Annotated in this window: 39 protein-coding genes and 1 pseudogene; 9 read left to right on the top strand and 31 right to left on the bottom strand. The window is 44.1% G+C overall.

The genetic code is table 11. The features are described 5' to 3' along the window. Positions 1-471: 471 nt before the first annotated feature. The 9 genes from yjgA to mazG all read right to left on the bottom strand — a co-directional run bounded on the left by yjgA (position 472) and on the right by mazG (position 7148). On the bottom strand, positions 472-1005 hold the full coding sequence (yjgA, locus tag NI467_RS11070) for a ribosome biogenesis factor YjgA (RefSeq protein WP_151205372.1): 534 nt from the start codon (positions 1003-1005) through the stop codon (positions 472-474). A 2-nt stretch (positions 1006-1007) separates the two neighbouring features. Then, complete coding sequence (locus NI467_RS11065; RefSeq protein WP_151205377.1) at positions 1008-1277, bottom strand: HPr family phosphocarrier protein; 270 nt, start codon at positions 1275-1277, stop codon at positions 1008-1010. Beyond that, positions 1274-2125 carry an RNase adapter RapZ gene (gene rapZ, locus NI467_RS11060; RefSeq protein WP_151205373.1) on the bottom strand — a complete coding sequence of 284 codons (852 nt, stop codon included), beginning with the start codon at positions 2123-2125 and terminating at the stop codon, positions 1274-1276. Before rapZ ends, NI467_RS11065 begins: the two co-directional genes overlap by 4 nt. Before the next feature lie 19 nt (positions 2126-2144). Beyond that, the gene (gene panC, locus NI467_RS11055; RefSeq protein WP_151205374.1) at positions 2145-2993 is read right to left on the bottom strand and encodes a pantoate--beta-alanine ligase; all 849 of its coding nucleotides are present in this window, start codon (positions 2991-2993) and stop codon (positions 2145-2147) included. A 1-nt stretch (position 2994) separates the two neighbouring features. Continuing rightward, positions 2995-3804 (bottom strand): 3-methyl-2-oxobutanoate hydroxymethyltransferase, encoded by an 810-nt coding sequence (gene panB, locus NI467_RS11050; RefSeq protein WP_151205375.1) that lies wholly within the window; start codon positions 3802-3804, stop codon positions 2995-2997. Between the two features lie 52 nt (positions 3805-3856). After that, the gene (gene folK / locus NI467_RS11045) at positions 3857-4342 is read right to left on the bottom strand and encodes a 2-amino-4-hydroxy-6-hydroxymethyldihydropteridine diphosphokinase (protein WP_151207277.1); all 486 of its coding nucleotides are present in this window, start codon (positions 4340-4342) and stop codon (positions 3857-3859) included. Continuing rightward, the gene (pcnB, locus tag NI467_RS11040) at positions 4339-5802 is read right to left on the bottom strand and encodes a polynucleotide adenylyltransferase PcnB (protein ID WP_151207275.1); all 1464 of its coding nucleotides are present in this window, start codon (positions 5800-5802) and stop codon (positions 4339-4341) included. Before pcnB ends, folK begins: the two co-directional genes overlap by 4 nt. 136 nt (positions 5803-5938) lie before the next feature. Continuing rightward, a complete protein-coding gene (locus NI467_RS11035) occupies positions 5939-6376 on the bottom strand; it encodes a ComEA family DNA-binding protein (RefSeq protein ID WP_174659335.1) in 438 nt (145 codons plus the stop codon). Then, positions 6336-7148 (bottom strand): nucleoside triphosphate pyrophosphohydrolase, encoded by an 813-nt coding sequence (gene mazG, locus NI467_RS11030; protein ID WP_174659334.1) that lies wholly within the window; start codon positions 7146-7148, stop codon positions 6336-6338. The genes NI467_RS11035 and mazG overlap by 41 nt, the downstream gene beginning before the upstream one ends. A 90-nt stretch (positions 7149-7238) precedes the next feature. Here mazG and NI467_RS11025 point away from each other — a divergent pair, with 90 nt between their 5' ends. Further along, positions 7239-8009: an SDR family oxidoreductase gene (locus NI467_RS11025; RefSeq protein WP_151204117.1), complete on the top strand. Its 771-nt coding sequence runs from the start codon at positions 7239-7241 to the stop codon at positions 8007-8009. Between the two features lie 19 nt (positions 8010-8028). On the opposite strand, the gene NI467_RS11020 is transcribed toward NI467_RS11025, so the two are convergent. Further along, positions 8029-8676, bottom strand: a complete 648-nt coding sequence (locus NI467_RS11020) for a 4'-phosphopantetheinyl transferase superfamily protein (RefSeq protein ID WP_151204116.1) — start codon at positions 8674-8676, stop codon at positions 8029-8031. Between the two features lie 234 nt (positions 8677-8910). Here NI467_RS11020 and NI467_RS11015 point away from each other — a divergent pair, with 234 nt between their 5' ends. Then, on the top strand, positions 8911-9468 hold the full coding sequence (locus NI467_RS11015) for a hypothetical protein (protein ID WP_151204115.1): 558 nt from the start codon (positions 8911-8913) through the stop codon (positions 9466-9468). A gap of 58 nt (positions 9469-9526) precedes the next feature. On the opposite strand, the gene der is transcribed toward NI467_RS11015, so the two are convergent. The 19 genes from der to NI467_RS10920 all read right to left on the bottom strand — a co-directional run bounded on the left by der (position 9527) and on the right by NI467_RS10920 (position 29635). After that, a complete protein-coding gene (der, locus tag NI467_RS11010; protein ID WP_151204114.1) occupies positions 9527-10939 on the bottom strand; it encodes a ribosome biogenesis GTPase Der in 1413 nt (470 codons plus the stop codon). 167 nt (positions 10940-11106) lie between these two features. Beyond that, positions 11107-12255, bottom strand: coding sequence for an outer membrane protein assembly factor BamB (bamB, locus tag NI467_RS11005; protein ID WP_253152953.1), 1149 nt, complete (start codon positions 12253-12255; stop codon positions 11107-11109). Then, entirely contained in the window at positions 12252-12950 is a 699-nt protein-coding gene (locus tag NI467_RS11000) for a tetratricopeptide repeat protein (RefSeq protein ID WP_174659331.1), read from the bottom strand. The genes bamB and NI467_RS11000 overlap by 4 nt, the downstream gene beginning before the upstream one ends. Positions 12951-12980: 30 nt before the next feature. Continuing rightward, positions 12981-14276, bottom strand: a complete 1296-nt coding sequence (hisS, locus tag NI467_RS10995) for a histidine--tRNA ligase (RefSeq protein WP_151204111.1) — start codon at positions 14274-14276, stop codon at positions 12981-12983. 3 nt (positions 14277-14279) lie between these two features. Further along, positions 14280-15401 (bottom strand): flavodoxin-dependent (E)-4-hydroxy-3-methylbut-2-enyl-diphosphate synthase, encoded by a 1122-nt coding sequence (gene ispG / locus NI467_RS10990; RefSeq protein ID WP_151204110.1) that lies wholly within the window; start codon positions 15399-15401, stop codon positions 14280-14282. A gap of 21 nt (positions 15402-15422) precedes the next feature. Further along, the gene (locus NI467_RS10985) at positions 15423-16214 is read right to left on the bottom strand and encodes a helix-turn-helix domain-containing protein (RefSeq protein ID WP_253152951.1); all 792 of its coding nucleotides are present in this window, start codon (positions 16212-16214) and stop codon (positions 15423-15425) included. Then, entirely contained in the window at positions 16205-16978 is a 774-nt protein-coding gene (gene pilW, locus NI467_RS10980) for a type IV pilus biogenesis/stability protein PilW (RefSeq protein WP_373688388.1), read from the bottom strand. The genes NI467_RS10985 and pilW overlap by 10 nt, the downstream gene beginning before the upstream one ends. A 41-nt stretch (positions 16979-17019) precedes the next feature. Then, complete coding sequence (gene rlmN, locus NI467_RS10975) at positions 17020-18255, bottom strand: 23S rRNA (adenine(2503)-C(2))-methyltransferase RlmN (RefSeq protein WP_174659328.1); 1236 nt, start codon at positions 18253-18255, stop codon at positions 17020-17022. Positions 18256-18377: 122 nt separating this feature from the next. Continuing rightward, a complete protein-coding gene (ndk, locus tag NI467_RS10970; RefSeq protein WP_035265623.1) occupies positions 18378-18809 on the bottom strand; it encodes a nucleoside-diphosphate kinase in 432 nt (143 codons plus the stop codon). 110 nt (positions 18810-18919) lie between these two features. Next, the gene (gene iscX / locus NI467_RS10965; protein WP_151204106.1) at positions 18920-19120 is read right to left on the bottom strand and encodes a Fe-S cluster assembly protein IscX; all 201 of its coding nucleotides are present in this window, start codon (positions 19118-19120) and stop codon (positions 18920-18922) included. Positions 19121-19209: 89 nt separating this feature from the next. Further along, positions 19210-19761, bottom strand: a complete 552-nt coding sequence (locus NI467_RS10960) for a phosphatase PAP2 family protein (protein ID WP_151204105.1) — start codon at positions 19759-19761, stop codon at positions 19210-19212. Between the two features lie 18 nt (positions 19762-19779). Continuing rightward, a complete protein-coding gene (locus NI467_RS10955) occupies positions 19780-21060 on the bottom strand; it encodes a glycosyltransferase family 1 protein (RefSeq protein ID WP_253152949.1) in 1281 nt (426 codons plus the stop codon). 246 nt (positions 21061-21306) lie between these two features. Next, entirely contained in the window at positions 21307-21720 is a 414-nt protein-coding gene (locus tag NI467_RS10950) for a hypothetical protein (protein ID WP_253152948.1), read from the bottom strand. A gap of 12 nt (positions 21721-21732) precedes the next feature. Further along, positions 21733-24060 carry a fimbria/pilus outer membrane usher protein gene (locus tag NI467_RS10945; protein WP_253152946.1) on the bottom strand — a complete coding sequence of 776 codons (2328 nt, stop codon included), beginning with the start codon at positions 24058-24060 and terminating at the stop codon, positions 21733-21735. Positions 24061-24101: 41 nt separating this feature from the next. After that, positions 24102-24803 (bottom strand): molecular chaperone, encoded by a 702-nt coding sequence (locus NI467_RS10940; RefSeq protein ID WP_151204101.1) that lies wholly within the window; start codon positions 24801-24803, stop codon positions 24102-24104. Positions 24804-24902: 99 nt separating this feature from the next. Then, positions 24903-25427, bottom strand: a complete 525-nt coding sequence (locus NI467_RS10935; protein ID WP_253152944.1) for a DUF4402 domain-containing protein — start codon at positions 25425-25427, stop codon at positions 24903-24905. Between the two features lie 868 nt (positions 25428-26295). Next, positions 26296-27312 (bottom strand): ketol-acid reductoisomerase, encoded by a 1017-nt coding sequence (gene ilvC / locus NI467_RS10930; RefSeq protein WP_151204099.1) that lies wholly within the window; start codon positions 27310-27312, stop codon positions 26296-26298. Between the two features lie 107 nt (positions 27313-27419). Further along, positions 27420-27911 carry an acetolactate synthase small subunit gene (gene ilvN, locus NI467_RS10925; protein WP_151204098.1) on the bottom strand — a complete coding sequence of 164 codons (492 nt, stop codon included), beginning with the start codon at positions 27909-27911 and terminating at the stop codon, positions 27420-27422. After that, entirely contained in the window at positions 27908-29635 is a 1728-nt protein-coding gene (locus tag NI467_RS10920; RefSeq protein WP_253152943.1) for an acetolactate synthase 3 large subunit, read from the bottom strand. Before NI467_RS10920 ends, ilvN begins: the two co-directional genes overlap by 4 nt. A 660-nt stretch (positions 29636-30295) precedes the next feature. On the opposite strand from NI467_RS10920, the gene NI467_RS10915 reads away from it, so the two are divergent. From NI467_RS10915 to holA, 4 genes are all read left to right on the top strand, one after another. Next, the gene (locus tag NI467_RS10915; RefSeq protein WP_253152941.1) at positions 30296-30643 is read left to right on the top strand and encodes a DUF4124 domain-containing protein; all 348 of its coding nucleotides are present in this window, start codon (positions 30296-30298) and stop codon (positions 30641-30643) included. 121 nt (positions 30644-30764) lie between these two features. Beyond that, complete coding sequence (gene leuS / locus NI467_RS10910; RefSeq protein WP_253152939.1) at positions 30765-33386, top strand: leucine--tRNA ligase; 2622 nt, start codon at positions 30765-30767, stop codon at positions 33384-33386. 193 nt (positions 33387-33579) lie between these two features. After that, positions 33580-34113, top strand: coding sequence for an LPS assembly lipoprotein LptE (gene lptE, locus NI467_RS10905; protein ID WP_253152937.1), 534 nt, complete (start codon positions 33580-33582; stop codon positions 34111-34113). Positions 34114-34122: 9 nt separating this feature from the next. Beyond that, positions 34123-35121 carry a DNA polymerase III subunit delta gene (holA, locus tag NI467_RS10900; RefSeq protein WP_253152936.1) on the top strand — a complete coding sequence of 333 codons (999 nt, stop codon included), beginning with the start codon at positions 34123-34125 and terminating at the stop codon, positions 35119-35121. Here the strand turns inward: holA and NI467_RS10895 are convergent. Continuing rightward, the gene (locus NI467_RS10895) at positions 35118-35567 is read right to left on the bottom strand and encodes a bacteriohemerythrin (protein WP_253152934.1); all 450 of its coding nucleotides are present in this window, start codon (positions 35565-35567) and stop codon (positions 35118-35120) included. The two genes, holA and NI467_RS10895, sit on opposite strands and share 4 nt — an antisense overlap. Before the next feature lie 586 nt (positions 35568-36153). Here NI467_RS10895 and NI467_RS10890 point away from each other — a divergent pair. The 3 genes from NI467_RS10890 to NI467_RS10880 are packed head-to-tail and all read left to right on the top strand — an operon-like array spanning position 36154 to position 40911. Beyond that, positions 36154-37497, top strand: coding sequence for an efflux RND transporter periplasmic adaptor subunit (locus tag NI467_RS10890; RefSeq protein WP_253152932.1), 1344 nt, complete (start codon positions 36154-36156; stop codon positions 37495-37497). A 2-nt stretch (positions 37498-37499) separates the two neighbouring features. Further along, entirely contained in the window at positions 37500-39476 is a 1977-nt protein-coding gene (locus tag NI467_RS10885; RefSeq protein ID WP_253152930.1) for a MacB family efflux pump subunit, read from the top strand. A 10-nt stretch (positions 39477-39486) separates the two neighbouring features. Further along, entirely contained in the window at positions 39487-40911 is a 1425-nt protein-coding gene (locus NI467_RS10880; RefSeq protein WP_253152928.1) for an efflux transporter outer membrane subunit, read from the top strand. A 53-nt stretch (positions 40912-40964) separates the two neighbouring features. Here the strand turns inward: NI467_RS10880 and NI467_RS10875 are convergent. After that, a pseudogene (locus tag NI467_RS10875) lies at positions 40965-41684 on the bottom strand (tetratricopeptide repeat protein); the annotation flags it as partial. Positions 41685-41781 lie beyond the last annotated feature (97 nt).

The raw sequence follows: 41781 nt of genomic DNA, 5'->3' as shown, positions 1-41781 counted from the left end.
GAAAAAAGAAGAGTTTAAGGAAATTTTGGCAATTTTAAGAAGGCAGAACCCTGATAGGATAAGGGTTCTGTGAAATTTGTCGTGTACAGAGTTAATTACCTTAATAAGTTCATCTTTTCTCTATATTTCCTCCATATTGATGAACTACAGTAAATAAGATTGTTTTAACAACTGGTCAAAGAAATGAATGATGTTTCACCCCTCTAAATCCTGTTATTTAGAGCTCAAAAATTGAGTAACAGGTTGAATTTATAACAACGAGAGCCTTTCTTTTTATTTAATAATACTTAAATAATGCTCCCTAAAACCTCCAGAAGAATGCAACTTAGGCAATAAGATAATCCACGTTTCTACTACAAAAACTACATTAGTTTACAATTAACCGAAATCTAGCGTTAGCTTCTAGAAAAATTGGAAGGGATGTTTAACCATAAAAAAAAGCGGCTACTAAAGCCGCTTTTTGATAAGAAACTAGTTATCCGAGATCAATGCCACCTGCTGCACATAGTTGAATAGCTTCTGCTTTGACTCGGCTAGAGTCGCTTCATCAGCCTGAGCTTTCAAATCGCGGTGAATCCGCAAAACATGCTGGCGAATGGTATGACGCTCTGCTGCATTATAAGTTTTGCTAAAGTCATTAATGACCGGATCACCATCTTTGATCATGCGTTCGACCCAGCGTTGCAGCTGAGCGGTCTTCTTTAAACCCTGTTTTGGGGTTAAATAAGACAAAATTATGCTTTCATCTTCATTACGCAGCAGTTTGCCAATCCGTTGAAACTGGCGACGGCGTGCCTCATTGGAGCCGATGCTCTGTACATCCAGCAAGGCATCAATCAGACGCTCTTCTACAGGCAGATTTTTGATCTGCTTTACACTGAGCTCAGCCAGCTGTGCGCCCAAAGCAGCCATCCGCTGGACGGCTTTTTTCTGTTCAGTTTTACTTGCACGTCCTTCTAAAGATTCAAAGTCTTCTTCAGTAAAACTGTGCGGTCGACGTGCCACGATTAATCTGCCTCATAAAATTTTGCTGCAAAAAGTGCCTGAATTTCAGATAAGGCCATGTCCTCATCTGCGCCTTCAATCACCAAGCGTAAAGTGGTTCCCTTGCCTGCACCGAGCATCAACAGGGACATGATATTTTTCGCATCTACCAGTTTGTTCGCCTTTCCAATCTGGATACTGGAACGAAACTTGGTCGTTACTTCAATCAGTTTACCAGATGCACGCGCATGTAAACCCAGTTTATTAATCACGTCAACAGTCGTATCAATCATGACCAGTGCTTCATTTCTCGGTGGAGGACTTGAATAGACCATTTTGCCTCAAGCGCTTTTTTTAGTCTATCCACAATATAAACAGAACGATGCTGCCCGCCGGTACAACCAATAGACACCGTTATATAATGACGATGTCCTTCAGCAAAGGTCGGCAGCCACTTGTCCAGAAAATGATAAATATCCTGAAACATATCTTCGACTTGAGCGCTTTTTTGCAAAAACTCCTGCACCGGCTGATCCAGGCCTGAAAACTTGCGAAGTTCAATTTCCCAGTGTGGATTAGGCAAATGCCGTACATCGAAGACATAATCGGCATCCAGAGGAATCCCGTGCTTATAACCAAAGGATTGTAAGATCAAAATCAGCTGATCGGTCTGTCCCAGTCGGGACAATAACGTATGCTTCAGGTCATGCACACTTTTATCGGTGGTATCAATGTGCACGGTAGAGCGCAGCTGAATCGGCATCAGCAGGATTTTTTCTTCCTGTATACACTGATTCAGGCTTTTAAAACGTGCAGCCAGAGGATGTGGACGACGTGAAGCACTAAAGCGGGCGATCAACTCCTGATCCTGTGTGGTCAAATAGATGATATCGACCGAGCCATGCTGCTGTAGCTGCTCAAACACATGATTAAACTCTTCCAGATCCGCCCGGGTACTGCGCACATCGACCCCGAGTGCCAGCAATTCCAGATTATTGTCATTGTCCAGTTTTGCTACAATCTCAGGAAGTAAGGCCAAAGGCAAGTTATCAATACAGTAATAACCCAGATCTTCCAGTACCTGCAAAGCAGATGACTTACCTGAACCAGATTGCCCCGTGACAATTAAAATGCGCTTCATGCCCTACCATCCTTTCATCCTAGCCAACTGCGTACTTGACCTGCAAGTTATCGATCAAACGTGTGGTACCGAGTTTTACTGCCACCAATATCACCACATCTTGATTAAACGTCTGAATTTTCTGTAGCTCCAGGCTACGTGCTTCCACATAGTCGACTACAAGTCCGGCATCGGTCAGCGTTTCACGAATGCCTCTCAATACTTGTTCCAGCGTTTGGCCAGCATGTAACTGCTGCTCAGCGGCTTGCAGACTCTGGAAAATCACCGGTGCAGTTGCACGCTCCTGCTCACTTAAATATCCATTTCGTGAACTGAGTGCCAAACCATCTTCCGCCCGTGCAATCGGTACACCAATCACTTCCAGAGGAATATTCAGATCCTGGACAAACTGACGGATCACAGCCAGTTGCTGATAATCTTTTTGCCCAAAGAACGCATAGTTTGGCTGAACAATATTAAACAATTTTGTCACGACAACAGCAACACCATCAAAGTGGCCTGGACGTTGCAAACCGCACAGGTCATTGGTGATCTCAGCTACACTGATATTGGTCAACCGTGGCTTGTTACCATACATCTGCTCCACGCTTGGAGCAAATACGATGTCACAACCGGCTTCCGCCAGGAGCTGCTGATCCTGCTCCAGGGTACGTGGATAGCTATCAAAGTCTTCATTCGGTCCGAACTGGATCGGATTAACGAAAACACTGACCACAACGACATCACATAGCTTACGTGCTTCACGTACCAGATTCAGATGCCCCTGATGCAGATTACCCATGGTCGGTACAAAGCCAATCATTTTACGTGCCGAACGTGCAGGATTCAGTGAAGCTGATAAACCTTGGATGGTTGTTTCTGTTTTCATGTTACAACTCGACTTGGAATGTTTGTTCAGGTGCCGGGAATGAGCCATCCAATACTGCCGCATGATAGGCTTTGAATGCATCCAGAATGGCAGTTGCACCCGATTGCTCTTGCATAAAGTTACGTACAAATTTTGCAGTATGACCAAAGGTCAAGCCCAGCATATCCTGTACCACCAGTACCTGGCCATCGGTCGCTGACCCTGCCCCGATTCCAATGACCGGAACATGCGGGAACAGCTCAGTAATTTCCTGACCCAGTTGCGCAGGTACACACTCCAGTAAAAGTAGTGCAGCACCCGCCTCAACCACCGCCTTGCAATCTGCAATTAACTGATCTGCGGCTGCACGGGTACGTGCCTGTAATTTATAACCGCCAAAGACATGCACCGACTGCGGTGTTAAGCCCAGGTGGACACACACCGGAATACCGTTACGGGTCAATACCTGAACCGTTTCCGACAGCCATGCGCCACCTTCCATCTTGACCATTTGCGCACCAGCCTGCATTACAGTTTTCGAGCTTTGCAAGGCATCATTTAAAGTGGCATAACTCATAAATGGCAGATCGGTCATAATCAAAGCATGCTGATTGCCACGGCGTACCGCTGCCGTATGATAGGCCATATCTTCTACAGTTACAGGCAGTGTTGAGTCGCGACCCTGAATGGACATACCTAAGGAATCACCAATCAGAATACTGTCGACTGCGGCAATTTCCATGGCTTTAGCCATACTTGCATCATAACAAGTCAGGCAAGAAAATTTACGTCCTTCAGCCTTATATCGTCTTAAATCACTGAGACTGATCATGAAGATACTCCTCTATTTTTGAAGTTCTCTCGAACTGCCAATTATTTCAAAATTAAATATTTGCCCAGTTGGTGCGATCGAAGACCGTCAAGGCTGAGTGCTTAACGATGTCAAGGTCTTTTAATATATGTCCATTGAGCTGTAATTCAGGATCAATATCCAGCAGAGGCAGCAGCACGAAGTCGCGCTCCAGCACTCCCACATGCGGCACAATCAAACGCTCATGCTGAATCTGTTCATCGCCATAAATCAGCAAGTCCAGATCCAGCGTACGCTCGCCCCAGTGTCGTAAACGCACCCGGCCTGCTTCCTGCTCAAAGGCCTGCAGCTGATCCAGCAAGTCCAGCGCTGCAAGGTCTGTGACCAGTTGCACCACAGCATTGTAATAGTTCGGCTGGTCCTGTGGACCCATGGGCGGGCTTTGATATAAATGCGACGCTTTGACCGCCCCCAGGCTGGCCAGCTTGTATACGGCTTCTGCTAAAATCTGGCGTGAATCGCCAAGGTTGCTTCCCAAACCGATATAGCTGACTGTCATTGTGTTGGCCCAAAAATAACCTGGCTTAAGTCACGCTGTACACGTTTACGTTTGGTAATCGGGTGATCTGCACCAATTTCGCCACTGGCAGTTAGCTGGGAAACGGATTTACGCTCGGCCTCATATTTGGCTTTACGTACACGACGGTTGCGCGGCTCCGGCTCATTCACCAACGGTTCGATTTCAGTCATTTCCTGAGCCACTAGACGCTGCTCCAGATGCTCTTCCTGAGAAACCTTACGACGGTTTCTGGCACGCTGACGGTTATATTGGGCAATGGCGCGCTCTTTTTCATCACCATTCATTTGCTGGTATTCATCCCACCAGGTGCCCATCCCTTGTGCCGTTGCATCGCCCGATTTTTCACGTAGCAGCAGGAAGTCAAAGCCGGCACGGAAACGCGCATGTCCTGACAAAGCATCAATTTGCTGTGGTTTTGGATTCAGCAGACGGGTTTGCATTTCCCAGACTTCACGAATAAAGGTTTCAGCAAAACGTGGAATGACCGTGCGCGTGGCCTGACGCTTCAGTACATCCAGCCCCGCTTGGGCACGTGCTTCAGCTGCCACCACACCGCGGGAAAGATAAAACTCACAGCGCTCTAAAAATGGCTGCCATAGCAATACCGCATAAAAGAAAGCGGGATTGATGGTTTTACCAATTGAAATACGCTGATCTGTATTTTTTGCTGCACGCTCAATAAACGGCGTAATATCAGGCTGGATATCAGCAAATAACTGACGCCAGATACCAAAATCAATCAGCATCGGCAATACCCGGTTCAAATGCCCCATAGTAAAGAGTTTCTGTGACTCGTCATATAGACGGTGCGGAGAAACGTCACGTAACAGCTGGGTCATTTCCGGCGTAAAAATATCCAGAATGGCCTCATCAATATTGAAATTCAGTTTGGCTGCAAAACGTAAAGTGCGCAGCATCCTGACCGGATCTTCCTCAAATCTTAATGTCGGATCACCGAGCAAACGCAAGGTTTTACTTTTGATGTCCTCTACTGCATGACAGAAGTCCAGCACAATTGCTTTGCGCGGCTGATAATACAGTGCATTAATAGAAAAATCACGGCGGGCAAAATCCTGTTCGATGGTGCCCCAGTTATTGTCACGCAGGATCATGCCCGCAGCAGAGGTAACTGCTTTTTTAGGCGGCGCACGAAAGGTCGCTACTTCCACCAGTTCACGGCCGGAATAGACATGCGCCAGCTCGAAACGTCGTCCGATAATCCGACAACGCCGTCCGAATACCTCTTTGACCTGAGCGGGTGTGGCATTGGTGACAGCATCGAAATCTTTGGGGTTTAAACCCAGCATCAGATCCCGGACACCCCCCCCTACAATATAAGCTTCATAGCCTGCCTTGGTTAAGGCATCAATCACATCGAGAATATAAGAAGGTAATTGAGCGGTTGATAAACCACATTTTGACGCGTGCAAAGTTTGCAAAAGACGCTGTCTCCTACGTCTGAACGTAAATTTTTAAGATGACGCTAATCATATCGCTTACACCGCTAAAGGGCAATTTGATTATCTCATTCTTAGCATTCAGATTGATTGGCAATTCATCGTCTCTTCAGTCTGCTTACAGCCCCAGTCTAGCCTTGTTTTTGGCAAATAAAGCTGGCCCGATTCCCTTGACCAGCTGAATATCTTCAATCGTTTTAAATTTACCGTTTTTCTGCCGATATTCAACAATCGCTTGCGCTTTCTTCTGTCCAATCCCATGCAACTGCTGTAACTGCTCCACATTTGCCCTGTTCAGGCTAATTTTATCGACAGCCGAAGTGACTGATAAAGCAGGCTTGGCCAGATAGTAATCACTTTCAGAAGCAGGAGAGATCGCTACTTTCTGTTGTAGACGCGCATCCTGTTGCTGCTGCCGGGTTTTCCATTCCGTATAATTTGTTCCATTTGTTCCCGCTGCTTGAGCAGTAGTCGCAATTGACAGACAACCAAGCCAGCAGCCGAGCAGAAGAAAACTAATCCATGTCAGACCTGTTCGAGGTTGTAAGGTGTTCATGAGCAGCCCTTTTTTTTAATTCTAACTTGGCCTGTTCCCAGAGCTGATCCAACTCAGCCAGTGACAGACTTTCCAGGTTTAATTGTTGTTTGTCGGCCTGATCTTCCATCAAGGCAAAGCGAGTCCGGAACTTATGGATCGTTCCCAATAATGCCATTTCGCTTGAAACTCCAAGTTTACGGCCGATATTCACCAATGAGAATAAGCAGTCGCCAAATTCTTCCTGTATTTCATCGGAATTCTGTGCAGCTATGGCCTGCTTGAGTTCGCTTAATTCTTCTTCCAGCTTGCCATACGCACCTGCCACATCAGGAAAATCAAAACCAATTTTGGCTACATTCCGCTGAATCTCGTCGGCCTGCTGCAATGCTGGCGCATGCTTGACTTGATCCAGGCGTGAACGGGGTTTGCCCTGCTTTTCTGTCTGCTTAATTTTCTTCCATAATACTGACACATCTTCAGGGCTCAGCTGTGCAAACTGCTCGGCCTGAAACACATGCGGATGACGACGAATCAGTTTATCGCTAATCGCCTGCACCACGTCCTGAAAATCGAAAGCACCCTGCTCGCTGTACATTTGCGCCTGAAATACCACCTGTAACAGCAGATCTCCAAGTTCATCCCGCACATCTTCAACATTAGCAGAACGTACCGCTGCCTCTACTTCATACGCTTCTTCTATCGCATATCGGGTTAGAGATTCGGGAGTCTGTTGCTGATCCCAGGGGCATTTTTCACGTAACTCACGCATGATCTGGAGTAATTGTTCCACTTTTTAACACCTCATCTTTACCAAATAGCCGCTTTATTCTGCCTATTTCTTGCTATGCTCAAAAAAAAAGACAATAAGGAGATCAAGCACATGCACAGTATATTGATTAGTGGTGCTGCACAAGGAATTGGTGCCGCGACAGCTGCCCTGTTTTACCAGCACGGCTACAAAGTCGGTATTTATGACATTAACGTGGAGCAGGCAGAACAACTGGCCCAGCAACTCGGTGAACATGCCAAGGCCGGCTTTATTGATGTAACAGATTATGCTGGCTGGGAAGCAGCTTTGAGTGAGTTCGCAGCCTGGGCCGGTGAGATTAATATCCTGGTCAATAATGCCGGTATTTTATATTCAGGTCCTTTTGAAAATACCCCCATTCCATCACATCATCGAACCTTGGATATTAATATCAAAGGCACTCTCAATGGCTGTCATGCAGCTTTTCCCTATTTAAAACAGTCCTCTTTCGCCCGGATCATCAATTTATCCTCAGCATCTGCGATTTATGGTCAGGCTGATTTGGCTTCATATGCGACCAGCAAGTTTGCAGTACGCGGCCTGACTGAAAGCCTGGATATTGAATGGCAACCTTATGGGATTCGAGTCTTGGATGTGATGCCACTTTTCGTAAGTACCGCGATGGTCAAAGATATGCAGGCGGAAAGCATCAAAAAAATAGGCGTGCATTTGAAAGCAGAAGATGTGGCGCAGGATATTCTTAAACTCGCGCAGCTCAAAGATTCCATCTGGCAAGTAACCCACCATCCCGTCGGGTTTAAAAGCCGGTTCTTGTTCCATCTCTCCCAAATAAGTCCCCAGTTCGTCAACCGGATCAGTAATCTATGGCTTGCCAAAAAATAAAAAAATAGTGAATATGCTTTTAGACACCTGGATGAATCTGAATAACTGGAAATTTAAAACCCTTGCATGACTGCTCACTTTGCCAAGCCACGCTAAGCATGCAGCCCACGAGAACATAATTTTGATAAGCATACATTCCTATATCTGGATGTTCGCAGCGCCCACCATTTTGCTCCGGATAGACTTGGGTATTCAACTCATTTAAATTTATCCGAATCCCCAATCCTGAAGCCTTCAAGACAGCTTCTTTCGTGGTCCAGACCTTGAACCAGTACTCTGGATCATAATTCAGCTCCTGCCATTGCCTGAGTTCTTCAGGATGAAAAGCGTGTTGTGCCAAGGCTTCGAAACGAACCTTTCGGTCGAGATCTTCAATATCAACCCCTAAGTTCTGAACCTGATGACTGGTTGCCAGAGCATAGAAATTTCGGCTATGACTATGATTAAAGCTGAAATCTGGATGAGTATGGAGATAAGGTTTGCCGTATTCGGCCAGGCTGAAATCCTGCTGATCAATCACGCAACCCAACTGTGTGGAGAGCAACTGGTTACGATAGCCATAAATCCATTGTTTACGCTGCTGAATATAGTTTTTACGATCCAGGCCCTGTAAATGTCTAAGTCTTGGTGCCAGTGCGATCCAATTAATATGAATAATAGACTTCAAAAATAGTTGCCCTTATAAAAATGTTGCATTTAGAGCTTAAAGTATAAATCAAACTAATTGCCTCTCTGACCAAGAGTCAGGAATACCCGAAAATATACTTTAATAAAACTTAAGTAAAACAATAAAATGTAGTGATTAATTAAAATAACACATGAGCTTTAAAGCTATTTTTAATCGCATAAAAACCCGTTACAATTCAGCTACAATTTTATACATAGAAAAACAGAGGGTCATATGTTTAAGCGAATCATACTTAGCACTGCAATTATTACACTATCATTTTCAACCCAAGCTAGCTCTTGGTTAGAAGCTGCTACAGCAGTTATGGGAGCTAGAAACGGCGCAATCATGGATCAGGCTGAAGCCAATATGGAGCGCAGCCGTTTGCAGGCGAATACTGCTGTTGCACGTGCAGACCGTGCTTATGCTTCTAATTATAATCATGCTTCAAATCAAAATAACGGTGTCTACTCAACCACATACTTAAAAGGTTTAGATTGTACCGATTTGGCGGTAGAAGCGCGCAGTTTTGAACGCAGCTTAGAAGCAAGTCAACATGCCCTCAATCAAGCTAATAATCCTGTTTCTAAATTGGCAGGTATTGCAAGTGGTGCACTCTCTGCGTTTGCAGGCCAGTCTCAAACAGTTGCACGCGCAACTGAAATCACCAATGCTTTTACTGGCAATAACAATCAAAATAATATTGCTGCTTCTCAAGCCGATGCTGACGTAGCTTTAGCTAATCTTGAAAATATCCGTATTTATCAAAAAGCAAAAAAATGTTCAATCTAAAATGCAAACAAATAAAAAAGCCTGCTTTTCGCAGGCTTTTTACATTTAAATATGGCGATTAACCACGTTTAAATTTCTTCTCTGCTTTCTTGAATTTCTGTACATAACGACGGCGGCGCGCAGCAGTACGTTCGTCTATTTGTGACTTGCGGCCTTCAAACGGGTTTTCCGAGGTTTTAAATTCAATTTTTACTGGTGTCCCTTCAAGTTTGTACACTTTACGGAAGACGTTTTCCAGATAGCGACGGTAATCCGCAGGCGTTTTATCCACCTTGTTACCGTGAATCACGATCGTCGGCGGGTTTTGTCCGCCCATGTGCGCATAACGCATCTTGATTCGGCGGCCCTGTACCGTTGGCGGCTGATGCGCATCGGTTGCATCATTCAGGATTTGGGTCAGTTTGGCCGGTGATACTTTCAGATGAGAAGAATCATAGGCACGATGAATCGAAGGATACATCTCGCCCACCCCAGTACCATGCAGGGCAGAAATCAGGTGAATTTTCGCCCAAGGAATAAAGTCAAAGCGGCGCTCGACATCCAGCTTACATTGCTTGCGATCATATTCAGACATATTGTCCCATTTATTGATCGCAATTACCATGGCGCGGCCAGCTTCCAGCGCATAACCGATCAGGTGTAGGTCCTGCTCTACAATCCCGTCACGCGCATCCACCACAATCACCACCACATGCGCATCTTTCATCGCCTGCAAAGTTTTCACGATGGAGAATTTCTCGATCATCTCATCCACTTTACCTTTACGGCGTACCCCGGCGGTATCAATCAGGGTGTACTGACGGCCGTCACGCTCAAAAGGAATATAGATCGAGTCACGGGTGGTTCCCGGCTGGTCAAATGCAACCACACGTTCTTCACCCAGCAGGCGATTTACCAGTGTAGATTTACCCACGTTTGGACGGCCGATAATCGCCAGACGCAGCCCGGTATTCTTGTCATGTTCTTCCGGGTTTTCATCTTCAGGCACATCCGCAAGCACATCTTCTAACATCTGCTGCACGCCGCGGCCATGGCTGGCGGCTACCTGTAAAGGCTCACCCATTCCAAGCTTATAAAACTCTACCAGCGCGGCTTCTGCATGCACGCCATCTACTTTGTTGGCGACAAGAAAGACTTTTTTGCCAAGGGTACGCAATTCACGAGCAATCTGTTCATCAGAAGCCAGCAGCCCGGCACGTGCATCGACCACAAAAATGATCATGTCAGCTTCATGAATGGCGGTTTTGGACTGCTCCGCCATGTAGGAGTCGATGCCCCCTTCATTTTCACCAATACCGCCGGTATCCACCACAATAAATGACTTATTCTGGTAGACGGCATCGCCATATTTACGGTCGCGGGTCAGGCCGGCAAAGTCTGCCACCAATGCGTCACGGCTCTTGGTAATCTGGTTAAACAGGGTTGATTTTCCGACGTTCGGACGACCAATGAGCGCAATTACGGGTTTCATAGATTAACCTTTATTCAATATCAGGCAGTCTATAGAGGCCTGCACATCAGAAAGTATAGGAAGATAGCGGGTAAATACCCGAAATAAAAACACGGGGCATTGAGTTTTCAATCGCCCCGCGGTTCAAAAAATACGGTTGCGCCTAGTTTAACATAAGGCAAGTAAAATTAACGATTCTGCCAGATGCTCAATGCACCCTTACGTGTCGACACATAGAGTTGATTGTCAATCACACGCAAAGTACGGACTTCCCCTGAAGTTTTGGCACGACCGACAATCTGTCCATTACGTGGATCGATCAGATGCAATACACCCTCCAGATCACCCACCACCAGCTCATTCCCCAGCATCACCGGGTTACTCAGCTGGCGATTCAACAACTGGTCATTTTCCCAAAGCGGTTGGCCGGTGGTAATTTCATAGGCACTGATTTTACCATTGCTTTGTGCCACAAATACACCATTTCCGACCACTTCCGGACGTTGAATACTACTGGCATCTTCACTCCAGACCACCTGCTGTGAGGCCAGATCCAGTACCGTCACCTGGCCTTGATAGCTGGTCGTCACGACAAACTGTCCAGCCACCACAGGTTCACCATCAATATCCACCAGACGCTGGATATCTGAACGTCCATCCGATACAGCGACACGGCGCTGCATTTTTGGTACACCACTGATCGCGTCGATGACATAAATATAGGCATTAGCAGAGGCTATCAGGATATTACGTGCATCCAGAGGCACAGGAGCAGCCACACCACGTAAGCTGAACTGTACATTCGGCAGGTTATAGGTCCATACCTGTGTCCCAGTGGTAGCTTCATGTGCATACACCGTACCATCATTACTTACCGTAATGACATGTCCCGCATGAATCAGCGATGGCGCTAAAATGGCACCCGTCAACTGGGCAGTCCACTTTTGCTCCCCTGTTTTCTGGTCCAGGGCCAGGAGTTTACCTTTGTTGGTGCCTACCACCACGATTCCATCAGCGGCTTCTACACCAGCACTCAGGGAATCTTGCGCTACTTTTTTCTGCCAGACACGTTGCTTGCCATTAAATGCGCTCACTTCACCCTTAGGGTCAATTGCAAAAATCAGCCCCTGGTCTGCACCCAGACGCAGACGCAAAGGATCTGCTGCTTCAGTGGCAGAAACATTGGTCGAAAACACCGGAACCAATGTTTTGGCCTGAGTCAATTTAGGCAATGGATTTGGTTTAACTTCTGGGGCTTTATTGGTTTTACCCGCACAGCCCGCAAGTGCAAGGGTCAAAACTGTCAAGGCACAGGTGATTTTATATGTTCTATTCATTCAGTTTCGTCCACTTGTGTTTCTATAATTGGGCGTTCAATCTCAGGATCATCGACCAGCACGCCTACGCTTTCAAGTTTCATTTGTAAAATTTGACGTTCTTCTTTGCGTTCCATTAATGCATCCCATGCACTTTGATATACTTTTTTAGCATTTTCAATATCATTTTTGGCAACATAAATATCACCACGCACTTCATCCGCAGTTGCCTTGAATGCCGGTTCAGTCACTGCATCTAATGTTTTAAGCGCAGCATCATATTTTTTCTGAGCCAGCTGTGCATAGGCCAGACGCAATTTCACCACCTGAATCAGACCTGCATCCTTGACTTTCGAGTTTTCAACTTTCTGCAAGGCCTTTTCAGCGGCAGCATAATCCTCTTTATCATAAGCCAGTTTTGCCATCACCAGCTGGGTCTGGATGGCCTGAGCAGAATCCGGAGCATCTTTGACAATTTTGTCCGCTGTTTCAGACAGCTTGGCAAACGCATCGCCATCCTGGGCTTGCGCGTCATCCATCAACTGCTGCACCTTAGCAGTCTGCATTTGTGCTTCTGCCAGGTTTTTCTTCTGCCAGTATTCCCATCCGAAAAAGGCAATCAACGCAATCAAAATCCCGGTAATGATTGAAGAACCATACTTTTTCGTAAAGGATTTCAAACTTTCAAGTTGATCATCATCACTCATTGCGCTCATGCGATTACCCTTTTCCTAATGTTTTATCGATTATTTTGAAGAAATTTTAGTACTGAAAAATGCAACAAATTCAGCAAATGGTACATTCGTCTGCTCGGCAGTTGACAACTCCTTGACTGTAAAGCTCTGAGCTTCCAGCTCACGCTCACCGACGATCGCTGCATATAAGGCACCCGCCTGATCTGCCTTTTTCATTTGCGATTTCATTGAGCCTTGTGAGCCCACCTTTAAGCGTATCGCACTGCCTGTGGCTTCAAGCTGATCACGGATCTGTTCAGCCAGCACCAACGCTTTGCCTTGGGAGGCCGGATCAGCGACCAGAAATACTTCACAGTCACGTGTTGGCGTATTGTCTTCAACTTGCTCCAGCAGAAGCAATAAACGCTCTATACCCATCGCAAAACCGACTGCTGGGACAGACTGGTCTGCCTTGCCTTTCAACTGTCCAACCAGACCATCATAACGGCCACCGGCACATACCGTACCTTGTGAACCCAAATGCGTTGTGGTCCATTCAAAGACTGTCTTATTATAATAGTCCAGACCACGTACCAGCTTTTGATTAATCACAAAGCTGATACCGGCTTCAGTCAAATACTGCTGTAGCTGATTAAAATGCGCCAGCGTGTCTTCGCCCATAAAGTCGTGCAATTTTGGTGCATTTTCCAGAATTGACTGGGTCTTGGCATCTTTAGAATCCAGAATACGCAGCGGATTTGTACTTAAACGGCGCTGTGAATCTTCATCCAGATCGGCTTTATGAGCATCAAGGAATTCCACCAGTGCGGCGCGATATGCTGCCCGCTCATCCGATTCACCCAGCGTATTCAATTCCAGCTGAACCTTGTCAGCCACACCCATACGTTTCCATAAACGCGCCGTCATCAGGATCAGTTCGGCATCTATATCTGGAGTAGCCACACCAAAGGTTTCTACCCCAAACTGATGGAACTGGCGGTAACGGCCTTTTTGCGGTTTTTCATAGCGGAACATCGGTCCAATGTACCATACACGCGGTGCTGCACCGCGCAACAGGTTATGCTCCAGCATGGCACGGACACAACCTGCTGTTCCTTCAGGACGCAAGGTCAATGACTCAGGCGGATTTCCCTTGTCCAAAAAGGTGTACATTTCTTTTTCAACAATATCCGTGGCATCACCAATAGAACGCTTGAACAGATTGGTCTGCTCAACCATCGGCAAACGGATTTGTTGATAACCATACGTATCCATCAAGCTTGATAGATGCTGTTCAAGACGTCTCCAAGCCGGGGTTTGCGCTGGGAGAATGTCATTAAAACCTTTGATTGCGACGATTGAACTCATGATCTACTCAGAAAAACCTGTGCGAATAATCTCTTTGGATTTAGCTTTTTCAAGCTCAGAAACACGTTGACGAACCATTGCTTCGATTTCATCAACCAGTTGATTTGTGTCAATTAAATGGCTTTTTTCACCATTACGGTACACCAGTGAACGTGGACTTGCACCCACTACACCAATATCGGCTTCTTTGGCCTCACCTGGACCATTGACCTTACAGCCAATAACCGAAACATCCATTGGTACGCGCACATCTTCCAGACGCTCTTCCAGAACCTGCATGACCTTGATCACATTAAATTCTTGACGTGAGCAGCTTGGACAGGCAATAAAGTTAATGCCGTTAGAACGCAGACTAAGTGATTTTAAAATATCAAAACCGATTTTAATTTCTTCTTCAGGCTCTGCCGCCAGGGAAATTCGCATAGTGTCACCAATGCCTTCCATCAGCAGGCCACCGAGGGCAATCGCGGATTTCACTGAACCGGTACGATAAATACCAGCTTCAGTCACTCCCAGATGCAGCGGGTTATCAATTTGCTGCGACAGCAAACGGTACGCATCCATGGTTAAGAAGACATTGGAGGCTTTAACCGAAACTTTGAATTCCTGAAAGTCGAGACGATCCAGAATGTCGATATGGCGCATTGCGGATTCAAGCAGAGCCTGGCCCGTCGGTTCGCCATATTTCTTTTGAATATCTTTTTCCAGAGAACCGGCATTTACCCCGATTCGCATGGAAATATCATGATGCTTTGCAGCAGCCACCACTTCACGGATTTTGGCTTCAGAACCGATATTGCCCGGATTGATACGCAGACAGTCCGCCCCATAGTCTGCAACCGCAAGGGCAATCTTATAGTCAAAGTGAATATCAGCAACCAAAGGCACACTGACCTGCTTACGGATTTCGCCAAAGGCGATTGCGGCCTCCATGGTCGGCACAGATACACGCATAATATCCGCGCCCACATCCACACACCGCTGGATTTGTGCAACGGTCGCATCCACATCACAGGTTTCAGTATTGGTCATTGACTGAATACTGATAGGGGCATCCCCTCCCACATAGACAGAACCCACACGGATTTTACGTGTTGAACGACGCTGAATTGGATTAATAATCATTCTTTCGACCTACTCTCACCCTTAACGTGACAAACGGAATTCTGCTTTTCCGTTCACGGTATATGGAGACAATGAAATACTTTCATTATTTAAACTGAGTGATACGGCAGTGGCATCATCCAGACGAATCTGAAATGGTGGCTCACCACTAAGCTGCAAGGTGGAAGCTTGACGGCCAGTCGCCAGTACCTTTCCAGTGGAATCCACGATATGAACCGAGGTTGGACGCTGAAAATCCAGTTTTAACTGGTCGCCCATCATGGCTGTGCCATTATCCAGATTTAGAACTTCAATATGAGAAGAGGGGTCTGCGGCAATTTCACTGTCATTCTGGCTATTATTGCTGGACCAGTTTTGTATGATCGTCGTCAATACCCCCAGAATCACCAGTACCATCAAGGCAATCAAAATGCGTTTTAACCATTTACGGTTACGATCGCGCTTCGAACCCGGAAGTTTCCCCATAATTTTGATCGGAGAATTATTCAGGGCATGATTGGGCAGCAGGCCGGTATCATTCGTATAAATTTCATCAAAACGCTGGATAATGCTAGAAGCATCTACCCCCAGAAACTTGGCATAGATACGATAATAGCCCTTAATGAAAGTGGCTTCAGGCAAAGACTTGTAGTCATCCTGCTCAAGCGCAGTCAGGGTTTTGACCGGAATATTCAGCTCATTGGCTGCATCGTCCAGATCGCGTTGCTGATTGATACGAATCTGACGCAAGTACTCACCTGGACGTTGAACATTTCCTAACGCGTTTGGAGCTACGCTCGAATGATTCGATGGTGAATTAGGATTTACTTCCATACGGCCTCAGTACTGTACTGTAATTGCAAATAACGTTGGTATTCCTGGCTTTCAGGAAAGAGTGCACGCAATTGATTAACCAATACCTGCATTCCTAGCCGATCACCATTGGCACGCGCGGTACGAATGCCAATCCAGAGTGCGCGGGCACTCTGATTTTTCTGTCCCACCCCACGCACAAAATGTTCATACATTTGTGTCGCTGCCGGGAACTGCTGGTTCAGATAAAAAATTTCTGCCAACTCTAACATTGATATATATGAATCGCGATTAGCCTGTAGCGCCTGTTTGAATGTTTTTTCAGCATTCACAACATCGCCAGTTTTCAGATAAATACGGCCCATATTCTCCAGGGCACGAAATCGCTGATCATACCCTAAAGTTGCACCCGCAATTTTAAACTGCTCGATCGCATCATTATAGCGTCCAAGCTGATATAAATAGGTACCGTAATTATTTCGCGCCTGTGCATTTTTCGGGTCTGCGGAAATGGCACGCTTGAAATAAGTCTCGGCTTTTTCCAGATTGAGTGGACTGCCTTCCTGCTGAAGCAGCACACCCATCATCATGTTGGCCTGAGAATCACGCGAATTGCTTTCCAGTGCCTGATCGAGCGCACGTTTTGCTGAATCCAGATCACCTGATTTAAGATATTCTGCCGCCAATTGTGTACGGACTTTAGTGGCTTTTTCCGGGTCTTTCTGACCCAGTTCTGGCGTTTGGCACGCGGTTAACCCCCAAAACCCACACAGCACTGAAATCAAAGCAAGTTTGGATGTCAGATTATTCAATTGGCGACCTCTTGTTATCCTTGTGAGCGCATAATCTCATTTGATTGCGCAATTTTCTTTTTCCACTGCTCCGCTCGGCGGGTACGGTCAGCAACCTGTCCGACCAGCTGTCCACACGCAGCATCAATATCATCGCCACGCGTCTGACGAATCGTACACACAAAACCGGCATCAGACAAAGTTTTTTGGAAAGAAATAATCCGGTTACGGCTAGAACGGCCGTATGGCGCATGCGGAAACGGATTAAATGGAATCAAATTGATCTTGCTTGGAAGGTTCTTCAACAATTTAATCATCTGTTGCGCATGTTCAGGATGGTCATTCACCCCATCCAGCATCACATATTCAATCGTCACGTGTTTACGCGAACTTTCATTACCATCTTTGGCAATGTAACGCTGACAGGCGGCAATCAATTGTTCAAGTGGATATTTTTTATTGATCGGTACCAACTCATTACGCAGTTCATCATTTGGTGCATGCAATGAAATCGCTAGGGCCACATCAATATCTTTCACCATCTGATCAATTTTTGGCACTACACCTGAAGTTGATAAAGTCACGCGACGTTTGGACATACCATACGCAAAGTCATCCAGCATCACTCGCATCGAGTTAAGTACGGCATCGTAGTTCAGCAATGGCTCGCCCATGCCCATCATCACCACGTTCGTGACCGAACGTTCACGCTCAAGTACAGGCACATCTTCCATATAGGAATAGTTGGCCATCCACAGCTGACCGATGATTTCTGCCTGAGTCAAATCACGCTGAAAACCCTGTTTGCCGGTAGAACAGAAAGAACAGTCCAATGCACAGCCCACTTGGGATGAAATACACAAGGTACGTCGTAAACCGCTACGATGTTCTGCCGGAATCAATACTGTCTCGACCAGAGAACCGTCACCGTCGCCCACACGGAATACCCATTTACGGGTGCCATCTTTGGAATAGTTTTTATGCACCACTTCTGGCGCTTTAATTTCACAAATCTTTTCCAGTTTTTCACGTAGCTTGCCTGAGATATTGGTCATCTCGGCAAAATCTGTTACAAAAAACTGGTGAATCCATTTCATCACCTGTCCGGCACGGAACTTCTTCTCGCCCAGATCTTCGAAGAATTTTTCCATTTGTGGACGTGACATGCCAAGTAAGTTCACTTTTTCCACAGAATTTTGCTGTGCAGGAGTGGACAGAGATTGTTGCTGGGCATCAGAAACTGCTGATGTAGCGACCACGTCAGTACTCATGTGTATTACCTAAACCATGTCTAAAGATGAAAGGAGAAGCTCAATATCTGAGCAAAAAATTATTCAGAGAATAAAAAAACCAGATAAGTATAATAACACTTATCTGGTTTGAATACTGCGTATTAACGCGTACGTGGAGCAATCTCAGTTTGCGCGAAGAAGTAGTTCACTTCACGATCAGCAGATGCTACAGAGTCAGAACCGTGAGCAGCGTTTTCGTCGATGCTTACAGCGAAGTCTGCACGGATAGTACCAGGAGCAGCTTCTTTAGGGTTTGTTGCACCCAGAATGTCACGGTGAGCAAGAACAGCGTTTTCGCCTTCAAGAACTGAAACAACCACTGGACCAGAAGTCATGAATGCAACCAGGTCAGCAAAGAAACCACGTTCTTTATGCTCAGCGTAGAAGCCTTCAGCTTCAGCTTGAGTCAAGTGTTTCATTTTAGTTGCAACGATTTTAAGACCCGCTTTTTCAAAACGAGCAAAAATATCACCAATGTGGTTTTTAGCAACTGCGTCTGGTTTTACAATAGATAATGTACGTTCAATAGCCATGATCGGCTCCTTAAGTCAATTGTTGACATGAAATTTTGCCGCATTATACCGAATAATGGACTTGTTTCTTCGTTTCAGAGGTAAAAATTTTACTTTTTTCAAGCCAGCAATTAACGGGCTTCGTCAATCCATGCCATTTGAATGCCTTCCAAAAGGCCTTCGGTCGATTTATTCGGGTCATCTTCAAAATCAGGCAGTGCACAAATCCAGGCATGCAGATCGGTAAAGCGAACCCATTGCGGATCAACATCCGGATGCGCTTCATACAATTCAATCGCGATATCGAGGGTATCTGTCCAACGTAAACCCATATCTATTCCTAAGCATATCTAGTGTGATGCTGTACTTTAGCAAATCTGCAAAATTCTGCGAGCCTTTCGCCGGGCTTCTGCTTGATTTTTTACAACACAATATTTAAAAATGGCGCCATACATACAATCGCCATTGCCAGCACGCCACCAAGTAAGGCCCCTACCACCACATCGCTTGGATAATGCAGCCCCAGCACCATGCGGGACAAAGCCACCAAAATGGTAAAGGGCAGCATCAGAAACAGTAATGCAGGCACTACATAACCCAGTACCACCGTAGCCATTACAGCATGTAAGGTATGGCCTGAAGGAAAGCTAAAATGATCCAGCGGATGTTCACCCAAGCGGATCACCTGATGCACCTGATAGGGACGCGGCCGTACCGTCTTGGTTTTAAGGACTTTATAAATTAAAGTTCCTACCGTACTACCTAAAACCAGATAGATAATTTGCAGGCTATATATCAAGCCCTGTACGATCCAAACACTCAACACCATCAGATACCAGAAAATCCCATCTCCAAGGCGGCTGACGATTTTAAAAAAGGTGGTAATACGCTCCGAACGGGAAAAATGATTAAGATAAACACAGCCTTTTAAATCAATTTCCAAAAACTTGAGTTTTGCATTTTGAAATTTCATTGTAGAGCTCTTATTGTTTTATGCCCTGTATTTTTCAGGTTGAACCACCGAATACAAGGCTTGTTCAAATTGATACACTGGATATTGCCAGCCAACTTCTTCAGCTTTTTGACGTGCCAGACTCCCCATCTGTTGTAGACAGAGCAGATCTGGCAGCTCAAGCATATTCTGTATAAAAGCTTGCTGATTTCCACGTGCACTTAAATAACCTGTTTGACCATGCCGGATATGTAAATGCGCACAGGCATAATCATACGCAATCACTGGCAAACCACTTGCCATTGCCTCTAAAACCACATTACCGAAGGTTTCGACCTGACTGGCAAAACAAAATACATCTGCACTGGCATAAGCCTGTGATAATTTTTGACCCGACAAACTTCCTGTAAAAATAACACTTCCATCCTGATTAAGCCGCTCCAACCTAGCCCGATCAGGTCCATCGCCTACGATGACCAGACGTATATTCTGCTGATACAGCTGGCGCATTCTCAAATACACCTGAATCAAGACATTCACCTCTTTTTCTGGTGAAAGCCTGCCTACATAGAGCATCACGCGAGTCGTGGCAGAGACACCCCAAGCATAACGCAATTCGGGTGAGCGCCACTTTGGTGAAAATGTATCCGTATCGACACCACGGCCTACAACAGCAAGCCGGCAAGTGACCCCAAAATCGGTCAGGGCTTGTGCCGTTTCCTGACTAGGCACACATGTCAGAGCAGTATTGTTATGAAACCACTTTAAATAATTCTGGATCGGTTTAACCAGAAAAGCCAAATCAAAGAAACGGCTAAAATCCTGAAAGGAGGAATGAAATCCACTCGATACCGGGATTCCCTGCAGCTTTGCCACTTGCTGAGCCGCCAACCCCAAAGGACCTTCCGTCACAATATGCACCAGATCAGGATAAAAATCCTCAATTGCCTGATAAATTTTTAAAAATTGAGGCCGACCAAACTGTAGATGTGCATATCGGGGAATATGATGCGCCTTGACCAGACATTCAGCATAGGCTTTAAATTCACTACAGGTTTTTTGTTGTTCTGGGCGAATCAATAAGATTTTATGGCCCTGCTTTTGTAAACCTTTACAAAGCTGTAGCAATGAATGTGCCACCCCATTAATTTCTGGTGGCCAGGTTTCGGTCACAATAGCAATTTTTAGGCGGGGACATACCAGACTCTCCAAGGCAGTTTTATAGGGACTGACCGGTCTGCGCTGACCTTTCAAATCAAACTGGATTTTATGAAGAACTGGTCGCTGTTTTAATAATTCTGAGATGGAAGTTTGTGACATCCCGCACCTGTCTAGTTATATTTTTCATTCAGCATAGAAACTGCATATGACTACTTGATGAATCATGAGGCTCAAATACAGTTCCATAACAATATTCATCACTGCCTATTCAGAGGATGGAATTAAGTGAATATCCGCTTAGACACCAGATACTCACTTACCACGGGTGTCCATTTAGAGTCCTCTCAAGTCTTTCCGGTTTTTAGTATCTTCATCAGCTTATTTCTATATTCAAACTCTTAGTATTTAAAAATCGATATCTACTGAGATCTGATCCTGATAATGACCCGCAGGAACACCATTATAAGGATTATCCACCAGTTGAACCGAGACTATATACTTCTGTCTTTGTGTAGGGTTCTGTTTTAATCTCACTCCCCACAAACCACTATTGGCACCACTTAAATTTAATTTAGTTCTTAATTTATAAGGACCATTAGATACATAACTCATGCCGTCCGGACTGATTAAATTCTGACTATTAAATAAAATAGAATAACTGGTATCACATGAAATATTAAAGGAGGTAGCAGCCTGGCTACGCTGATAGCTGGCTAGACGTAATTCTGAATTACTAAAACCATCTATTGAACAATATTTTGCTGCTTCTGTAATTGCACTAACCGATAGGGCGATTATTAATAAAAAGAGTTTTTTCATTTTCTTCTACTCCTACTCACATATAGCTTCTAAAACTTGTTGGTTTGAATTTTGGAACTGATTTTCATTAAGAGTAAATTGGGCCTGGCACTGTTTTCCTCCTTGAGTTTTGACTTTAAGGTTATAGGATCCAGCTTTAAACAAATAGAGATAGACAATACCCTGACTATCCACAAAAGAAGGTTCGCCACTTAAACCATCGACCAAGACTTCAGAACCGATAATTAAATTATTTTGTTGAATATCTTTGATTTTTACCGCAATACGCTTGGTTTTATGAACAGGGAAATTAAACTTATAACCGCGCTGGTCCAATGCAATGAGCTTTTTTGAAGAGTATTCAAAAGTTTCATCCATAGCCAACTGATTCTGGTCAAAAGAAATATCGTAATGAATATAAGGAATAATATCATGGATAAAGATATAACCTTTATCATTGGTATGGCCAGCGAGTGTTGCTGAACGATAAATATCAAGATTTGGATGCTGATCGACATTGACCAAGGCAAAAGCATTATATGCATATTTAGTTAATGCAACTTTATTACCCAACCAGACCAAAGCTCCTTCAAATAAGGCTTGTGAATTACGTCGATCTTCAAATTCATCATGTGATAACTGTAAATTACCGATACTCGTTTTCCATAAGCCATATGCATTATAATTTACTTCATCATCGCTACGATTAACGCCTAAAACATAATCAAAACCATTTTGAGTCATCGTCCTATGGCTATAACTTAAACTCGTTTCATTATTTTCAGCATCATGATCAAGATAGATTTGTCCTTTGTCTCCCCAATCATAATTAAATGCAATATTAAAACCCTGATCACCACCTTCACCAAAATCTTTAAAGAAACCGAAGTCTGAATACAGATTTTTTGTTAATCTTTTTGTTGCTCTAATATCAATAATTTGACGGTCATTATCAAAACCTTGATCATTATAGTAAGACTGATAAATGTAGTTAAAGCCCACCCCATCAACAATTTTTAAATTAAAAAAATTAAAATTTAAGGCACTTGAAGTTTTAATACTAGAATCATACAGATCATTGCTCAAATATTTATATTCTTCAGTAAAGTATCGGCTATTCAGGCTATAAGACCAATTTTTAAAACTTCGACTTAATACTAATGAGGCAGCATACCCTTGTTCCTCCTCTTCCTTCGCTTCACTCACTGAAAATGCAGTATCCAAGACAAAATACTTACTCACTCCTTGTGTCCATAAAAAGTCAAAGTTAATTGTTTCTTCACTATATAGAAGATCTCCCCCTAATGTGGTAGAGGAAGTAATACCTCGTCGAAAAAATACTTTTGTAAAAAAGTCACGATAATCATCATCGACATAATCATAATTATATCTTAGCTTCCCTAAGGAAATATTATATTCATTTAGTTTTGGTTTTAATAAGCGACTATTGATATAAATTGGGAAACTTTGAACAGTGCGGTTACCTAGAATATCTTCTACCACCACTTGAGCATCACCAGCCTGATTAAAAATTGCACCTGCAGGTAGGTTATAATTTCCAGGTGTAATAGAATCCCGATAAAGCCTTATCCCATTAATATATAAATCAATGGTTGAAGGTAAGCTTGCGCTGCCATTTAAAGTAGGAGTGTTCCAGTATACGAAGTCTGGCCGATCTGTATAATTGGTTCCAAAACTTAGTCCTCCAAACCGGAATGAATTATTAAGCGCATTGTAACGACTAGTTGTATCACCCAAAGTTAGGCTTAAAAACTTTTCTGGAAATTCAATATCTAAGGTACTATTTACCCGTAAAAACTGCTGTTCAAATTCTTCGGGATCTTTACGGTACAAAAAAGCATTTTTGAATAACCAGTAATCTTTAAATATACCAACTTCTGAAAACGTATTAAATTCCTGATCCTCTTCATCTCTATTATAAAATAAACTGTAGTTTACGAAGCCTCCAAAATTTGCTTTTTCAGGTGCTGCTACTTCCAAGTCATAAGCAGTTTCCTGGAAATAATTAGAAGGAAAATTAATTTTTATTGCTTGTAAGCTATGGTCCTCTTCAAATGTAACATCTGGCTGATTTAATAGACAAAAATATTTTTTAGTTAAATGGTGTTGAAATCCCTCAATTCGAATTCCAATTTTATTTAAAGCTTCACACTCTATAAATCTTTTTCCACCTTCTATAAAGGTGGTTGTTTCAGTATTATAATCCAGCCCATTCACCCATATATTTACAATAAAAATTTCCACATTTTCTTTCTGATCTACCTGTTGATTATCTATTGCATTTGTATTTGTTACACCCATACCACACACTATCATTATGAGAATTTTAGTAGCCTTCATAGTATTATCCTTTTACTATTTTTATTCTCTTTAGACCAGCTTTATCCTTTTACAGGAAACTCTAAGTATCCATATTCCTCAACCTTTACTTTTAATTTTAATTCGCTATTGTTATTCTTAAAGTCACCCAAGTTATACCTAATCTTATTTCCACTTAAAATATATAAAGTCAAATCTTTTTTAAAAACTTCTTTATTCTTATTATCCAATACAACTACCTCAGTAATTTTTGCATGAGATTTTGCTGTATTATCAATATTCAAGTATGCTGAGTTATTTGTTTTTTCTAACTTTATATCAAGTTGAGGCGGCAGTTGCTCTCCAGCAAATAATGGTAATGAAAAATTAAACAAAAAGTTAATATTTGATTTATTTTCAATAGGAGTGACTTCCTTAAAAACAACTCTCCATGATTCTTGTTTTTTTAAATGTAAGGGAGGCTGGCTAAAGCCAATTCTCACAAGCTGCTTGCTTTCAGGCTTTAATTCAAATGTTTTTGGATTAAATAATAAAGTATTATCTTCTACTAAAATATCCTCTCCCTGTTCATCTTGTGTCCATTTAAATGCATTGATTTCAAAAATTTTTGAACTTGCAACCCCACTACTTTCCACACTAATAGTCGTACTTTTCTGTTTCTTAAAATCCTGAATATAAAGTTGTATAGGAGTAAATCTTATTCCCGCAAACAAAGAAGTACTTACTAAGAATAATAAAAAAAATCCTATAATTTTTTTATTCATATTTAACTCCAATTCCATGCAATATAATTTTTATTAAAATAGGAGATGCTTTCCACATCTCCTATTCATTACTTTATATAAGAAATTTTTTTCTTATTATTAGAATTTTACCGCTACAATATAGTTACCGGTATAATTTCCTGCATCTGCATTATCAATAGCGTTACTTGTTACAAGAGCTTTAACATTAAAGCGAACATCTGCATTACCAGTACTTGGTAAAGTAGAACCAGTGTAATCAGAACCTGCTCCATCTTGACGTGTAGTAACCGCAACTGGTACTGAACCTGCGCTACCCGCTAAAGTTGCTGGCGCACTAATGAGTAGGCTATAGCCTGCATTGGTACGTACATCGAAATGTCCATTTGCTAAATAATCACCACCTGGTGTGCCTGCCAATGTCATTGTGGACGTTCCAATATCTAGATCACAATGGCGATCTACTTTCAAATCGATTTTAATTTTTCCGTCACATTTATCTCCACATCCATGTTTACCCGGTTTGTGTGGTTTAGTTGGTTTAGGACCTGGTCTTGCTTCAAGCTCATTTGCATATGCGGCTGTTGAACCAAAACCAACGCTTAATACTAATGCTGCCAGTGCTGCCTGAGTCGTTTTTTTCATGTCTTTCTCCATTCTTTTAAAAAGAATATTTTTGTTTATTTGGTCTCACGGTGAGTAAAAGACTCTTATTCTTATGAGCAAAACTACTTACCGTTTTTTTATCTTATTATCATTCGTTTGAAAACATACAAAAATAATATTATTCACAATAATATATTTATTTCGCAGAGATATTTATAAAAATACTATTAGGAGACATAAAATTATAGAGATAGCTAACTAATACTACAGGTGTTACAAATTATTTTTAATAATTGCTTAAAATTTAATATAATCTATATTTTAATATAATTAACACAAGTAACTGAAATACAATAAATTATCAACAAAAGCAAATTATTACTAAAAGTTTCCAAAATTACACTTCTTAACAAATTGCAGGGAAAAATCATATTTATCTCTCACTTTTTCTTATATTTTTCACACTACATCACACTTTATCTAGAATTTATTTGTTTTTATCGCGTAATCTATCTTTTAATTTCTAAGCTATTTAAAATTTCTTATTCTTGAGCTTTTAAAATCAATCCCTTTATTTAACTATATTGTGAATATTATCTTATTATTTTAAATAATCTGTTAAGGCTCTAATTAAATCGATATTCACATGATAATTTATTTAATCTACTCCTATGTTAAATAAACACCAGATAACTTAAATCTCCTGTCCATCAATATTTATTATTTAACTCTAGATCCTAAGCCTTTTACTTTTACAGTTTTATTTACTCCCGCTTTAACTAGTACCCTAAAAAATAATTTAGAAAAAACTTCCTTTTTTCATTTCTTATAACTGAAAACTTAAAATAATAAATAAAAAAACCCGCTCAATTCGAGCAGGTTTTTTTATTCAATCAGAAGATAAAAATTAATTCTTTTCTTTATCAACGATTTTGTTTGCTTGAATCCATGGCATCATTGCACGTAACTTGTTACCTGTCACTTCAATACCATGTGCAGCATTTTGACGACGGCGTGCAGTCATAGACGGATAGTTCAATGCACCTTCCTGGATGAACATCTTCGCATACTCACCCGACTGAATACGTTTAAGCGCATTACGCATTGCTTCACGAGACTGTTCGTTGATCACTTCAGTACCCGTTACATATTCACCGTACTCAGCGTTGTTAGAAACCGAGTAGTTCATATCTGCGATACCGCCTTCGAACATCAAGTCAACAATCAGCTTAAGTTCATGTAGACATTCGAAGTATGCCATTTCTGGTGCATAACCCGCTTCAACCAGAGTTTCAAAACCCATTTTAACCAGTTCAACAGCACCACCACACAGAACCGCTTGCTCACCGAACAAGTCAGTTTCAGTTTCTTCACGGAATGAAGTTTCGATAATACCTGTACGACCACCACCTACGCCTGAAGCATAAGAAAGTGCTACGTTACGCGCATTACCCGAAGCATCTTGGTGAATGGCGATAAGGTCAGGAACACCTGAACCACGTTGGTATTCAGAACGTACAGTGTGACCTGGTGCCTTAGGCGCAACCATGATTACGTCTAAATCAGCACGTGGAACCACTTGGTTATAAAGCACAGAGAAACCGTGAGCGAATGCTAAAGTAGCACCTTGCTTAATGTTTGGCTCAATGACGTCACGGTAAAGTTGTGATTGGAACTCATCCGGAGTCAAGATCATCACTACGTCAGCTTGTGCTACAGCAGCAGGAACTTCAGCAACTTTAAGACCAGCATTTTCAGCTTTTTTCCAAGAAGTAGAACCTGCACGCAGACCTACAGTTACATCAACGCCAGAATCTTTCAGGTTAAGCGCGTGCGCATGGCCTTGTGAACCATAACCAATGATCGCTACTTTTTTGCTTTGGATGATAGATAAATCACAATCTTTATCGTAAAAAATTTGCATTGCTGTCTCCACTTGAATGCTTATGCTTCCTTTGACCTCAGCCAATGATCTTATTCGTATTCATTGACTGAGATTCTCATTTCACAATGAGTAGAATATGTTAAAAATTAGATAGTTAGAACTTTTTCGCCACGCGCAATGCCAGATACACCTGAACGAACCACTTCCAGAATAGTATTTTCTGCCAAGGCATCAATAAACGCATCAACTTTTTCAGTCGTACCCGCCACTTGAATGGTATAGGTCGTTGGTGTGACATCGACCACCTGACCACGGAAAATATCAGCTGTACGCTTGATTTCGTCACGCGATGAACCCAGTGCTTTGACTTTAATCAGCATGAGTTCACGTTCGATGTGTGCACCTTCAGACAGGTCTACAACTTTAACCACCTCAACCAGCTTGTTCAGCTGCTTGGTAATTTGTTCAATCTTGTGGTCATCACCATACGTAGTGAGCGTTAGACGTGAAAGTGTTGGATCTTCAGTCGGTGCCACATTCAGGGTTTCAATGTTATAGCCGCGCTGAGAAAACAGGCCAACCAAACGTGAAAGTGCGCCCGCTTCGTTCTCTACGAGTACAGAGATAATATGTCTCATGACGTGCGCTCCCCTTTTGATAACCACATATCTTGCATCGACTGACCCGCAACCAACATCGGATAGACGTGTTCACTACGGTCAACCATTACGTTAATAAATACGCATTTGTCGTTAATTGCCATGGCTTCAGCAAGCTTCGATTCAAGCTCATCTGCATGATCAATTTGAATCCCGACATGGCCATAAGCTTCCATTAACTTGGCAAAGTCAGGCAAAGACTCTACATAGGAGCTGGAATGACGACCTTCATAGTTCATATCCTGCCACTGCTTCACCATACCCAAGGCACGGTTGTTCAGACATAGAATCTTCACGTTCAGCCCATACTGCTTACAGGTTGAAAGCTCCTGGATACACATCTGAATAGACGCTTCACCCGTAATACACACCACTTGCTGATCCGGGAATGCAAGCTTTGCAGCCATCGCATAAGGAAGACCAACACCCATGGTACCCAAGCCGCCTGAATTGATCCATTGACGTGGACGCTTGTAGCGGTAGTGCAATGCACCAAACATCTGGTGCTGACCAACGTCAGAGGTAATGATCGCTTCACCGTTGGTGATCTTGTCTAAAGCACGTACCACTTGTTGCGGTTTCATCGAACCATCAGTCGGTACATCAAACTTCAGGCAGTTGACCTGGCGCCACTCATCAATCTGTTTCCACCATGCCGCAATTGCGTCAGGATTTGGCTTGGAAACATTCATCTGTTTCAACTGGTTCAACATTTCTGTCAATACCGGCTCTACCGCACCCACGATTGGAATATGGGCCATGATAGTTTTTGAAATAGTCGCCGGGTCAATATCAATATGAATGACTTTGGCATTTGGACAGAACTTCGCCGGGTTGTTGGTCACACGGTCATCGAAACGCGCACCCACACACAGAATCACGTCTGCATTATGCATGGTCATGTTCGCTTCATAAGTTCCGTGCATACCGAGCATGCCGACAAACTGTGGATCATCGCCAGGGAAAGCCCCTAAGCCCATTAGCGTATTCGTTACCGGGAAGCCCAGCAAATGTGCAAGTTCAGTCAATTGCGCCGAAGCATTACCCTGAACCACGCCTCCACCCGAGTAAATAATCGGGCGTTTAGCATGAAGCAGCTCGTCAATCGCTTTACGGATTTGTCCGGTATGACCACGATAAGGCGGCTGATACGAACGCATCTTCACTTTTTCAGGATACTCGTAAGCAAATTTCTCCGCGGGATTGGTCGCATCTTTTGGAATATCTACAACCACTGGACCTGGACGGCCACTCGATGCGATATAAAATGCTTTTTTGATAATCGCAGGAATTTCGCTTGCATGGCGTACCTGAAAGCTGTGCTTCACGATTGGACGGGAAATACCCACCATATCGGTTTCCTGGAAAGCATCTTCACCGATGAGATGGCTTGCAACCTGACCAGACAAAATCACCATTGGGATTGAGTCCATATAGGCCGTTGCAATTGGTGTGACGGTATTGGTTGCGCCTGGGCCTGAAGTGACCAGCACTACACCTGTTTTACCCGTTACGCGCGAGTAAGCATCGGCCATGTGGCCGGCAGCCTGTTCATGACGTACGAGATAATGATTGACTTTTTCCTGTTGAAAGAGCGCATCGTAAATATGCAGTACTGCGCCGCCTGGGTATCCAAAAACATGTTCAACGCCTTCATCCGCTAATGCGCGAACAAGCATTTCACCACCAGATAAAAGTTCCAACGTGATTCACCCTAATATTATTCACTGCACAAATGGGAGGCATTTGCAGTGTTTCATTTGTTAACTGTCTGCACTGTTATAGCACACAAATTTCATAGTTTTCATAGCAATAGGAAAAAAATCTGATCTTCTTGCTGTTCGAGCAATACAAGATCTAAAACATGTTGGGGTAAACATATTTTGTTGGCTTTGTTCAATTTCTCGGCTAGAAAAATTGCCCATTGCATGACATGACACTTATTCGAAGGGTGATCGATTTAAGGCATATAAAACTATTGCAGCATTCTTGTGTTTTCAGACTCTAAAGTCAAGTTTTAAACACACTCTCTCTCACTACTTTTTGACCTGATTTGCTGATTTTACGTACAATTTAGTCTTGGATTTTTTGTACAGTTCTTACCGATCTAGAAAATATTTATCATTTTCATATTGTTATCTCTTTAATTTTATAAATTTTTAATATGCATTACATAAGAAAAAAGAATGAATTTTTATCTAATTGAATATCATTTTTTATAGATAAACTTTATCTCCTGACTTTTTTCGGTCTTAAAACTTTCTTTTTATTTTTTAATATTACACAATAAATCCAATGACAGCTCCCCCCTTTCTAGAGCAGAAACCATTCAAATAACTCTATTTTTTAAGGATATATAACAAATGAAAAGCACTTTCCTGAAATTAGGTAGTTGTGCTGGTATATTACTTTTTAGTATGACTAGCCATGTTTCTGCAGCGGAATACTATAAATGGGTAGACGCCAAAGGCACCACCCACTACACCAAAACGCCGCCACCGAAGTCTTCTAAAAAAGTTAAAACGGTCACCACTTATGGCTGGACCAATTCAGCAACCACGCCTTCAGGAACTGGTCAAAATGCAGTTCAGCCTGAAAATGGGCATCCGGCGCATGGTCGCCCAAATCCGGCTGGGAATGAAAATGACCAACAACAACGCGAAGCCAATGAAGCCTTGGAGCATGGTCAATCCGAACGCCCATCAGTCTAAGACTCTCTGAAATACCGATTTAGATTTTTCCTGCAGAAACCCGTGCGCAAAATTCACTTTTAGGTGCATTTTGCGCTATGCTGTGCGTTAAATTTTTTAACCATTCTCTTGTATTACGTATATGACTACTCACATTGACCCTGAATATCAAGCCAGTGCGATTGAGCCTCAAGTCCAGCAGGATTGGGAATCTCGCAAAGCCTTTAAAGTTGCCGACACTGTAGAAGGTCCGCGTCGTTATATCCTCTCGATGTTCCCTTACCCGAGTGGCAAGCTGCATATGGGTCATGTGCGTAACTATACGATTGGCGACGTGATCAGCCGTTTTCACCGTTTAAAAGGTGAAACTGTCCTGCAACCAATGGGTTGGGATGCTTTTGGTCTACCTGCTGAAAACGCAGCCATTGCTCATCAGGTGGCTCCGGCAAAATGGACTTTTGAAAATATTGCCTACATGCGTGACCAGTTGAAAAAACTCGGTCTAGCTGTAGATTGGGATCGCGAATTTGCGACCTGTACCCCAGAATACTATCGCTGGGAACAATGGTTATTTGTTCAGCTGTATAAAAAAGGTCTGATCTACCGCAAACTTTCCACTGTGAATTGGGATCCGGTAGACCAGACAGTACTGGCAAATGAGCAGGTGGAAAATGGTCGTGGCTGGCGTTCAGGTGCATTGGTCGAAAAACGTGATATTCCAATGTACTACTTCCGCATTACCGATTATGCCCAAGAACTATTAGATGATTTAGATACATTAAAAGACGGCTGGCCACAACAAGTACTGACCATGCAGCGCAACTGGATTGGTCGCTCACAAGGGATGGATATCACCTTCCCTTCAGCAAATCCTGAGGTTTATGCTGATGGCTTAACGGTATTTACCACCCGTGCCGATACCCTAATGGGCGTGACTTATGTGGCAGTTGCCGCAGAACATCCGATGGCATTAAAAGCAGCTGAAAACAATCCTGAACTTGCTGCATTTATTGAAGAATGCCGTATGGGCTCAGTGGCTGAAGCCGATCTGGCCGTGGCTGAGAAAAAAGGGATGGCAACCGGTCTTTCAGTCAAACATCCGGTGACTGGTGAAGATATTCCAGTCTGGATTGCCAACTATGTATTGATGTCATACGGTTCAGGTGCGGTGATGGCCGTACCTGCACACGATGAACGTGACTTTGAATTTGCCAACAAATATGGCTTGACCATCAAACAGGTCATTGATGCCAAAGGTGCAGAAGACACAGACTTTGATGCGACTGAGTGGCAAGAGTGGTACGGCTCTAAAGCAGGCAAACTGGTCAATTCAGGCGAGTTTGATGGTCTGGATTTCCAGGGTGCATACGATGCATTCCTTGCTAAATTAGAACCAACAGGCCTGGCAAGTTCTAAAGTTCAATTCCGTTTACGTGATTGGGGCGTGTCTCGTCAACGTTACTGGGGTTGTCCAATTCCAATGATTAACTGTGACACATGCGGTCAGGTACCAGTACCTGAAGAACAGCTTCCAGTTGTGCTTCCAACCGATGTGGTTCCAGACGGTTCAGGTAACCCGCTGAACAAAATGCCTGAGTTCTATGAAACCACTTGTCCATGTTGTGGTAGCGACGCACGTCGTGAAACCGATACTCTGGACACCTTTGTAGAATCATCTTGGTACTATGCGCGTTACGCATCTCCTGATTTTACCGATGGTCTGGTCAAACCTGAAGCCAGCCAAACCTGGTTACCAGTGAACCAATATATTGGTGGTGTTGAACATGCGATTCTGCACTTGTTATATGCACGCTTCTTCCACAAACTGATGCGTGATGAAGGTGTGGTACAAGGTAACGAACCATTCACCAACTTGCTTACCCAGGGTATGGTCCTTGCGGATACATACTATCGTGAGGCTGAGTCAGGTAAAAAAACCTGGTTCAATCCAGCCGACATCGATCTTGAACGTGATGAAAAAGGCCGCATCATTTCTGCAAAATATCAGGGCGATGGTCAAGATGTCATTGTCGGTGGTCAGGAAAAAATGTCGAAATCGAAAAACAACGGTATCGACCCGCAAGCGATTATTGACCAGTACGGTGCAGATACCGCACGTGTATTCATGATGTTTGCTGCGCCACCGGATCAATCTCTGGAATGGTCAGATGCCGGTGTTGAAGGCGCTAACCGCTTCCTGAAACGTGTATGGCGTTTGGCTGCAGGCTTCCTGGAAAAAAGCAATTCTGCGTCTGTTATCGATACAGCAAAACTTTCAACCGCGGCACAAGACCTGCGTCGTAAAACGCACGAAACCATCCAAAAAGTGGGTGATGACATTGAACGCCGTCATGCCTTTAACACGGCCATTGCTGCCATGATGGAATTGTTAAACGCGAATAATAAGTTTGAAGCCAAAGATGACAATGACGTGGCGGTTGCACGTGAATCCATTACTACCCTTCTTACCTTATTGGCTCCGTTTGCACCGCATTTAAGCCAAACTTTATTGGCTAAGTTTGGGATTGAATTGAATTCAACCCTATTCCCGCAAGTAGATGAGTCTGCTTTAACCCGTAATACCCAAACCATTGTGGTTCAAGTCAACGGCAAACTGCGTGGCAAACTTGAAATAGCGGTGGATGCTTCTAAAGATGAGGTTCTGGCACAAGCCAAAGCCTTGCCGGAAGTACAGCAATTCTTGACAGGGCCAACCAAGAAAGAAATTGTGGTACCAAATAAACTGGTGAACCTGGTGGTTTAAAAATCTACCGCTCCCTGGCCCTTTCCTAAAAGGAAGGGGCCAATCCCTTCTTTTTCTGGGAGAAGGTTAGGATGAAGGCACAAAAGGATTTCACAATTCCCAAACAAAGCCCGTTGCCAGCCAACGGGCTTTGACTTTACAATCCATTTCAGGATTTCAAATATTTTCCGCAGGGAAGAATAGAGGACAAAATATGCATTTGGGCAAACGTTTAGCAGCAATTGTTTTAACTTGTGGTCTAAGTGCAGGCTTGGCGGGCTGTGGCTTTCATTTAAAAGGAACTACTCCGAGTTCCGCGCCACTGGCTTACTCCACCATGAGCCTCTCCTTACCTGCCCATACTGAAGAACTTCAGGAAAAACTTGCAGTCTATCTGGGTGCCGCTGGTATACAGCTAAACAATGCTCCTAATGCTTATATATTGCATATATTGGACTATACGCCACGCCGCTTGGAGTTAAATGGCAAGCTGGTAGAGACCTTGTTACGTTTGAATGTGACTTTCCGTATTGAAGATGCGCAAGGCAAGCCGATTACCGAAGCACGTACGGTGGTGGCAACCCGTACTTATCAATATAATATTGAAACCGTAAACACCGATGACCAGGAACAAAAATTCTTAAATCAGGTCCTTATTGATGATATTGCCCAGCAGATTGTGCGCCAGATTTCTTCAAATCGGTTACCGCTGGTTAAAGATCGTCCTTCAACTCCGGCTACCCCATAAGATTAAGCGATGAAAATTGACTATCTCCAGGCCCTCAAACGTATTGATGATGCTCGCGGAGCCTGGATATTGCATGGTCAGGAGCCCCTACTGGAACAGAACCTGCTTGATGCCTTTCGTGCCAGCTGGCAAAAACAGGACATTGAGCGTCAGCGTTATGATATCAGTTCAGTAGCTGACTGGAAAAATGTCTTTAATGCCTTAAATAGTCTGTCTCTTTTTTCCACGCAACTTGCTGTGGAAGTGCATGGTAATATCAAGCCTGATGCGAGTGCTCTTAAATTACTGAAAAGCTATTTGCAGCATAATGAGCACAACCTGCTGTTGATGGTTATGCCCAAGCAGGACAGTAACAGCCTGAAATCCAGTTTCTTTCAACTGATTGATGCCAATGGGGTGAATGTTTCACTTTCGGCCAATTATCCCAAAGATCGTCAACAAATTTTGGGAGTAGAAGCGCAAAAGCTGGGCATTCAACTGGCAAATGATGCATGGCAATGGCTGGAGCAGCACCACGAGCATAACCTGCTGGCTGCAAAAAACAGCCTGATGCGGGTCAGTGACACTTTTCCTGAAGTTGATCTGATTCAGATTGATCATCTATATGCCTGCCTGCAAGACCAGTCACGCTATAGTACTTATGATTTAAGTGATGCCTTGCTAAAAGGAGACTTGGCTCAATCGGTAAAAATTTTTCAATATTTAACAGCCTCGGGTGAACCGATGAGCCTGATCTTGTGGAGTATCAGCAAGGAAATGCGTTTATTGATGCAACTGTTTGAACAACCACAAAATGCTTTGCAACTCGGCATCTGGAAAACCAAGGTAAGTCTATATCAGCAGGCCTTACGTCGCCTCAGTCCACAGGCTTTTTTGGCCTGGCCGCAACTCTTGATCAGCATTGATGCTGCCATTAAAGGGATGTCCAGAGAAAATCCTGAACATCTCATCTTACAGGCCATTGCTGCAATGTGTGGTAAAGACTTATTTTTATCACCCAGCGCTTAACTAAAAAAACGTGCAAACCAGCCTTTGCCCTTTCTCTCTTCCTGTTTACGTAGATAGCTCAACATATTGTCGCGCACTGCATCGACATAGTCCTGATCATCATGTTGAATATGGTTAATCAACCATTTAGACAAGAGGCGATACAAATCTTTTTCAATTGACTCACCCTTCTCAAACTTCAGACGATAATCATTTAATCTTTTAACGAATAATTCATGTATTCCGCGATGAGACGGCAAATATTGATAACTGACTTGTTCAAGTAAATTTTCTTCAAAGCTAAAATGCGACTGGGTATAGTCAATTAAGTCATCCAACACCTCTTTGATTTTATCGCGCTCCCCCGTGCTTTTTACCTGTTCCAAAGTATTAATATAATCTAAAATTTGACGGTGCTGATTATCAATCACCTCAATTCCAATATTATAGTTTTCATTCCATTCCATTTGTGAACCCCATCGATTTCCTTAGTAAAGTCGTATTATTTTTTACACAAAAACGTCCATATCATCTTTACACAATAAAGACATATTTTTTTTATGGAATTAGATATTACAAGCTTTATTTAGTTAAATCTATATGTAAAACATAGATATTTTAGTTTTTAATACTTAGTCTTTAGTCTAAAATATTGACTAACAATTAAGCAGACCAGAGACAAGGTAGACTTATCTTTATAACAAAGATCACTTTAAAAATCTCAGTTATTTTTTTATACATAAGCTTAACTTAGCACGATTTCAGTTTTTTTAGTCAGGGCACAGCTTCCCCCAGCCTAAGCCTCATTTTATAAAATAAGCCTGAAACCAAGCTGGTCAACCACCTCATGTTTAGACCAGCAAGACTCAAGTAAGTTCTTCCAATGATGAAGGGGGCTGATCAATAAATTCTATAAAAAATTTAAGTTTTTATTTATTGTTGTACCCAGCAGTAATAGAAAATAATTCTCATTATAAATTAAAAAGTTCACGATTTATCCTAGTTTCTCTTTTATAATCGGCCCTTATCTTCTGACCAGAATCTGTGTTTATCATGCCAAAAATAAAACCAACAAAACTGATCATGGCAGCAGTGATTGCCATTGTACTTATTACCGCTGGATGGTACTTCCTGAAACCCAAAGAACAGCCGCCACAATTTATTACTGCGGAAGTAAGTATCGGCGATATTGAAAACTCGGTACTGGCAACCGGGGTGCTTGAAGCCACCAAGATGGTCAGTGTGGGTGCTCAGGTATCCGGTCAGGTTAAAAAAATGTATGTACAACTGGGTGATCAGGTCAAACAGGGGCAGCTGATTGCACAGATTGATTCAGTGCGTCAGGAGAATGATTTAAAAACGGCTGAAGCAAGCATTAAAAACCAGATGGCACAGCTTGCTGTAAAACAGGCCAATCTGGCCAAGGTTGAGGCTGAATATCGCCGTCAGGACATCATGTATGCACAGGATGCGACCTCACGTGCAGAGTATGAAGCGGCTCTGGCCAGTTATAAAATCGCACAGGCAGATATTAAGGCCATCAATGCCCAGATTGAACAGTCGCGTTTGACTCTGGCCACCGCCAAAGAAGATTTGGGCTATACCCAGATTGTCGCGCCGATGGATGGCACTATTGTGGCGATTGTGACTGAGGAAGGTCAAACGGTAAACGCCAACCAGAGCGCACCGACCATTGTTAAACTCGCACAACTCGACACCATGACCATTAAAGCCGAAATTTCTGAAGCTGATGTCATGAAAGTCCAGGAAGGTCAAAGGGTGTATTTCACCACTTTGGGAAATAGTGACAAGAAAATTTATGCGCAATTGCGTCAGGTCGAGCCTGCTCCCAATTCAATTAATACCGAATCCAATAACAGCACAGGCTCTTCTTCAAGTACGGCGGTCTATTATAATGCCTTGTTTGACGTTCCCAATGAAGACGGCAAACTGCGTATTGATATGACGGCGCAAGTGTATATTGTGCTGGATGAAGCACAAAATGTCTTGACCATTCCGGCTGCTGCGATTCAAAGCTCGAACCGTCCCCAGCGCCAGAAGCGTGGTGAAGGCAGTCGTAACACCGAAGGTCTAGCTGCACCTACCGAAGCCCAAGACAAATCACGTGATGCAACAGGTGAACGCCCGGCCCGTTTGCAGCTCTCTGATGCTGAGCTTGCCCTGATTGAACAAGGCAAGGCACAGCGTGCCATGGTGCGTGTTTTACAGGCAGATGGTACAGCGAAACTTACCCCTGTGCTGATTGGCCTGAATAACCGAGTCACGGCCCAAGTTCTGAAAGGTTTGAAACGTGGCGATCAGGTGGTCATTGCCGACGGTTCTGACACCTCCAATGACAGTGCAAAACGTGGCAGCCGTGGCCCAATGAGAATGTAAGCATGAATCAACAACAGCAACCTCTGCTTGAGGTCAAGAATCTGGTTCGTGAATTTCCTGCGGGTGAAAGCACGGTCCAGATTCTCAAAGGGGTCAATCTGGAGATTTATCCGGGTGAACTGGTGGCGATTGTGGGCCAGTCCGGTTCCGGCAAATCGACGCTGATGAATATTCTCGGCTGTCTGGATCAACCGACTTCGGGCAGCTATAAAGTTAAGGGCCGGGAAACTCGCAAGCTCGAAGCGGATGAACTGGCCCAGCTGCGCCGTGAATATTTTGGTTTTATTTTCCAGCGTTATCATCTGCTGGGGGATTTAAATGCCGCAGGCAATGTCGAAGTGCCGGCCATTTATGCCGGTGCAGATTCCAGTAAGCGTCATGAACGTGCAGTGAAATTGCTGACAGATCTGGGGCTGGGTGAAAAAACCCAGAACCGCCCTAGTCAGCTTTCCGGTGGTCAGCAGCAGCGGGTTTCAATTGCCCGGGCTTTGATGAACGGCGGTGATGTCATTCTTGCCGATGAGCCTACCGGTGCACTCGACAAGAATAGCGGTATTGAAGTCATGCGTATTCTGCGTGAACTGAATGCCAAAGGTCATACCATTATTCTGGTCACGCATGACCATAATGTGGCCAAAAATGCAACGCGTATTATCGAGATTTCAGACGGCAATATCATTTCGGATCAGCCGAATGTGCCTGAAATTGATGATGGCTTTGAAAAACAACGTCTGGTCTATAATGAACAAAAGAAAATTTCCAGCTGGCGCTCGGCCGTAGACCGTCTTGGCGAAGCCTTCCGCATGGCCTTGCTGGCAATGAATGCACACCGCATGCGAACTTTCCTGACCATGCTGGGAATTATTATCGGAATTGCCTCGGTTGTCTCGGTCGTCGCGCTCGGAAACGGTTCGCAGAAACAGATTCTGGAAAATATCAGCAGCCTGGGAACCAATACTATTACCGTGTTTCAGGGGCGAGGCTTTGGAGACAATTCCAGATCTTCCCAAGTCAAAACCTTGATTCCGGCGGATGCAGACGCTTTGGCAGAGCAGCCCTATGTGGATGGCGTCAGCCCCTCCGTCAACAGCAATGTGACCGCACGTTATAAAGAAACTGAAGCTTCGATCACTGTGAATGGTGTGGGCGAAGACTTCTTCTATGTACGCGGGATGAGCTTTAAATCTGGCCAGCCTTTTGATCATGAAAGTGTAGTCGAGCAGGCCCAGGACGTGGTAATTGATACCAATACTCAAAATACCTTCTTTAAAGATGGAAGCAACCCGATTGGCCAGGTGCTGCTCTTGGGAAGCGTACCCAGCCGGATCATTGGCGTAATTGATGCGCAAAAAGGCATGATGGGCAATAATGACACACTAAATGTCTACCTGCCTTACTCCACCGTCATGAGCCGTATGCTCGGTCAGTCCAATGTGCGTCAGATTATTGTACGGATTAAGGATGAATATCCGAGCGCAGCTGCTGAAAATGCCATCCTGAGCCTGCTGGTTCAACGTCATGGTGCGCAGGATGTATTTACCCAAAATGCGGACAGTATCCGTGAAACCATCCAGCAAACCACGCAGACCATGACCTTGCTAATCTCAGCAATTGCCGTAATTTCACTGGTAGTAGGTGGAATTGGGGTCATGAACATCATGCTGGTTTCAGTCACCGAACGGACTCAGGAAATTGGGGTGCGTATGGCCGTCGGAGCACGTCAAAGTGATATTTTGCAGCAATTCCTGATTGAAGCCGTCTTGGTCTGTATTCTGGGCGGGATTTTGGGGGTACTTTTATCGCTGGGAATCGGTCAACTGATTACCCATTTTGCCGGAGATACTTTCCAGATGGCTTATTCGACCACCTCGATTGTCGCCGCCTTTGTCTGCTCCAGCCTGATTGGTATTGTGTTCGGCTTTATTCCGGCACGTAATGCGGCCCGTCTTAATCCGGTCGATGCACTTTCTCGAGAATAAGGAATCTGATATGCACCTGACTCTTACCAAACTGGCCAGTGCCCTGATTCTAGGAAGTTCACTGGTCGGCTGTGCCGCAGTAGTAAAAACACCGTATAAGCAACCTGCCGTTGAATTGCCGAACGGCTTTCAAAACAGTAAGGCCTTAAGCCAGCACATCCATGCCGACGTTCTGGCAGATCAATGGTGGACTTTATTTAAAGATCCGCAATTGAACGATCTGGTCAATGCAGTGCTGGCAGCCAATAGCGATTTGGCAGTGGCTGGCATCAACTTACAGCAGGCCCGCATTCAGGCCAGACAGACCCAAAGCCAGCAAGGTCTCCGGATTGGAGATGCACGAATCTCGACCGGACATCAATTTAGTCTGGAGGGGGATGGTGATCGCTCAACCGGTATTTCACTAGGCTACCCGGGCCTGAGCTATGAACTGGACCTATTTGGCAAACTGGCCAACCAGACCGAAGCCGCACGCTGGGAAGCCTTGGCATCTGAAGAGGACTTGCAGGCCACAGCGCAAAGTCTGATTGGAACCACGGCACAACTGTACTGGCAACTGGCCTATCTGAATGAACGGCATGCTGTGGTACAACAAAATCTGGCCACTGCACAGCGTACTTCAGATCTGGTCAAAGTCCAGTATCGTGCCGGTGCCGTATCGGGTCTGGAACTGACACAGGCAGAACAGGCCATTCAAAGCCAGCAAGCCACTTTAAGCCAGATTGAACAGCAACGCGTGGAAACCCGTACCAGTCTGGCCGTGCTGCTTAATATGCCGGTACAGCAGCTCAGCCTGCAAGAACCGAGCCGCCTGCCAAATATACAGTTACCTGATATTGAAGCAGGACTGCCAGCCAGCCTGTTATCCCGTCGTCCTGATCTGCGAGCCACCGAGCTGCGTTTACGCAAAGCGCTGGCCAACAAAGATGCCAACCGGGCCAGCTATTATCCATCGATCAGCTTGACCGGCAGTCTAAGTACAGGAGTGGGCGTAGGGAGTAGCAGCTCACTCTCCAGCGCCCTGAAAAATCCGGTTGCCACTTTGGGTGCCGGTCTGACCCTGCCGTTTCTGCAATGGAATGACATGAAACGTGATTTACAGGTCAATGAGCTGGAATATGAAAAAGCGATTCTGCAATACCGTCAAACCCTGTATGAGGCTTTTGCCGATGTGGAAAATGCCCTGTCCAATCGTACTGAGCTGACCAAACAGGTCGCGTTACAACAACGCAATGTCGAACTGGCAGAACGTACAGAACGTCTGACGGAAGTGCGTTATCGAAATGGAGCAGTGGCCTTAAAGAATCTGCTAGATGCACAAGAAACCACACGCAACGCGCGCCTGTCTTTGGTACAGACCCGACAAAGCCAATACAATGCTTATGTAACCTTGATGCAAGCTTTAGGTGGCAGCCCGATCAGACAAATACCTTAAAGCATTTTTCCTATAAAAAAACCGCTGTTCAGACAGCGGTTTTTTTGCGTTGCTTAGCCGACATGCAGATAGGCATTAAGATGCTTGAGCAGCTCACTTGAGGGCTGATGTCCCAACAGGCTGGCTTTTTCCAGCCATTCGCGTGCCGTGGCAATATCACGCTCCACACCAATTCCTTTGGTATATAAACGTCCCAGATGACCATAAGCATCTGCATTTACCTGCGCCGCGGCCTGACGATAATAAGCCATAGCCTGATCCAAATCCGGGGTGACGCCTACTCCCTGCTCCATCGCCTCTCCCAGCGCATTCAACGCCAAGGCATTGTGCTGGCTGGCAGCCTGCTGAAGATACTTCAGTCCTGTGGCCAGATCTTGCTCCACCATCTTGCCTTTTAGATACATCAAGCCCAATTCTGCCTGAGCTTGTACATGACCCAGCTGAGCGGCCTGATGGAGATAACGTTTGGCCAATTCGTCATGGAGCTCAAAGACCGGATGAAGCCCCGAATAAGCCTGATACAGAAACCAGGCGGCTTCCGCAGAACCTTGGGCAACCGCCTGATTCAGATATTGCACGGCCTTTTCTCGTGTCGGAAGCGGATATTCCGGCTGGCTATAAAAACGTCCGACCATATAAACCAAACTCGCTTCTGATTCAGCCTTGAGCTGCTCCTGCTGGGCAACTGCTTGAATCATCCGGGTGGCTCTGGCGGTATCTTTGGCAACACCGACTCCGTTTAAATAGCAGAGTGCCTGCCCCATCTGGTTAAAATTATCGGTGGTGTATCAGAAAGTATGCTGAGGAGATGAAAGAAGGGTGACAGCCGAAGCAAGATGATATATTTGAGGTTATGAAGACACAAATAGA

Source organism: Acinetobacter sp. S4397-1 (assembly GCF_024129285.1).
Lineage (GTDB): Bacteria > Pseudomonadota > Gammaproteobacteria > Pseudomonadales > Moraxellaceae > Acinetobacter > Acinetobacter lwoffii_C.
This window is presented reverse-complemented; position numbering and strand designations above follow the sequence as displayed.

Bases quoted from the DNA above. Each gene is read 5' to 3' on its own strand.
- rlmN (WP_174659328.1), bottom strand. From the start codon at position 18,255: ATGAGTACTGACGTGGTCGCTACATCAGCAGTTTCTGATGCCCAGCAA.
- ndk (WP_035265623.1), bottom strand. From the start codon at position 18,809: ATGGCTATTGAACGTACATTATCTATTGTAAAACCAGACGCAGTTGCT.
- NI467_RS10985 (WP_253152951.1), bottom strand. From the start codon at position 16,214: ATGGAAGTAAATCCTAATTCACCATCGAATCATTCGAGCGTAGCTCCA.
- leuS (WP_253152939.1), top strand. From the start codon at position 30,765: ATGACTACTCACATTGACCCTGAATATCAAGCCAGTGCGATTGAGCCT.
- iscX (WP_151204106.1), bottom strand. From the start codon at position 19,120: ATGGGTTTACGTTGGACAGATACCCTCGATATCGCGATTGAATTGTAT.
- NI467_RS10950 (WP_253152948.1), bottom strand. From the start codon at position 21,720: ATGAAAAAACTCTTTTTATTAATAATCGCCCTATCGGTTAGTGCAATT.
- NI467_RS11065 (WP_151205377.1), bottom strand. From the start codon at position 1,277: ATGATTGATACGACTGTTGACGTGATTAATAAACTGGGTTTACATGCG.
- NI467_RS10885 (WP_253152930.1), top strand. From the start codon at position 37,500: ATGAATCAACAACAGCAACCTCTGCTTGAGGTCAAGAATCTGGTTCGT.
- der (WP_151204114.1), bottom strand. From the start codon at position 10,939: ATGAAACCCGTAATTGCGCTCATTGGTCGTCCGAACGTCGGAAAATCA.
- folK (WP_151207277.1), bottom strand. From the start codon at position 4,342: ATGACAGTCAGCTATATCGGTTTGGGAAGCAACCTTGGCGATTCACGC.
- ilvN (WP_151204098.1), bottom strand. From the start codon at position 27,911: ATGAGACATATTATCTCTGTACTCGTAGAGAACGAAGCGGGCGCACTT.
- NI467_RS10880 (WP_253152928.1), top strand. From the start codon at position 39,487: ATGCACCTGACTCTTACCAAACTGGCCAGTGCCCTGATTCTAGGAAGT.
- panB (WP_151205375.1), bottom strand. From the start codon at position 3,804: ATGATCAGTCTCAGTGATTTAAGACGATATAAGGCTGAAGGACGTAAA.
- holA (WP_253152936.1), top strand. From the start codon at position 34,123: ATGAAAATTGACTATCTCCAGGCCCTCAAACGTATTGATGATGCTCGC.
- NI467_RS10915 (WP_253152941.1), top strand. From the start codon at position 30,296: ATGAAAAGCACTTTCCTGAAATTAGGTAGTTGTGCTGGTATATTACTT.
- ilvC (WP_151204099.1), bottom strand. From the start codon at position 27,312: ATGCAAATTTTTTACGATAAAGATTGTGATTTATCTATCATCCAAAGC.
- ispG (WP_151204110.1), bottom strand. From the start codon at position 15,401: ATGATTATTAATCCAATTCAGCGTCGTTCAACACGTAAAATCCGTGTG.
- NI467_RS11015 (WP_151204115.1), top strand. From the start codon at position 8,911: ATGTTTAAGCGAATCATACTTAGCACTGCAATTATTACACTATCATTT.
- NI467_RS10955 (WP_253152949.1), bottom strand. From the start codon at position 21,060: ATGTCACAAACTTCCATCTCAGAATTATTAAAACAGCGACCAGTTCTT.
- hisS (WP_151204111.1), bottom strand. From the start codon at position 14,276: ATGAGTTCAATCGTCGCAATCAAAGGTTTTAATGACATTCTCCCAGCG.
- lptE (WP_253152937.1), top strand. From the start codon at position 33,580: ATGCATTTGGGCAAACGTTTAGCAGCAATTGTTTTAACTTGTGGTCTA.
- bamB (WP_253152953.1), bottom strand. From the start codon at position 12,255: ATGAATAGAACATATAAAATCACCTGTGCCTTGACAGTTTTGACCCTT.
- panC (WP_151205374.1), bottom strand. From the start codon at position 2,993: ATGAAAACAGAAACAACCATCCAAGGTTTATCAGCTTCACTGAATCCT.
- NI467_RS10890 (WP_253152932.1), top strand. From the start codon at position 36,154: ATGCCAAAAATAAAACCAACAAAACTGATCATGGCAGCAGTGATTGCC.
- NI467_RS10935 (WP_253152944.1), bottom strand. From the start codon at position 25,427: ATGAAAAAAACGACTCAGGCAGCACTGGCAGCATTAGTATTAAGCGTT.
- NI467_RS10895 (WP_253152934.1), bottom strand. From the start codon at position 35,567: ATGGAATGGAATGAAAACTATAATATTGGAATTGAGGTGATTGATAAT.
- NI467_RS11025 (WP_151204117.1), top strand. From the start codon at position 7,239: ATGCACAGTATATTGATTAGTGGTGCTGCACAAGGAATTGGTGCCGCG.
- NI467_RS10945 (WP_253152946.1), bottom strand. From the start codon at position 24,060: ATGAAGGCTACTAAAATTCTCATAATGATAGTGTGTGGTATGGGTGTA.
- NI467_RS11000 (WP_174659331.1), bottom strand. From the start codon at position 12,950: ATGAGCGCAATGAGTGATGATGATCAACTTGAAAGTTTGAAATCCTTT.
- rapZ (WP_151205373.1), bottom strand. From the start codon at position 2,125: ATGAAGCGCATTTTAATTGTCACGGGGCAATCTGGTTCAGGTAAGTCA.
- NI467_RS10960 (WP_151204105.1), bottom strand. From the start codon at position 19,761: ATGAAATTTCAAAATGCAAAACTCAAGTTTTTGGAAATTGATTTAAAA.
- NI467_RS11035 (WP_174659335.1), bottom strand. From the start codon at position 6,376: ATGAACACCTTACAACCTCGAACAGGTCTGACATGGATTAGTTTTCTT.
- NI467_RS10940 (WP_151204101.1), bottom strand. From the start codon at position 24,803: ATGAATAAAAAAATTATAGGATTTTTTTTATTATTCTTAGTAAGTACT.